This window comes from Gallaecimonas pentaromativorans (assembly GCF_003751625.1).
Lineage (GTDB): Bacteria > Pseudomonadota > Gammaproteobacteria > Enterobacterales > Gallaecimonadaceae > Gallaecimonas > Gallaecimonas pentaromativorans.
On the sequence record NZ_RJUL01000005.1, the window covers coordinates 115344 to 170159 of the forward strand.

The following is a 54816-nucleotide window of genomic DNA, read 5'->3' on the forward strand; positions in this document are numbered from 1 at the left end:
TGGGGCCAGACGGCAAGGTGGACCTGGCGGTCAGCGCGCCGCTGCCGCGCCTTAGCCGGGTGCCCAGCCAGTCCCATATGAGCCAGACCACCATGGTCCACCAGGTTGACGGCTGCTGGCAGCAAACCCGGGTGCAGACCAACACCCTGGCCTTTGCCCAGCAGCTATTGCCACGCAAGCTGACATTGACCCGGGGCCAAGGCCCCTTGAGCACCTTGCTGCAACAACTGGGGGCGGGGCGGGTGCTGCGTTTTGATGTGATGCAGGACGCCCAATCGGCCCTGCATCTGCCCACCCCTTTAGGAGCCCGTCTATGACAGCGCCCCGTTTTGATCTGGTGGTATTTGGCGCCACCAGCTTTGTGGGCCAAATTTTGACCCGCTACTTGAGCCAGTACCTGGCAGAAAGCCAAGAACCGCTGCGCTGGGCCATCGCCGGACGCTCGGCCGCCAAGCTAGAGATGCTCAAAGCCGCCTTGGGCGAGGCGGGCCAGCAACTGCCGATACTGATAAGCGACGCCACCGACGCCGGTCAAATCGCCGCCCTTTGCGCCCAGACCCGGGCCGTGGTGTCCACCGTCGGCCCCTATGCCCTCTATGGCGAGCCTTTGATCAAGGCCTGCGCCGAGGGGGGCACCGACTATTGTGACCTCACCGGTGAAGCCCAGTGGATAAAACGAATGGTGGACAAATACCAGGCCGCCGCCCGCCACAGCGGCGCCCGAATCGTCCATTGCTGCGGCTTTGACTCTGTGCCGTCGGATATGGGGGTGTGGCTATTGCAGCAAGAAGCCGTCAAACGCTGGGGTCAGCCCCTTGGCGAGATCACCATGAGGGTCAAGGCCATGAAGGGCGGCGCCTCCGGCGGCACCGTGGCCAGTATATTGCAGTTTATCGAAGAGGCCCTGGCCGACCCGGCTATCCGCCAAGACATCAACAATCCCTACTCCCTGTGCCCACCGGCGCCGGTCAACAGTGCCCGCCAGCATCAAGTCAAGGCCGCCGAATACGACCACAACGCCCAGTCCTGGGCGGCGCCCTTTCTGATGGCCGCCGTTAACGAACGGGTGGTGCACCGCTCCAATGCCCTCTTGGGGCAGGCCTACGGCCAGGGCTTTAGCTACAACGAGGCGCTGCTGACCGGCCCCGGTCTCAAGGGCCGCCTTAAGGCCTTTGGGGTGGTGGCGGCCCTGGGGACCTTTATGCTGGGCGCCTTGGTCAAACCCGGCCGCTACCTGATGCAGCGCTTCTTACTGCCCAAACCCGGCGAGGGCCCAAGCGAAGCGGCCCAGTTGGCCGGCCACTTTGACCTGCGCTTTTGGGGCAAAGGCGAGGCTGGCCAGGCCCTTAGCCTCAAGGTCACCGGCGACCGGGACCCAGGCTATGGCGCCACCGCCAAGATGCTGGGCCAGGCCGCCCTCTTTTTGGCTCTTAATATGCGAGCAGGCAGTGAGAAAACCGGCAGGCCCGGCGGTTTTTGGACTCCAGCCAGCGCCTTTGGTGAGGGTTATCTAGACCGCCTGCGCCGCCACAGCGGCATGACCTTCGAGCTTGGCGAGGGGAACTGAATCATGCAAGACACCCTTAACAGCCACCAAGATCTCCCGGCCTTGCTGGCCGCCCAGCGCCACGCTTTTGTTGCCGAACCGGCGCCCAGCCTTGGCCAGCGCAAGGTGCGGCTGGCTACTTTGCGCAAAGCGGTGCTGGCCTACCGCGCGCGCTTTCAAGCCGCCATCAGCGCCGATTTTAGCCACCGTTCGGCCTTTGAAACCGACATCATGGAGCTGATGGGGGTGGTGCAGGCCATCGACTACCTGAGTAAAAAGCTGCGCCGCTTTATGAAACCGCAGCGCCGCCATGTCGGCCTTTACTACCAATCAGGCAAGGCCTATGTGAGCTACCAGCCCCTGGGGGTAGTGGGCATCATGGCGCCCTGGAATTACCCCCTGTCCCTGACCTTGATTCCCCTGGCTACCGCCCTTGCCGCTGGTAACAGGGCCATGGTCAAGCCGTCGGAGCTGACGCCGCGCACCAGTGCGCTATTGCAGGAAATGCTGGCGGCCAGTTTCCCGAAAGAGGAAGTGGCGGTGGTGCTGGGCGGGCCTGAGCTGGGCGCCGATTTCAGCCGCTTGCCCTTCGACCACCTGTTTTTTACCGGCAGCACTGCGGTGGGCCGCAAGATAATGCAGTCAGCCAGTGACAACCTGGTGCCCCTGACCCTGGAGCTGGGCGGCAAGAGCCCGGCCCTGGTGGCCCCAGGTTATGCCAAGGCTGAGGCCGCCGCCCATATTGCCTACGGCAAGTTGGCCAATGGCGGCCAAACTTGCGTCGCCCCTGATTACGCCCTGGTGCACGAGGATGAACGCGACGCCTTCATAGCCCATTACCAACAGGCGGTGGCCCGGCTCTACCCCAAAGGGCCGGACAGCGACGACTACACCGCCATCGTCAACCAGCGCCACTTTGACCGCCTCAATAGCCTGATTGACGATGCCCGCCGCCAGGGCGCCGAGGTACTGACTCTGGGGAACAGGGCCGCAAAGCCCAGGGACCGTACCCTGGCTCCCACCCTTATTCTTGGGGCCACGGCGCAGATGGCGGTGATGCAAGAAGAGATCTTCGGCCCGGTATTGCCAGTGCTGACCTACCGCACCCTGGAAGAAGCCATCGATTTTATCAATGCCCGGCCCCGGCCGCTGGCGCTCTATTACTTTGGCGCCACCGACCAGCAATGCGCCGCCGTGCTGGCCCGCACCACCTCGGGCAATGTCGGCATCAACAACACCTTGCTGCATGTGGTTCAGGACGACCTGCCCTTTGGTGGCGTCGGCCCCAGCGGCATGGGGGCCTACCACGGCATTGAAGGCTTCAGGGCCATGAGCCACGGCAAAGGGGTCTTTATCCAGGGCCGCTGGGCCTTGCCCAAGCTGCTGCGGGCGCCCTTTGGCAAGCTGGCCAAGTGGACTATGACGCTGATGTTAAGGCCCTAGTAGCCAGCCGCTGAAAGCAAAAAGCCGGGGCAAACCCCGGCTTTTTTCAATCGTCTTGCTCGCCTTTTGGCCGGTCTTGGCCCTGTTGCAGCTGCGCCAGCACCCGCTTGGCGTTGGTAGCGCAATCCATGCCCGCCGGCTTGGCCTCGATATCCTCGATAATGGCCAGCAGTTGCCCCTTGCTGCTGGCAAGGCGCGCCTCCAAGGCTTCGATGTCCGCCACCTTGGCTTTTAGCGCCGCCAGCAGTTCATGGTGCTGCCAACTGCTCAGATCCGGTGGCAGCAGGGTGCGCAGCTCGTCCAGGCTAAAGCCCGCCTGCTGGGCGCTGCTGATAAGGTGTAAGGCCTGCACCGCCTCGGGCGGATAGCTGCGATAGCCGTTGGCCTTGCGCTTGACCAGTTTGAAAAGACCAATGCGTTCGTAAAAGCGAATGCGCGATGGCGCCAGGCCGGTGCGCTCTGCCAACTCTCCAATATTCATGCTGCCTTGCTCATACCTAAAAAGCCCTACCCAAGGTTACCTTGATGAGAACGATATTGCCTTGGATAAAGCGTCAGGCTAGGGCACTGCCAAGAAAAGGGCAGTACCTCGGTAGGAGCTTAGAGCGCCCTTGGGCGCCTTTATTCCGGCAGGTGCTGGCGGAAGAAGCCGGTCAGTTTGTCAAAGGGGATAAGGCTAACCCTGTCATACAAATCCACATGGCCGGCGCCTGGCACCACAAACAGTTCCTTGGGCTCGATGGCGCGCTGATAGGCATCTTCACTGAACTCTTTCGAGTGGGCTTCGCTGCCGGTGATAAACAGCAGCGGGCGCGGCGAAATGGCATCCATGTCGTTGAATGGATAGAAGTTCATGAACTTCACATTGCTGCTAAGGGTGGGGTGAGTGGTCAGGGCCGGTGACGAGCTCTTGGGGGTAAATTCCCCGCGCGCGGTGCGGTAGAAATCAAAAAACTCACGCTCGATGGGGTGGGAGTTTTCGTCAATCTTATGGGGCGAGCCGCTGGTGTACAGGGGCTCGCCACCGCTAAATTCCACATAACGCTGTTCGGCGGCTTCGGCTATCACCTGCTTGCGCGTTTCAAGGCTCAAGGATTTATGAAGGGCGTGGCGGTTGGCGTCGCCCATGTTGTACATGCTGACGGTGGCAACGGCCTTGAGGCGGGGGTCGATTTTGGCGGCGCTGATAAGAAAGCTGCCGCTGCCGCAAATGCCGATACCGCCGATACGCTGGCGATCGACAAAGGGGCGGGTGCCGAGGAAATCCACGCCAGCACTGAAGGTTTCGGCGTAAAGGTCCGGTGAAACGGCGTTGCGTGGCTCGCCTTCACTTTCTCCCCAAAACGACAGATCCACCGCCAGGGTGACAAAGCCCTGCTCGGCCATTTTGGTGGCGTAGAGATTGGCGCTTTGCTCCTTGACCGCCCCCATGGGGTGGCCCACTACCAGCGCCGCCTGGGCCTGGGTTTTATCCAAGTCGTTCGGGATAAAAAGGTTGCCCACTACCTGCATCCGGTACTGGTTTTGAAAGGTCACCCTTTGCTGAGTGACCTTGTCGCTTTGATAAAAGTTATTGGCATCTTGAGGCATAACGGTTCCTTTGACGCGGTGTCGATAAGGTGAGGTTGCCAGGGGCAACGGGGGTTAATCGATGGTTTCTGGCTGGGCCGGGTGCCGCCCCAGCCTAAAGCCAGGGCCAATTACCATGGACGCCAACACCAGCATGGCGCTGCCAAACAGGAAGCTGGCGACAATGGTGATTTGGTCAACCAGCAGGCCGCCCACGGCGCCGCCGAGCATGATGGAGAGCTGGATAGCGGCCACCATCAAGCCGCCACCGCTCTCGGCGTCATCGCCCATGGCGTGGGCCAGCCAAGCCGACCAGCACACCGGAATGGCCGAAAACACCAGGCCCCAGGCGATCATCAGCGCGGCGGCGCTTTCCAGCCGGCCCCCCAGCCACACCAGGCTCAGGGTCAGGGCGGCGATCACCAGCGGCAGCCAGCGCAGCATGGGAAAGAGCTTTTCTTTTTCCAGCAGCTTGCTGGCCAGTTTGGTGCCCAAAAAACCGGCCAGTCCCAGCCCCAGCAGCAATAGTGAAAGCTGGCTGGCGCTAACCCCGGTACGGGTTTCCAAAAAGGGGCGAAGGTAGGTAAAGGTGGCAAACATGCCCGAGAAGGTGAGCATCACTGCGGTCATGCCAAAGGCCACATGGCGGCGTTTTAACAGGGCAAAGACCCTGGATACCGGAATGCCGGCCTTGGGCGGCATGGAGGGCATGGCCCGCAGCTGCCAAACCAGGTTCAACAGTACCAAAGGCACCAGCCCCCAGAAGATGGCGCGCCAGCCCACAATGGCGCCTAGGTAGGCGCCGATGGGCGCGGCAAAGGCGGTGGCCACGGCGTTACCCATGTAAATCATGCCAAGGGCGCGGGCCACCATGGCCTTGGGCACCAGCTGAATAACGGTGGCCGTGGACAATGCCCAGAAGCCGCCAACGGCCATGCCCAGCAGCGCCCTTGCCACCATCAGCAGGCTGAAGTTGGCGGCGCTGGCAATCAGCACCAGTGACACCAGCATCAGTACCGTCATGGCCAGCAGCACATGGCGGCGGTCATAGCGGCCAGCAATGGGGGCGATCAGCAGGCTGGTCAGCACCGCGAACAAACCGGAGATGGAAATGGCCTGGCCAGCCATGCCGTCGGTGGCATTGAGATCGGCGGCAATTGGGGTCAGCAGGCTGACCGGCATAAACTCCGAGGCAATCAGCATGGCCACACAAAGCGCCATGGAGCCAATGGCGCTCCACATCTGTTTGGCGGGCAACAAGGTCGGGGACATTTCACACTCCACAGCGAAACTCTGTGCCAGCGCCTTGCTGGCAGCACAAGCAAATAAAAGATGGGAGAGGCCATGATAAGGAGCGCCGAGCAGAAATTAAGCGAATTCGCCTCACATTGGTTATGAGGCAGGTTAATTAATGTAAATTTTTGATTTTACTTTTATTTTCTGTTTTTTCTGCGGTTGAGATGACGAAGAAATGAGACTGGCGCTGTATTTATCAATCCGGTTAACGCTGCTGCTTTGGTCATCAGAGCGCCTTACCCGGCTGGGATACCGTGGCCGAAAAACCGGCCGCTGCCGAGCAAGGGCTGTTAGATGGCTAAGCCTCAGGGCTGGTGGTGGCGCAGCCTGTTTAACAGCAGCTCAAAAGCTTTGGAGGGCTGGCGGCGGCTGGGGTAGTAGAGGTAAAAGCCGTCCCACAGCGGAAACCAGTCGTCCAACAGGCTGACCAGCTCGCCGCTGTCGAGATAGGGCTGGGCCATGTCCCGCGGCACGTGGGCCAGCCCCTGGCCTTCGCGGGCAGCCATGATTTGCTGCTCGGTACGGCTAAACACCAGTTGGCAATCGGCTTTGACGTTAAGGGCTTTGCCGTCTTTTTCAAACTCCCACACATACAAGTTGCCGTGAGTGGGCAGGCGCAGGCCAATGCAGCTGTGGCCCATCACATCATGGGGATGAGCCGGGGCCGGGTGCTGAGCCAGGTAGTCAGGGGAGGCCACCAGCGCAAAGCGCACATCCGGGCCGATGCGCACCGAGATCATGCCGTCTGACAAGTGCTCTCCCAGCCGAGTACCGGCATCAAAACCTTTGGCCACGATGTCCACCAGGGCGTAGTCGTCAATCAGCTCCAGGCGGATATCGGGGTACTCCTTTAGAAAGGACTTGAGCTTGGGCCACAGCAGGCCATAAACAGCCATGTCCGAGGTGGAAATACGGATGGTGCCGGAGGGCTTGTCACTCAAGTCTTTGATGGATTGGATCTTGTCTTGAATGGCGTCCAGGTCTGGGCCTAGATCGTCTAAAAACTTCTGGCCCAAATCGGTCAGCGACACGCTGCGGGTGGTGCGGGTTAATAGCCGCACCTCAAGCCGCGCTTCAAGGTTGCGCATGCTGTGGCTGAGCGCCGATTGGGATATGCCGAGCTGGGCGGCAGCCCGGGTGAAGCTGCGCTCCCGGGCTACGGTGACAAAGGCCACCAGATCGTTGAGGTTTTCTCTTGCCAAAATGGGTCACTACCTTTGGGTTAAAGGGCTAGCGGCTGGATACCCGCAGCTGCTCAAGCACCAGATCGAAAACCGGTGAAGCCAGGCGGCGGTTGGGGTAGTAAAGGTGATAGCCGGTAAATGGCGGGCACCAGTCTTCCAGCAGCCTCACCAAAGCGCCGTCTTCGATGTGCTCGGTAAAGCAGTCTTCGGGCAAAAAGGCGATGCCAAAGCCCTGCATCGCTGCCCGGGTAATGGGCAGCACGCCGTTGAACACCAACTGCCCCTGCACATTGACATTAAGCTGGCGCTCGCCTTTTTCCAGCTCCCAGGCGTAAAGGCCGCCGTAGGTGGGCAGGCGCAGGTTGATGCAGTTGTGCTTTACCAAGTCTTGCGGCGTCTTGGGGTGGCCGTGGCTGGCCAGATACTCGGGCGAGGCTACCGCTGCCATGCGCAGATCCGCTCCGATGCGCACCGCTATCATGTCTTTACCAAGGCGCTCGCCAAAGCGCACCCCGGCGTCAAAACGGTGCTCGACGATGTCGGTCAGGCCGTAATCGGAGTTGAGCTCCACGTGGATATCCGGGTGCTCTTTTAAAAAGGGGGCCAGCTTGGGCCAAAGGATGGTGTCGATGGCATGGTCGCTGGCAGAGATACGGATGCTGCCGGAGGCCTTTTCTTTTAGCTCGTTAAGGCCAGCCAATTCAGCATCAATTTCCTCGAAATGGGGGGCCACTCGCGTCAATAACCGCTCACCGGCCTGGGTGGGGGAGACACTACGGGTGGTGCGGGTCAGCAGCCGTATCCCCAGCCGCTCTTCGAGTTTGCGAATGGTGTGGCTAAGGGCCGACTGGGAAATGCCCAGGCTGGCGGCGGCCCGGGTAAAACTGCGCTCTTTGGCGACGGCAATGAACGCCAGCAGATCGCTGTAACTTTCGCGGCTCACTTATGAGCGTCCTCAATGAAACGGCATCTATTATGCTGCTCCAAATTATGTGTTTGCCCCGCCAGATAGCAAGCCTCCCACCCCTTACCCTTAGATTGCGTTTTTTGCTAGGCCTTGTACCGCAAGGGCTGTAGCGGATATATGAGATTTGCTCATATCCGTATTGTGGTGGGTGCACTTAATCGCTGGCCCTCCTTGGGCAATGCTGCTGGGTTGATGCTGCCGGCGCCGCCAAGGCTCGGCCATAGACGGTGACAGCGCTTAGCCAAGCGCTGGCGTGCATCAGGGGGCGGTAAGCGTCTGGCTGGCTCGGCAAGGTGGCGTTATAAATGCGGGGTGCGAGGCATAAAAAACCGGCCTTGGGGCCGGCTTTGTAAAAGGCGCGCTCAGTCTTTTTTGACCGGGCCTGCCAGGTAGTCTGCATCTGACACCGGCTCAAACCAGGTAACCGGGCTGCCGTCCAGCGCTTCTTGCACTGCCACGTGTTGCATCGCGGTGGTGTCGGTGGCGCCGTGCCAGTGGCGGCGACCGCAGTTGCACCAGATAAGGTCGCCGGGGCGGATTTCGGTTTTCGGGCCGCCTTCACATTGGGTCCAGCCCACACCGTCGGTTACTAGCAGGGTCTGGCCGAGGGGATGGGAGTGCCAGTTGGTGCGGGCGCCGGGCTCGAAGTTCACCACCGCCAGTCCGATGCGCGACGGGCCGGGGGCATTGAAGATGCGGTCAATGCGCACATTGCCGGTAAACCAGTCGGTCGGGCCTTTGATGGCGGGGCTGGCACCAGCGCGGTGCACCTGCATGTCGAGGTCTTTGCTATCGGTATTGCTCATAACCGGCTCCCGGTTGTGTTGAAAGAGGAGCTAACAAGATAGCAATGTCTGATTGTGCTGATAATATGGCTAATTAAGAACCCTGTTTTAAGATAAGCTTCATAATGACAAGCCCGAGTCTGGACGAACTCAAGGTCTTTGTGGCCGTTGCCCGTGAAGGTAACTTTACCCGGGCTGCCGCCCACCTGGGGGTGTCGCCTTCGGCGGTGAGCCAGACCTTGCGCAGCCTCGAAGAGCGCCTTGGGGTGCGGCTATTGACCCGCACTACCCGTAGCGTCACCCGCACCGAAGCCGGTGAGCGGCTGTTGCAAAGCGTGGCGCCGCTGCTAGAAGAAATCGATGGCCACCTGGCAAGCCTTGCCGAGCTGCGGGACAACCCGGCTGGCACGGTGCGCATCACCGCCGACGAGTTTGCCTGCCGCCATGTGCTGTGGCCCAAACTGGCGCCGCTGTTGGCAAGCTACCCTGAGCTGACCATCGAGCTCATCACCGACTACGGCCTCACCGATATCGCTGCCGAGCGTTTTGATGCCGGGGTCAGAGTAGGGGGCATGATCGCCGCCGACATGGTGGCGGTGCCCATAGCGCCACCGATGCGGCTGATGACGGTGGCGTCTCCTGCCTACCTGGCTGAAGCCGGCACCCCACAAAGCCCCGAGGCGCTAACGGCGCACCGCTGCATTAACCTGCGCCTGCCCACCTACGGTGGCCTTTATGCCTGGGAGTTTTCAAAGGCCGGGCGAGAATCGCGGGTACGGGTGAACGGGCCCCTTATCATGAACAGCTCTTTGCAAATCCTTGATGCTTGCCTGGCCGGTATTGGTCTTGCGCAGCTACCCAATGCCCTGGTGGAGCCGCACCTTGCGGCCGGGGCGCTGGTGGAGGTGCTGGCCGACTGGTGCGAGTCCTTTGACGGCTATCACCTTTATTACCCCAGCCGGCGCCAGCAGACGGCGGCCTTTAAAGTGGTAGTAGAGGCGCTCAAACTAAGGTGACAAAGGCAAGTGGGCACTGCCTTTGTCTGGGCTCACAGCAGCCGTTCGGCCAGAGCCCTTAGGGTAAATTCGCGGTTGGGCGCGCGATTGGCCGGCTGCGAGGCATTAGCGGCAGTAACCAGGTTTATCATCATTTCACTGACCCCAAGTTCTTCGGCGAGGCTGGCCGTCTGGCGCGCGGCGTTATCCGGCGAGCCGATTATCCACGAGCGCAGGAACATCTCCACCAGCCCCCGGTAGCGGGGCGAAAACTCCACTTCGTCGGCCTCTTCGGCCAGCAACTGCGGCTCTACCGGCTCGCCTGAGCGAAAGGCCGACATAAAATAAAGCTGCGAGCGTGCCAGGCGCTCGGCTTCCTGGTCGGTGTCGCCCACCACCACAATGGCCGGCACTCAGGCCTTGGGCTCGGTCAGCCAGATGCTGGGTTTAAAGCGCGCCTTGTATAAGGAAATGGCCTCTTTGGCGCCCTCGGCGCGGATGTGATAGCCAAAGGCGTAGGGTAGGGTAGGGCAGGCTCTGCTGCCATCGGCGCAGAGTACGAAGAAGTGCCCAGTATCCAGGGCGCCGGGGAGCTGGTGGTGTTGGGTACCGCTTGGACGGTCAAGGCATCTTCGCCTTTGCCGTTGTCCGTGCCCTCGGCGCGGATGAAAACCAGCAAATTTAGCAGATCGTTGCTCATCCCTTCGCTGGTCTTCATTGGCGCGCCGCCTCGCAGCGCTGAGCTGGTTGTTCAGTCGGCGCCGGTTGAGCGGCCAATGCCAAGGTTAACCCGGCCGGGAAAGCAGGCTTCCACCAGGCCCATTTGCTCGGCCACCAACAGTGGCGGGTAGCGGGCCAGCAGGATGCAGCCGCCAATGCGAATGCGGCTGGTGGCAGCGCCAATAACCGGGGCAAAGCTGGCGGTATGGCTAGCTGCCACGGCGTTAACGTTATGGTGCTCGGCCAGCCAATAGCGATGATAACCGAGGCGTTCGCCCAGTTTGGCCAGTTCCAGCATGGAGTTGAAGCAATCGCTTGCCGACTGGTTCGAGGGAATAGGCCCGATGTCCAAAATCGACAGTGTCAGTTTGTTGCTCATGGCGCTCACTCCTTGGGGCGCTAGGCAATACCAAGCGCCATTGAGGCACCTGCGGCAATAAGAGTTGGGGGCTTGGTACCGCAGGTGAACAGATATTGAGGGAGCTTCGCGGCACCCAAGGCCTTAAAAGTGAAGCGTTTTCACTCATAAGATCTTGCGAACCGGCTTTCACCTCGGTGGCGGTTTGGCATCCGGCCTGGGGGAAAGGTAACAGCGGGTTTTAAAAATCAGCCTTTTTGCTTCTTCTCTGCCCAGCGGGCAATGCTTTGGGCAAACAATGGGGTTTCACGCTGGTTGTGGTCGCCGCTGGCGTCCTGGCGGGCCGCTGCGGCCTGTTCAAAGGTTTGGCCGTTCTCGGCAATAAAGGCCATAAAGGCGTCGGTGGGGTGGGAAACCACACGGTTGGTGTAACGGGTGGTTTTCTCGTCCACCGCCTCGGCGATGAGCTCCTAAATCACATTGACCTGGGTACGACCAGCTTTGGTGAACACATCAGAGATGGAATTCATTTTGCAATACGCTGGTGTTGCCTCTTCGGCGACATAGTGTTGGACCACCAGGCCGGTGCCAATTTGCTCAACGTTGATGGACATGCGGCGGCCATCGTCAGTGCTGGTGGTGCCGGCTGAAATATGGTCTGGCGCGCAGCAGCGCTGATATTCGGCTTCGGGCAGGTTGAATAACCAGTCGGCAATATCGACTTGCTCGAGAGGGACATTGATGTCGAAAGAAAATGCAGACTGCGACAGGATTTTATCTTCAAGAACGTTCATTTTTAAATCCTCAACTGAAAGTGACAATGGCAGCATTTCTCTGCCATGAAGACGGGCGAAATATGGCGTGCCTTAACCCTTCGCTTTCAACACTACTCAGCTGGTGAGGGAGCAACAATTATACTGTGAAATCAGCGCGACACACTTTGGTATACGAATGAATGGCCAGGGTTAAACGGCATTTTATGCTCGTTCATCTGCCATCTTTTTTGTGAGAATTGATAACAATAAGCCACGCTGCGGGGGAGTGAGCTTGGCGATAAGCCGCGGCGGAGCGCAAAAGGGGCATGGTGTTTGGCAGAGCATCACTGCCTACAGTGGCAATGGTGGCGCAGGGTGTCAATCTATACGCCGGTATAATAGAGGGCAGCCTTCCTTTTTGTTAAATTTTAACCATCCCCGGCGCTGTATTGGGTTTTTCTTTTTGCTTAAGAAAAGGGGAATACCTTGGTGTTTCAATGTTGTTTTTATTGTGGGTTAAAGCGCTCACCATCGAGCCTTAATTTTACATTATGAGCACGAGGCGCCAGGGTAAAAGGGCGGATAGCTTTTTTTTCGTCGGATTGTCGCCTTTTCGTTTTATCGCTGTATTTCAGGCCATCCGGCATTTTTTTAACGCCGCAGAGCCTTACCATTTTCGTTAACAGAGAATATACGCCTTGGCGGCGTTTTTTCTTATCCGCTCAGGAGTCCTTATGCAACAGGCCAGTTTACCCCGGTCAACGCTGTTTTTACTGGCTATGGCCTGTGCAATGGCGGTGGCCAACATCTACTACAACCAGCCGTTGCTGGCACTGATGGGAGAGAGCTTTGGCCGCAACGCCGAGCACTCCGGCCAGATAGCCACCGTTACCCAGATGGGCTACGCCTTGGGCCTGCTGATGTTTGTGCCGCTGGGGGATCTTTTTGATCGCCGCAAGTTGCTGACCTTCCTGGCGCTGGCCAACGGCGCCAGCGCCCTGGTGGTAGCGGCGGCGCCGTCCTTTGCCTGGTTGCTACTGGCCAGCGCGCTGCTGGGGCTGACGGCGGTGTCGGCGCAAATCATTATCCCGGCGGCGACCGCCGTGACCGACTCGGCTAGCCGAGGGGCGGTAATAGGCACGTTGCTGAGCGGTCTTTCGGCCGGTTTGCTGTTTGCCAGAACGTTGAGCGGCGCGGTGGGGGATATCTGGGGCTGGCGCACCATGTTTGTGGTGGCCGCCGTGCTTAACCTGGTGTTGCTGTTTATCGTGCGCGGCCGGGTGCCGGCCCATAAAGTGACTCAAAAGCAGTCCATTGGCGCCTTGTTTTTGTCTCTTTGGACACTCATTCGCACCGAGCCCGTGTTGCGCCGGGCCAGCCTCACCGGCTTTTGCTTTTTTGCTGCTTTCTCAAGCCTGTGGGGGACGCTGGCCGAGTTGGTCAGCGAGCCGCCCTTGAGTTTGTCGGTCACCCAAATCGGCTCCTTTGGCCTGGTGGGCATTGCCGGCTTGCTGGCGTCGCCCTATATCGGCCGGGCTGTTGACCGCTGGCATGCCAAGGCCGTTACCCTCTTTGGCGCCATGCTGGTGCTGCTGGCTTTTGCCCTTATTGGCTTGGTGCCGGCCAGTATTACGGTGCTGCTGGTTGCCATGGCGCTGGTGGATATTGGTAACCGCTCTGGCATGGTCAGCAACCAGCACAACATCTATTCGCTGTCTGAAAATGCCCGTAGCCGGTTAAATACCCTTTATATGGTCTGCTACTTTTTGGGCGGCGCCAGCGGCACTGCTGTGGGCAGCATCATGGTGGGTGCTATGGGCTGGGTTGGGCTTAGCCTTACCGGCATCGGCTTTATACTGGTGGCAACGGTACTGCAACTGACCAATAGGCGCTAAAACCCTTTAAAAAAGCGGCACAGGCTTTATGGCCTGTGCCGCTTTTTGTTACCGCTCAGGCGAGCTTGGCGTTGCGGTTTTGCAGGTAAATCAACCGGCACTGCACCACAAAACCCACCACAAAGAGCGCCAGCAATATAAGCAGGGTGTTTAGCACCACCGGCGCCATGGGGGCGCTGGCCAAGGGGTGCGCTACCGGCAGCCGGGTCAGGGTCTCGTTGGTGCCCGGTACCAGGGACAGGTAAAAGCTAAAAGACAGCCCAAAGGTATAGAGGTAGGGGCGCAGCTTGCCTAAAAAGCGCAGGCGAGTCGCCAGCATGGCCCCGAACATGATGAGCAGAATAAATACCCCAAAGACATGCCCGGCATTGAGGCCCCCGGTGCTGGAGACGCCGAACGAGGTCAACACGGCCAGTACCATGCTGACCCAGTAAACCTTACCGGGGGTTTGGCTGGTGTCTATCTTGCGAAAGCGCACGAAGCTGTAGATCCCGGCCACAATGGGGACCAGGCTGACCAGGGTGTGAACCACGCCAAGGGGGGAAATGGGGTGTGCCATGGGATAGACCTCTTTGGTTAAGGGTTAACCTGCGGCGCCAAAGGAGCCGGTAGGTGTTGTGCATCAAATTCTGTCTACTAGTTGGTAGATTAACGGTGCCAAAAAAAGGGGCCCAAGGGACCCTTGTGCTGGCACCCGCTCAGGCTGCCAGCTTCTCTATCAACAACGCGGTAATGCTTTGAAATAATTTGGGATCTTGGGCAACTCTGGCCGACATCATGGCGCCGTGCACCGTGGCCATAAACACCTCGGCCTCCAGTGCTGGGGCCTGGGTTAAGCGAAGCTGCCCGCTTTGGCTGCCTTTTTCCAGCAAGCTTGCCAGCCAGGCGGCCAGATCGCTGAAGTGGTCTCGGATCTCAAGGGCGATGTCATCGGGCAGGGCTGGCAGCTCGGTGCCCAGCATGGCGCAAAGGCAAAAGGACGAGACTTGGCCTTCAATGCAATTTACCCAATAACCCAAATACGCCTTGAGCTCGGCTAAAGGGTCGGCAAGCTGCGTGTCTAGCGCCGCCATACCGGCCCGCGCTTCTTCGCGGTAGCGGGCAACCACCACCCGCACCAGCTCCGCTTTGCTGGGGAAGTGATGATGGATGCTGGCCTTGCTGATGTTCACCCGTGCCGAGATGTCGGCATAGCTAAAGCTGTTGTAACCGCCAGCCTCCAGCAGGGTACGGGCATGCTGGGCAATCTCTGCCGCTTTGGGGGAAAGTGCTGTGCTCATCGCCATTACCTCTGCCTGGGGCCGTTAACCGGCTGGTATCTCTTGAAGCGTGAATCTACTAGTTGGTAGGTTGGTTGTCAATGAGTGAGTGCAAAAAACAACCAGGCAGGCATCGGCATTGAAGGCGCCTCAGGCGATGGGGCTTACCGGCGCCAGCAAGGCTTGGCAAATTGAATACTTAAAAGCAGCTTGGATACCCTTGGAACAACAAGAATGCGGCGCCGGCAAAGCAATACCAAGCGAGCATCTGTGCTCGCCACTCCATGATTATCTTCACCTGATGCGACACCGTGGCCCCAGGTGGTGGGCATTGCCCGGCGCTACGAATGCGCCGGCCAAATCGAAATACGAGGTAGGCAAGGGCAAGATGGCCGATAAGCATTAAGGCATAACGGGGGATTACCGCATGGCCAAGCCAGCGGCGATAGTCGTAAAGCTGCGCCTGGGGTAGTGGCTGGTATCCCTCAGCTGCCTTGGCGGTTGCCAGTTGCTGTAGGGCGCAAAGACGTAGAGATAGATAAGGCACACCCAACCTGCCGAGCCGGGGGATTTATTCGGCGCGCTCTTGCGCCTCACCCGCTCGCTGCGCTCTAGGCCAGCCTGCGGCTGTTCCAGACAAACTGGTGAACCCCCTTCGGGGGTCGTAAATCCCCCCTCCAGGCGACAACGAACCATTAAAAAAGCCACCGCTAGGGTGGCTTTTTTAATGGTTTGGTGGAGCCGGGATTTTTTGACACCCGATTCCTAACCCATTGACTCTACTGGGCTTGTGACTTAGTTGATGTGACACAGAATGTAGCACGTCAACTATAGGAAACAAAAAAGCCGACATTGCTGTCGGCTTGGTCAGATCGCCGTGTATCAAGTTAGATCAACGACCGGTGCTGAAGGTCCGTTCGCCTTGACAGAAGCAATGCCGTCCTCTCGAGCTTGCGTACTCAGGTACATCTGGCTAGTACCGATGACTTGGTAGTTGACCGCTCGCAAAGTGAAGTATGACCTGCCATCCATAGCACTCAGACGGTTGTAGTTGTGGTCATAAGGGGAGTTATCTCTGACAGACTGGATACCGTTCTCAGCAGATGCTTTAGCATGGTACCCCTCACTGCTAAGAATGATTTCACCATTTCCTGCTTTAAGTCGGAAGTAGTACTGGCCGTTAGTTCCCGTGAATAATTCGTACTTTCCAGTCATCTTACTTCTCCTTCCTTACGCCTTTGAAGGGCTTACCATCGGACTTCACATCCATGAACTGTCCGGTATTGGTATCACGCTTTACCCAGTGACCACTGGGAGTTTGAGTTTGGGAACGGTCTTTGACCGCACCAATGCGGCGATTATCGCCGTAGGGTTTGTTAGTTGCCACTAACGCTCTCCTTAATGTCAATAGTTAAAGTTTGACATCAGCAAGGTCTTCAAGGAGACTATTGGGGCCAACCGAAAGTCACCCTGGCACTTCTGATGCCTGGTAGAAAACCTGCTGCGATAGCAGGTTTTTTCTACAATACCCATAATACTGATCGATTTGATGATGTCAACCCTGATGATGACTGTCATCGTTGTGAGTGCTAAGGTTGTGAGTAGGTAGGAAGTAAACAAGGGAGATGGATATGACAACTAATACAAAATCTGACGTGTCTGGCTACCAGCGTGAACGGCTCTCTCACATTGACTTCATGGTGTATTTCACTGGCAAGGTTACACGTAAGGATCTGATGGCAAGGTTCGATCTCAGCCAAGCTGTAGCTACTAGAGACTTAACTCTTTACCGTGAATTGGCCCCCAAAAACCTAGTGTACGATACGAGCGCCAAGCAATACGTTATCGCTGATCACTTCACTCCGCTGTACGAGATGTCTCCCTTCAAGTGCCTCAGTACTCTATCTGAAGGCTTTGGGGATAGCCTTAAAACGGAGAGCGAGTTCAAAGTTGCTTATGCTAAGAAACTTAGAGAGCCAAGGCTTGACCTTGTTGCAACAGTAACCAGGGCAATATCGTTAGGAAATCCTTTAATTATTCGATATTTTTCAAAGTCATCAAAGGGAGCTGCCGACAGGGTTATTGTACCTCACTCTATTGTCGACAGTGGGTTGAGATGGCATGTTCGGGCTTACGACCGAGATAAAAAGCGATTTGCCGACTTCGTAATAAACCGGATTTTTTCGGCGACTGAAGTTGCTGGGGGTAAGGCCTATCCAAGCGAAAAGCTTGAGTATGACCAGGAATGGTTAGAAGAAGTTGATTTGGTCCTTCAACCACACCCATCAAAGTCAGATGTGAGGGAAATAATTGAGTTAGAGCTAGGTATGATTGACGGAATATTTACTCAACGGGTAAAGAAAGCACTAGTTGGTTATATGCTTGATAGCTGGAACGTTGACGCAACGCCAGATGCAGGCTTATTAGGTAATCATGTAATGCTTCATCTGAAAAATGCAAAAGAGATAGCAGAGATGAAGATAAAAAACTTCCATCTCGCTCCTTCCAATTAATTCTGAATAGAGCCAGGGACATTTTTTGCTGGCTCTCTTTCTATTGTTGGACTGTCTACAATTGCCTTTCATTCTTGGTTAGTAGTTCGATTTTCACTTGTTCGCTATCTCGCTCAGATGAAGATAATACTCTTGGTTGTCAGGGTGCTCTTTGAGGTACTCCATAAACCAAGTGCTGGATGCAGGACTGTTTGGCTGGCAGTCTCCGGGGCTCATGCCATTGGCTCCCATTTTGTAGTATCGCGTTGCAATAGTTGGAGCAGTAATAGTGTCGCCTATATCAGCACCGACAGCCCCGGCATACTTAATGGTCAGTTCCTTCTGTAGATTTGCTAAAGGCGGCCAGTCACTATTGGGCTTCAGCATTGCACAGTACTTCATCTTTCCAGCCAGCAGACTGGCGGCTTTCAATTGATCAATTGTGACTGCGATTGATGGAGTTGCTGTGAGGCCCATCATTAGCAATATCATGGCTCTCATACTGTATTCCTCAAAAAGAAAGCCATCAGCGATGGCTCTCTGGGTTACTGGTTGGCTTCAGGTTGTTGCTCGGGCTGGTCTTGCTTGTTGTCCTGGGCGAGCCAGGAACGGCGAACCGTGGCCTGCCAGCAGCCAACACCGCCAGCGATACTGAGGATGATGAACAGCCAGCCGAAGACGTTGCCGAAGATCACCTCGAAATACTTGATGACGCTGTAGGACTTCACCAAGTAGATGAAGAGCGGAATGATGCCAACCAGGGCTACCAGTCCTGATACGATCTGAATGGTTTGGAGCTTGAGGTCTTTTTCGCGTGTCTCTTTATTCATGGGGTTTCCTTACTCTCTAGTTTTCTTGCTATGCGTTGGACACTTGAGAGGCTGATAGCCAGCCTCCGGGCTACCTCGGCCTTGGGTATGCCTGCCGCCAGCAGCGGCTCTGCATCCCTAGCTTTGGTCATGGCAGTGGGCTTTCGCCCCTTGTACTTGCCTTTACGCTTGGCCAGGGCAATGCCCTCGGCCTGACGCTCCAGCATCAGTTCTCGCTCAAAGGTGGCAATGCCGCCTATCAGGGTCATCATTAGCTTCCCGGTCGGAGAGGCTGTGTCGATGCCCAGATTAAGTACCTGTAGGCTGACGCCTTTGTGGCTGAGCCTGTCGGCTATCTCCAATAGATGCCGGGTGTTACGGGCGAGCCGGTCCAGCTTGGTGACTTGGACGGTATCGCCTTCCCGCACGTAATCGAGCATCAGATGAAGCTGGGGTCTGTCGTCCTTCGCTCCACTTACCTTCTCTTGGAAAACCTTGTCGCAGTGCTTGAGGGCCTCTAGTTGAGCCTCAAGGCTTTGCCCGGTGGTGCTCACTCGGGCGTATCCCACCAGTGCCATGATTCCTCCCGGTCAATAGGGCAAGGTACACTGACCAAGCAGGTCAAAACGCCAAATCAAGCCCTAATGACCTGTTTTACCGAGGGTTTCTCGGATGGTCAGAAGGGCTTGGTCTATTGGTGATGCAAAGTCTCTTGATGTGGCTGGCGGTTAATTGCCGTTGTCGTCCTCACTTGCCAAGGCAAAGAGCACCGAGGCGGCAGCGACCGCTAGCCAGAACAGAGCCGACCGCACCAGGGAACCTAGTAACGGTCTTGTGGAAAGCCGGGGGGCAGATACCGGCTAGCCACGCCTTGCATGAATACCGACAGTGCCGCCGTGGCAGCCGCCTTCGCGGCCTCCATGGCAACCTCTTGCCAGAAGTTTTGTTGATTCATCAGTGTTTTCTCCAAAGCATGAGCACCAATAGCCCAGGCCCACCGACCAAGCGTCGGCAGGGCTGGGCTTGATGGCTTACTCAGATGTGACGGTGAGGCGGAAAACGCCCCATTGGTGATAGGTGAGGAAGTTCTGCTGCCAGGTTCGGAAGAGGCTCTTCATGGCCCGAAGCGGAACGTCACCTACAAAGTTCTGATACCCATTACCGTGGAGAAGATTGAAGTCCAGCTCTCTGGCCAGTTCGGCATAACCCGGTGGACCGTAGTAAGCAAAGTCGGTGAGATACTCGACGTACCAATCGCCGTGGGCCTTGCTCATCCGTATCTCGACAGGGTGGTAGCCGCCAGCGTCGGGGCTGTAGTGGGGGTCCCGAAAGTTGAGTGTCAGTGATTCACTGTGTGGATACTGGGCTGCTGTTGCTCCCAGGATTACCTGTAGACCAGCGGCCAGTTTGGCCTCAGAGCAAGGGGATTTGACTGCCATTACAGCCACCTCCGTTCAACAGAGGACAACATGCAACTGATAATGACAGGAAGCTGTTGGGTATAAGGTTTATGGGTCACGAATGCCTCGATAACTTGTTGTTACTCAAGGCTTATACCCGGAAAGGTCAATAAGTGTACGATGACTGTTACTTAACTGGGGTCACTTTGGTAGTTAACCTCCAATTTTGCACAGAACTGACTTGTTAGAAGATGATGAAAAATGGGCATTCCGTTGTGTCACCAACGATAACTCATAGGGGGAAGAAGAAAGACAATCCGGTACTTCCCCTACCTATAGGGGTTATATTTTTAGGAAATGTCTTTGTCATTTTGTCACAGGATCGTGGTTCCGCCCGTCCCAAAGACGAAAGCACGGATTTGACAAATGTCATGCCGCCGTCACTGACGGCATGACGAGGGTGCTTCAAGACAGAGGAGTGACCGGCAGGAATGGATAAATCGCCGGTATTCTCACGGAACGGATGTTCCCTGAACCACCAGCTCGGGCTTCTATCCCCATGACATTTAGTAAGTCTAGGAGCTTCTGCCTACGCCCTCGTTTTGTCAGGACAATCTCCCTGAGTTGACTGGGATAGTCTTCGATGTAATTCCAGGGGTGAGGACTTCGTAGCTCATCAAAGCGCTTGACCGCAAAGTCGTACTCTTCCCCGTATGGACTTTCTACGTACTTGTCAGACAAATACTCAATCAGCAGTTCCCTGAGGCTGCCGATCTTCCCCTTTGATATCGCCAACATCGCTAGCCAATCGTGTAGCTCTTCGAGTTTGACTCGGACAGTACGGATCCCGCGTGCTGCCAGGACCTTGTCCCTGTGTTGGTCATTAGCCGCGACTCTGGAGGTTGAGTGATAGTCTTCGTCGAACTCAATTGCAATCGAATCGTATGGGCTGCCAATGCAGCGCTCATCAGTATACAGCCTGACCATAACATCGACTCTAAAGTCTTCGATAGGGACCTGTTTGCCTAAGCCGATATAGAACTTTCGGTCGTCACGCCTGAGCTGAGAAACCACTTGGTAGAAGCAGTAGCAGAAGTAGTCTTCGTACATGCTCTCACTGATGCTTCTTCGCATGGTGATGCGACTCAGCCTCTCAAGAGCCTTGATTGGACGTTCCAGTAGGGTATTCATGGGACCGAATTTGAGAAACATCAACGCCGTGACAGGGTCAACCAGTTCGGAGTAACCGCTCTGGTTAAATGAGCCTGGAATGAAGGGCTTAAAAAGTTCAGCCTCTCTACGCTGCTGTGAGGAATCCAGCGAAGCTATGCTGCGACTAAGTATCGTATGGATAGGCGGGGGTAACGCCAGAGTCGCAATATGTGCTCGATACCCACACCGAGCGATCCAGTCCTCGAAGGACAGGCCTATGATTTTGCGAAAACTGTAGTGCAGCTTTCTTAGATCAATCTTGCCAGTTTCAGGGTCAATAAAGCGTCTGGTGTCAATAGTGTCTTGAGTGCTCATCGTGATACCTCCTGAGAGCGGGCAGTGGAAGCAAGGAAACGGCGTTGACTGGGATTGGGAACGAACTCCAACACCGAGTCAGGACGGCTATGAAGGTTGATGAGGGCGACATCGAAGGGTTTGACGGTCGTAAACCAGTTGCTGGGAATTGCCTGCTCAACGATGACTTTTAGATGGCGAACATCGCGAGGAAAGGCACTGCCGTAATTAGAGCCGAAATGCCCCATGAGATAGGTCAGGTTGGCCTCCGTCACGTTAGCGGCCACCAAACGCTCTCTGAAGGTATGCCTGAACTGATGCGGCGTCAGATTTAGGCCTTGTGTCCCCAGTGACCCATAGTGGCTGATAAACCACTCGCTCGGTTTATTGGAGTAGCTGCCTCTAAGCAAGCCGATACTCGGAAATAGACGCCTACCAGGATCACCCTGTGCCCGGTAATGCTCAACGAAAACTAGGAATCCTAGCCGCAGTATCTCGCTGTGCAATGGAATGAAGCGCCTAGCATTGGCCGTTTTGACTTGCTGGCTGTTGTAGCGGTGGTCGATACGGATACACCAGATCCCACCAACTTGCTCTACGTCCCCGGCTACCAGTTGGCTTAGCTCACCCAAGCGAGCCCCTGTTGCCTGCATCAGTAGCGGTAGCCAGTAGTGATGCGGATGCTGAATGAGTTTGGTCTTAAAGCCCTTGTGCTCAGTGAAGAGCGGCTGGCTGTTCACGGCCAGGATCTCTTCTTCTGTCGCTACGGGCCGGTCATCCCTGCGGTCACGAGCCTGGAGCTGATGAAGAGGTGGAAGGTAGGGATCCCGCAAGTGGTGATGGTTCTGACACCATTCCAGAAAGAGCCTCACCTTAGTGAGGTTGCTGTTAACCGTTTCAAGGGACAGTTCACAGTCCTGCTCAACAACCAACGAAGCCAGTTCCTCATTGAGTAGCTGGGCGGTTGTGACGCCTTTCTTGAGGCCCTTAGCAGCGAGGCTCACTTGCCTACTTAGCTCGCCATTCCACCGAGATACGGGTAGATCACCAGCAACCGCAGTGAGTAGAGCAAGTCCACGGCGATACTCGTTCTCCGAGCGTGTTCGCATACCTCCGGCTAGTTTCTCATCCAGGTACATAGATGCCAGTTGCCCGAATGTCAGCTCCAGCTCAGTTGCCCGGCTGTTACCTGATACTTCAGTTGACTCTATTGGTGAGCTAGTTGATGTCGGCTGACTAGCCCCAGGGCTAAGGCGTTTGGCTGTTTCCTTGAGAGCTTCAGCTTGAGCCAGCGTCAGCTCATGACAGAGCAACACATGCTCGTTTTCATCCAACGCAGTGGGGGCGATGACAACATCAGCCAGCCACGGTTGGGCGGGTTGATAGTTGTTCAGATACGAGGCTTCAACACGCTCAGCAGCAGCGAGTTCAAGTTGCTCGATGTGATTGAGTAGGTCTTGATAGGTTTGAGAACTCCTGCTTCGCCAATCGGTTATAGATTGATCAATCCAAGAGTCTCTGAGGGCACGAATACCCTCTCTGGCTTTCGCCAGGCAATAGGTGGCCATGGAGGCATCTCCCAAATTCACAAAAGATAACGTGTCACCATGAGGTGCACGTTCAGGTTTGCGAAGTTGGGATCCGGAACTTATATCCGGGCCATCCAGGCCTCCCATAGTCGAGCAAAGTGCTTCACCGTTGTCAGGCCCAACCTTCTTAGTGTGCCGGTGAAGCTGTAATCGCCTGAAAGTCGGCGATTGTCGTCTCGTCTTGGAAAGGTACTCACTGACCCAAATAGGCCAATGATCCTGAAGATAGCGAGAGAGAAGTAGTGCCCGTAGGCGTGCTTCTTTCTCATCCAACGTCTGTAAGGCGAGCCTGACGACAGCATTTATACATGGTTTGGGGAGTCTTTGTCGATACCACCAGGCGGTGCCACGACGATATAGATAGGAAGGATTAGATGAGGTCATGTGTCACACCTTGTCGCACAGTGTGTCACAGGCCCAGAACGAGAAAAGGCTTGAAACTCTAGGAGAATCAAGCCTTTGGAAGGTGGTGGAGCCGGGGGGATTTGAACCCCCGTCCGTGAACCCTACATCCTCGGTACTACATGCTTAGTCGATCTTTTAGTTAACTACGTAGAACGCCGGTCGACAGGCTGTCAGGTAGCGAGCCTGATTGGTTTTAACGTCTTGGCTCCAGGCGAAGCCGCCACGCGATCCTGTCTGGTTTGACCTTCCTGATCCAAAGCCGACAGGCGGGCTAAGGGGGAAGGGCTCTCTACTGCTTATTAGGCAGCGAGTGCGTAGTTTTCGTCGTTTGCGACTATTAGTTTGCGGTTTTTTTACGAGGCCAACCGCACCTCGGCATGCACCTTGGGTTTCGCGATCCCCGTCGAATCCTGATCGGCCCCAAGTGGTGAACGGCGATTATATCAGAGCGAGGGCCTTGCATCCAAGGGGCGTTCGCTATGTTCTTGTGCAGTTGTGGTACCGTAAGGCATTGAGTTGGTTATAACTTAAACAGCAAGTCGTGCATGGAGAGAGAATATGAAGAAGCTGGTTTTGGCAACCCTGGTGCTGGTTGCCCCCTTGGCCCAGGCTTTTGACAATAAGGACGAGGCCATTCATTACCGCCAGTCGGTGTTTACCTTGGTAGCGGCCCAGTTCGGTGAGATGGGCGCCATGGTCAAAGGCGAGAAACCCTTTGATGCCAAAGAGTTTCAGTACCGGGCCGAGAGCCTGGCGGCGCTATCAAAGATGCCGCTGGAGGGTTTTTTGTACCCGGGTTCTGACAAAGGCGGCACCAAGGCCAAAGCGGCGGTCTGGCAAAAGACCGATGAGTTCAAAGCCAAGCTTGCCCATTTTCAAAAAGATGCAACTAATCTGGCCGAGGCGGCTCAAAGTGGTGACTTGAGTACCATTAAGCCGGCCTTTATGGCGACGGCAAAGAACTGTAAGGCTTGCCATTCTGAATTCAAAAATCGCTAAGTGACCGAAAAGCTGCCCTTTGGGGGCAGCTTTACTGCCATGTTGAGGGCAAAAGGTAGCGTTGGCGTAATAAATCTTTAGACTGGATGCGCTATATCATCGTTGGCTTTATCAGTACATTTCGCTAACGTTGAGGAGGTCGATAAGATAAGGAGACAGAGCAGGTCGGTGTTTTCCTTCTAAGTAACGGTGGCATCAATGCAAAACATGGCGGGGATCAGCTGTAAGTCTTGCACTTCAGAGCTCTACACCATTCGCAAGACGGTCAAAGAGGCCTGCCAGGCCTTCGGTTTGACCCAAGCGCGTAGCAATGAAGTGGTGCTGGCCATCGACGAAGCCTGCGCCAATGTCATCCGTCACACCTGTTCTTTTTCCGACAAATTCCATATCGAAGTCTCCGTTAAGGAAGAAAACGGCTACGGCGTTTTCTTGATAAAGGACGACTGCCCCCCCATATCCGAGCAGTGTCTGCGCCCCAAGGATGCAGAACCGCTTAAACCTGGTGGCTTGGGGCTGCATCTTATCCATCACGTCATGGACAGTGTCGCGTTGCTACCCCACCCCGGCAAAGGCAACTGGCTGGAACTCAAGTTAAAACTCTAAGGCGCAAGCTTATGCAAATTACCCTGTCCGACTTTGGGCGCTTTAAGGTGGTCAAGTTGACCGGTGAAGTGGACCTGCACAATTCCCGTGAGGTCAAAAAGGCGTTGTTCGACCAGATAGACAAGCAAGCCCATTTAGCGGTGGATTTTTCTGAGCTCGACTACATCGATAGCTCCGGCATGGCTACCCTGGTAGAGACCTTTAACCTCTCCAAAACCCGCAAGCTTGAATTCCATATCATTGGTGCCAGTGGCGCGCCGTTGCAGGTGCTGCAACTGACCCGCCTGGACTCGGTGTTTTCGTTGTTAAGCTCCCTGGACGCGCTACAGGAATAACGCCCTTATGAGTGATTCTGTTATCTCGGTTCGGCAGCTAAACGGCTTCTATGGCCCGCGCCAAGTGCTGTTTGATGTCAACCTGGAGGTTAAACCCGGGGAGATCATGGTGATCATGGGCGCCTCGGGCTCGGGGAAAAGTACCCTGCTAAAGCACCTGTTGGCCTTGCAGATGCCCAGCTCCGGCCAGGTATTGATAGACGGCCTGGATGTAGACCGCGCTTCGGCCCGCGACTTAAAAGACCTTCGCCGCAAGATGGGGGTGGCCTTTCAGGGCGGGGCGCTGTTGAGCTCTCTTACCGTGGGCGAGAACGTGCGCCTGCCGCTGGAGCAAAACACCAAGCTTGATAAAAACACCATCGATATCATGATGCGCCTCAAGCTTGAGCTGATGAACCTGGCCGGTTTTGAGAACCTGATGCCCGCCGAGCTTTCCGGCGGCATGCTCAAAAGGGCAGGGCTGGCCCGGGCCGTTGTCATGGACCCAAAAATCTTGTTCTTCGACGAGCCCTCAGCCGGGCTTGACCCTGTTACCTCGGTGGAGCTTGACGAGCTTATCCTCAAGCTGCGCGCCGCCATGAACATGACCATGGTCATCGTCACCCACGAGTTGGAAAGCGCCTTTAAAATCGCCGACCGGATCATGGTGCTGTTTGACGGCAAAGTGGCGCAAATCGGCACGGTAGACGAGATAAAACAGTCGCCGGATATCCGTATTCAAAACCTGATTAACCGCCGCCCGCGCCATGAGCCGGTGGACGCCGACGCATACCTGCAACGGCTGCTGACCGGGGAGAAACGCTGATGTTGATGGTGATTAGAGGCATTAACGCGGTAGGGGCCCGCATCCGCAGCATTGTCGGCGGGGTCGGGCTTGGCATGGTGTTTTTAGTTAAAACCCTGGCCAGCCTGTTCAGCGCCGTGCCGCCGTTTCAGGAGATAGTGAAGCAAATCCTGTTTGTGGGGGTGCGCTCACTGCCGGTGCTGCTGGTGTCGTCGCTTTTTACCGGCATGGTGGTGGCGCTGCAGTTCTACGACACCCTGGTGCGCTTTGGCTCGGTAGACCTTTTAGGCTCGGCGGTGGCCCTTAGCCTTATCCGCGAGCTGGGGCCGGTGATGACGGCGCTGATGGTCATCGCCCGGGTTAGCTCGGCTACCTGCGCCGAGATTGGCATTATGCGTAACGAGCAGCAGTTTGACGCCCTCGACTGCATGGCTATCGACAGCTACCGCTACGTGATGCTGCCAAGGCTGCTGGCCTCCATTGTGGCGGTGCCCATCCTGACGGCGGTGTTCGACATGGTGGGGATAGCGGGCGGTTATCTGGTTGGCGTTATCATCCACGGCGAAAGCGAAGGGGCCTATATCCAGGGCATTTTCGACACCGTTAACCTGCATGACGTGATGATGGGGCAGGTCAAATCCCTGGTGTTCGGCCTGGTGGTGATGTGGGTGCCTTTGGTGTACGGCTACTACCTGCACCTTGACCGGGAACAGGCCGGCGCCGCCGGTGTCAGCCGGGCCACCACCCATGCCGTGGTGCTCAGTGCCATTTTGATGCTGATCAGCGACTACGTGATCAGCTCCTTGCTGCTCTAGCTTAGTAATCAACAAGTTAATTGGAAGACGACATGAAGAATATCGGTGTGAACTTTATCGTGGGGCTGTTTGTGGTCGCTGGTGCCGCCCTGCTGCTGTATATGTCGATCAACATTGGCGGAGCAGCGGTATCCAACGCAGGCCACTATGATCTGGTGGCCCGCTTTCAAAGCTCCTCCGGTTTGAAGGAAGGCGCCTTCGTGGAAGCGGCTGGAGTCAGGGTTGGGGTTGTGAAACGGATTGTTTTTGACCCCAAAAAGTTTGAATCCGTGGTTACCCTGTCGCTGGAAGATGAAGTGGAAGTGCCGGAAGATTCGGTTGCCTCCATCCGTACAGCCGGTATCATCGGCGACCGTTTTGTCAAAATCGCCCCCGGCGGCTCCGATGTGAACCTCACCAACGGTGAGGAAATCGTCGAAACCGAACCCTCCATCAGCCTTGAAGAGCTGATCAGCAAATACATGTTCAGCAGCAACGAGAAAAAATCATGAAGAAGCTTATCGCGTTCTTGTTTTTCGTCAGTTTCAGCTGGCTGGCCAGCGCCGCCGAAACCCCCACCGATGTGGCTAAAGAGGCGGTGGGCGACATTCTGAAAATTGCCCAGAACAAAGACCAGCCCGAAGCTCAGCGCAAAGAAGCCTTGCAGAGTGTGATAGGCCAATACGTAGACCTGCAGGCCTGCTCCCAGCGAGTGTTGGCCCTGTACTGGCGCCAGGCCAGCGACGAGCAAAAAAGGGCATTTATGAAGGTGTTCGAGCAGGTGCTCACCAACACCTATTTCACGCTGCTGCAGAACTACACCAATGAAGCGGTAACCTTCAAAAGTGAAGACATCCAGCGCAAACGTTACGCCACCGTCGAGTCCATCGTGCTCTCCCAAGGCAAAGAGATCCCGGTGAACTACCTGCTGCTGCAGCGTAACGGCCAATGGAAAATTTATGACTTCATGGCTGAAGGCGTATCAGTGGTACGCTCCTTTAGCAGCGACTACCAAGGTATTCTGCGCACCAAGGGTATTGATGGTTTGATTGATACCCTCAAAGCCAAACTTGCCGAAGGCAGCAAAGCCGAAGGCGCTAAATAAGAACACCGATGGCCAATCTGTCCTGCCTTACCCAGTCCGGCTCCGGGGAGCACCCCTGGAGCCGTGTTGTCAGTGCCGCCGGTAGCGGCGTTAGCGCATTGCTGCTTGAAAACTCCATTGAGGGGCCATGCTGGCACCCCTTAGCTGCCGACGGCAGCCTGATGAGCGCCAACGCCACCCGGCTCAGCCGCGATACCTTGATTGAACTTGCCGCCCTTGAGCAGCCCACCGCCTTTGCCGCAGGCATTAGCCCGTTAAGTGAAGTGCTGACTTGGGTCGTGCCTCTGCCGGAGCAGCCCCATCACCGCTGGCTTTTGTTGCTCGACCCGGCCGGTAAGCTCTCTCAAAGCGAGATTGAACAAATCTTTTTGTATCTTGGCTGGGCGCTGACCCGCCAGGCTCTGCAAGAGGCCCGTAAAGAACTGGCCGAGCACCGCCAGCTCAGCGAGCATGCACGAGAAGAGATGAGCCGCCTGCAGCAGCTGATGCTGCCGGACCCCAGCCTTAAAATTCCCGGTACCGAGATTGCCTTTGTGTACCGGGCGCTGCGAGGTGCAGGGGGGGATTATCTCGATATCGTCAACCTCGAATCTGACCAGAGCATGACCGACCATCCCCATCAGATGGGGGTGATCATCGCCGATGCCACCGGCCATGGCCCCAGCGCCGCGGTAGAGTCGGCCATGGTGGACGCCATCCTTCGCACCTACAAACCCACCGAGGCCGAGACGGCGCCGTCAGAAGTGCTCAATTACATCAACCGGCACTTTTTTACCCGCAAGGAGCGAGGCTCGCTGCTGACCGCCAACCTTATCCGTTATCGCCCGGAAAAAAAGGCCATTTTCTACGCCAATGCCGGCCATCCCCACGCCTATCTGCGCCGGGGCGACCGTTTGATCACCCTCGACCAGGGCGGCATTCCCATTGGCGTGCTGCGCGATTACGAGTGGCAGTCCCATGCCCACGGCATCGAGCCTGGCGACATCCTCTTTATCTACACCGACGTGGTGATTGAAACCAAAAACCCCCAGCAGGAGTTTTTCGGTTTCGAGCGCCTGGAAAAGGCCCTGCTGGAAAGCCACCCCCACCCCCGGCAGCTTATTGCCCACGTGGAAAACCAGTTGCAGCTGTTCTGCCAGTGCGGGCAGTTCCAGGACGACATGACCATGTGCGCCATCCAGTTCACCGAGTAGGCCTACCCAAAGGCGACGGATCATCTTTGGATCCCGTCGCCTGAACGTTTTGTTAATTGATAATGGTTATCATAACCGTTAGCCTTCCCTGCAATTAAACAGGGAGAGCCGTTATGAACCCATCGCCCACCTTCAAGATGTTGCCGCTGGCCGCCGTGATTGCCGGCCTACTAAGCCCCCAGGCTATCGCCGAGCAAGAAGCGGATAAAAATGCCGATGTCGAGAAAATCACCGTTACCGGCAATTACACCGTCAGCGAAGTAATAGACACCGCCACCGGCCTCGGGCTGACCCTTCGCGAGACCCCGCAGTCGGTAACGGTGATCACCAAAGACCGCATCCGCGATCAGAACCTCAATACCGTACTGGATACCGTGCTTAACGCTACCGGCCTCTCGGCCCAGCAGTACGACAACGTGCGTAACAGCTTCCAGGCCCGGGGTTTTGAGATAACCAACTACCAGATTGACGGCGTGCCGCTGTCGTGGAGCCTGGCAGGGGATGCCGGGGAAACCATGGCTGACGTGTCGCTTTACGAGCGGGTGGAGTTTGTGCGCGGCGCCACCGGTTTGCTGACCGGCGCCGGTGACCCGTCAGCCTCCATCAACCTGGTGCGAAAGCATGCCGACAGCACCAATCTTACCGGCTATCTGGACGTAGCAGTCGGGCGCTGGGACACCAAGCGGGTGACTGCCGATGTAGCCAACAAGCTCAATGCCAGTGGCTCGGTGCGGGGCCGGTTGGTGGCCAAGGTGGTGGACGGCGATTCCTACTGGGACAACTATCAAGACCGCAAGCAGGTGCTTTACGGCGTGGTGGATACCGACCTTAGCGCCGACACCCTGCTGCGCCTTGGCGCCAGCTATCAGCACAGCGACCCTAAAGGCGCCACCTGGGGCGCGCTGCCGGCCTTTTTTGCCGACGGCACACCAACCCATTGGAGCCGCTCCAAAACCACCGCTACCGGCTGGAACCGCTGGGAAACCACCAACAAGAACTACTTTGCCAACCTCAACCACAGCTTTGGCAACGGCTGGCAATTGGTGGCCAACTACAACCGCATGGAATACACCAGCAAAACCAAGCTGTTGTATGTCTCCGGCCTGTTGGACCAAAACACCGGCACCGGCCTCGGTGCCCAGCGTTATCGCAGTGAAGGGGAAAGTAACCAAGACAGCTTCGACCTGCAGTTCAAAGGGGATTACAGCCTGTTCTCGCGCCAGCATGAGTTTGTGTTGGGCGGCCTCTACAGCAGCCAGGATGCCACTGCCGATACCTTCGACCCCATAGGCGGCGACATGAGCGGCGGCTACGACAGCGTGCCGGTGCCTAACTTCTACGAGTGGGGCAGCCTTGCCGAGCCGCAATGGCAGAGCCAGGGCGTGCGGGCCCAAGATCTTCAAACCCGTCAAAAAGGGCTGTTTGCCGCCACCCGGCTGTCGGTCACCGACAGCTTCAAGCTCATTGCCGGTGGCCGGGTGTCCAGTTGGAAGCGAAGCGGTATCAGCTACGGTACCGTTACCGATTTTGGCGATGATGGCGAGTTCATTCCTTATGCTGGCGCGCTGTACGATCTGACCAAGCAGCACCGCCTTTATGCCAGCTATACAGAGATCTTCAATCCCCAGAATTACAAGGACGCCAGCGGCCAATACCTAGACCCCGTTACCGGTAAAAGCTATGAGCTGGGCCTGAAAAGCACCTTCTTGAATGACCGCCTGCACACCTCGCTGGCGCTCTTTAAGACCGATCAGGACAACCTCGCCACCCTCGACCCCACCTTTGAAGGCAACGCCCAGCAAAGCAGTGCTTACTACGGCGCCAAGGGCACCGAAAGCAAGGGCTTTGAAGTGGAAGTGGTGGGCCAGCCGGTAGAGGGTTGGAACCTTTCGGCCGGTTACTCGCAGTTTCATGCCGAAGACGCCAGCGGCGCCAGGGTGGCCACCACCAGCCCCCGCAAGCAGCTCAAACTCTTTACCACCTACCGCTTTGTCGACGCGCTACCGGCGCTGACGGTTGGCGGCGGGGTGAACTGGCAAAGCGAGAGTTACTCCCAGGGCACCGACCTTCGCCTGGAGCAGGGCGCCTATGCGCTGGTCAACCTGATGGCCCGCTATGAGCTGGCCGATAACCTCAGTTTGCAGCTCAATGTCGATAACCTGTTTGACAAGACCTACTACAACTACATGACCGCCAGCACCCCGGCCTACAGCTTCTACCGCTACGGCAAGCCACGGGATGTTACCCTGGGGGTGAGTTATCACTTCTAAAGAAAACGCCAGCCCTCGGGCTGGCGTTTTGGTCACTGGGCCTGGCTAAAGCGCTCGGCCAGCCAATCGACAAACACCCTCACCCTGGGCGAGAGCTGGCGGTTTTGCGGGTACAGCGCCGACACCGGCATGGCCGGTGGGGCAAAGGCGGCCAGCACTTCTACCAACGCGCCTTGTTGAAGCTCACGCTCGATGCGATAGCGCGGCACTTGAATAAGCCCCAGGCCGCCCAAGGCGGCGCCGGTGTACATGTCGGCGCCGTTTACCGACACCACCGCGTCCAAATTGATGTTGTTAAGCTCGCCATCGACGGTGAAATCGAGGCTGGCGTCCACGCCGGTGGTGCTGGCGATATAGGCCACCGCCTGGTGCCCGGCCAAGTCTTCAAGGCCCCTCGGCGTGCCAAAACGGGCCAGGTAACCTGGGCTTGCTACCGTAACCTGGCGCATCTGGGCCAGGGGCTTGGCCACCAGGGAGGAATCTCGCAAGGGGCCGGCGCGCAGCACGCAGTCTATGCCTTCGCGCACCAGGTCCACCAGGCGGTCATCTTCGCCCAGCTGCAAGGTGATATCGGGATAACGGGCCACAAAGTCACCAAGGGCCGGCAGCACGAAAAACTTGGCCAGGGTGCCTTGCAGGTTGACCCGCAGCAGCCCCTTGGGCGGGGCGCCGCGAAAGGCGGTGTCGGCTTCTTCGAGGTCGGCTAGGATGCGCATGGCCCGCCGGTAATAGCCTTTGCCTTCTTGGGTGAGCCGCACCTGTCGGGTGGTGCGCTCCAAAAGCCGTACTCCCAGCCGCCCCTCAAGGCGCTTGATGAGGTTGGACACCGTCGCCCTTGGGATAAGCAAATCCTCGCTGGCCTTGGAGAAGCTGCCGCTTTGGGCGATGCGCACAAACACCTGCATTTCCTGGAATCGATCCATGGCGCCTAATCGTTAAAGTAAATGGAATTATGATGGCAAATATAGGGTAATTATCTTCGCAGGTGAAAGGCATAACCTCTTTCTCGTCAAACAACACGAGAGGAAAAGGTTATGTCTACTCAACAAAAAGTCGCGCTGGTTACCGGCAGCTCCCGTGGCATTGGTGCCAGTATCGCCACTCGCCTGGCCAAAGACGGCTTTGCCGTTGCCATCAACTACGCCAGCGGCGCTGACGCTGCCAAGGCGCTGGTGGCAAGCCTTGAAGCTCAGGGCCACAAGGCGTTTGCCGTGCAGGCCAACGTGGCCGACGCCGGTGAGGTCAGTGCCATGTTCAGCGCTGTTGAGCAGCACCTTGGCAAGGTGGATGTGCTGGTCAACAACGCCGGTATCTTGAAGGTCCAGCCCCTGGCCCAGGTGTCTGACGCCCTCTACCAGCAGTACTTCGCCATCAATACCCAGGGGGTGTTCAACACCCTGCGCGAGGCGCAAACGCGCCTTAACGACGGCGGGCGCATCATCAACCTCTCCAGCACCACCTTGGCGCTGAAAATGCCCGGTTACGCCATCTATAACGGCACCAAAGCTGCGGTGGAAGCCTTCACCCAGGTGTTTGCCAAAGAGCTGCGTGGCCGCGCCATCACCGTCAATGCAGTGGCGCCTGGCCCGGTGGCAACCGAGCTGTTCCTCGAAGGGAAAAGCGATGAGCTGATTGACCAGTTTGCCAAGATGCCGCCGCTCGAACGCCTGGGCCAGCCCGAGGATATCGCCGCCGTGGTGGCCTTTTTGGCCGGCCCCGATGGCGGCTGGGTGAATGGCCAGGTGCTGCGCGCCAACGGCGGCGTGGCCTGAGCATGACGCCCTTTAAGCCCCTGGCGCTGCTACTGGGCCTGGCCCTTGGCGCCTGCCAGGGGGCAACCGCCTTGGACGCCGACGGGAAAAAGACCATGACCCCTTCCACCACTTACCTGCACTTGCTGCGCCACACGCCGTTTTTCACGGCCCTTAGCACCCACCAGCTGCGCTGGGTGATTGAGCACAGCGCCGAGTGGCGGGCCGAGGCCGGGGCGGTTATTGCCCGCAGCACCAGCGCCCCTGACTACTGGGTGCTGCTGGACGGTGGTTGGGAGCTGGTTTGCGGTGAGCGCCATTACCCCAGCGGCCATGGCGCCCCCGGCAAGTGGTTTAACCCGGCGCTGGCCAAAGGCCAGGATTGCGCCCTTATCACCACCACCGGCAGCTACGTGATGCGCATTTTGGCAAGCGATATGAACGCGATGCTGGCAAGCGGCTTTGCCTTTGAGGGCCAGTTGCAGGCTGGGCGCGATTTTTACACCCTTCTTTTTGATACGGCCCTTGAGGGCCGCTAGGAGCCAACCATGTCACAGGTCATTTTGATCACCGGCGCCTCTTCAGGTTTTGGCCTGATGAGCGCCAAAGCCCTGGCCGAAGCCGGCCACACCGTTTATGCCTCCATGCGCCAGCTTCATGGCCGCAACGCCGCTCTGGCGTCTGAGCTGGCGGACTGGTCAGCCGAGCATGGCCAGGACCTTCGCACAGTCGAGCTGGACGTGCAGGATGAAGAGTCGGTAGCACAGGCGGTGCAGCAGGTATTGGCCGAGAGCGGGCGGCTGGACGTTATTGTCCATAACGCCGGCCATATGGTGTTCGGGCCGGCCGAGGCCTTCACTCCCGAGCAGTTGGCGGCCCAGTATGATGTCAACGTGCTTGGCACCCAGCGCCTAAACCGCGCTGCCCTGCCGTACCTTCGCCGCCAGGGTAAAGGGCTGGTGCTGTGGGTGGGCTCGTCTTCCACCCGGGGCGGCACCCCGCCGTTCTTGGCCCCTTATTTTGCCGCCAAGGCGGCCATGGACGCCCTGGCGGTCTCCTACGCCGCCGAGCTGAGCCGCTTTGGCATCGAGAGCACCATCATGGTGCCCGGCGCCTTTACCAAGGGCACCAACCACTTTGCCCATTCCGGGAAACCGGCCGATGCCGAGGTAGAAGCGGCCTATCTGCAAGGCCCATACCGTGGCGTAGCGGAGCAGGCACTTAGCGGCCTGGCGGCTTTGGAGCCAGCCGATGCCGACCCGGCCGAGGTGGCGCGCAAATTGGTGGAAGTAGTGGGGATGCCCCATGGCAGCCGGCCCTTTCGGGTGCATGTCGACCCAAGCGAAGACGGCGCCGAAGTGGTGAATATGGTGGCCGACCGCGTGCGCCGCGAGATTTACCAGGCCATGAAGTTAACCGATCTGCTGAGCCCCAAACGCTGAAACCAACGGCGGCCCCGCGCCGCCTTATTGGCTTTTTTTTTGGGGCGCTGGTGCAAATGCAATTTGCTATGTTATAACAACCTTGATTTTGTGATGTTATAACAAGGCTGATTGATGACCCTTCCCGATACACGCCTGCCGGTCACGGTGCTGTCCGGCTTTTTGGGCGCCGGTAAAACCACGGTGCTCAACCACATTCTCAACCACCGCCATGGCCTCAAAGTGGCGGTGATCGTCAACGACATGAGCGAAGTGAACATCGACGCGGCCCTGGTCAACCAGGAAGTGACCCTCAACCGCAGCGAAGAAAAGCTGGTGGAGATGAGTAACGGCTGCATCTGCTGCACCTTGCGTGAAGACTTGCTGCTGGAAGTGACGCGTCTGGCCAAAGAGGGCCGCTTTGATTACCTGGTAATTGAGTCCACCGGCATCTCCGAGCCGCTGCCAGTGGCCGAGACCTTCACCTTTGCCGACGAAGACGGGGTGAGCCTCTCTGATGTGGCCCGTCTCGACACCCTGGTCACGGTGGTGGATGCGGTCAACTTTTTGGATGAATTTGAAAAGGGCCGCAGCCTCAAAGAGGCAGGGGAGAGCCTGGGCGAAGAAGACCAGCGTAACGTGGCCGACTTGCTCACCGATCAGGTGGAGTTTTGCGATGTGCTGCTGATCAGCAAAACCGACCTGGTCAGCCAAGCGCGGCTTGAAGAACTCAAAGGGGTACTGCGAGGCCTCAACAGTGAAGCGAAAATGGTGCCGATAAGCCAAGGCAATGTGGCGCTCGACGAGGTACTGGGCACCGGGCTGTTTAGCTTTGATAAGGCGGCCCAGGCGCCGGGCTGGCTAAAGGAGCTGCGCGGCGAGCACATTCCGGAAACCGAAGAATACGGCATCAGCAGTTTTGTGTACCGGGCCCGGCGGCCCTTTGACCCCGAGCGGTTTTTCAATTTCCTGCACCACAGCGATTTTGCCGGCCGCCTGATCCGCTCCAAAGGTTATTTTTGGCTTGCCACCCGCCCGCAATTTGCCGGGCAATGGAGCCAGGCCGGCGGCGTGGCCCAATACGGCTTTGCCGGCCTTTTTTGGAAGGCGGTGCCAAAAGACAGCTGGCCCACCGATGAAGACTCCCTGGCCTTTATCAACGAGCACTGGCAAGAGCCCTTTGGCGACATGCGCCAGGAGCTGGTGTTTATCGGCCAAAACCTCGATGAGGCCGCCATTCGCTCGGCCCTCGATAACTGCCTGCTGGATGACGAAAGCCTGCTGGCCGGGCGCGAATACTGGCAGACCCTGAGCGACCCCTTCCCGGCCTGGGAATAAAAAATGCCGCCCGCGGGCGGCGTTTACTTGTCGATATGGCCCATATCCCGCTCTGGGGCTATCACATCGCGCACCTTTTGCTTGAGCACCTTGGCTTCGGGGAAGCCGCCGTCGCGTTTTCGCTCCCAAATCAATTGGCCGTTACAGTGAATTTCAAAGCGCCCGCCGGTGTCTGGGTGCAGAGCCAGGCTGGCGATGTCTTCGCTGAAGGTGCTCAGCAGTTCCTGGGCCATCCAGGCGGCGCGCAGCATCCAGTTGCATTGGCGGCAGTAGTAGATGTCGAGGGTGGCTTTGCTCATGGCGGCTCCCGGCTAAAAGCGGCTTTATAGCAGCTTGGCGGGCGGTAGGTAAGGCGCGGGCCGGGATGGGGGCAATAAAAAAGGAGGCATTTAGCCTCCTTTTTTGATGAGCGCCGTTACAGCAGCACCCTTGGCTCCATGTAGGCGCGCAGCCCCTCAACCCCGAACTCGCGGCCGATACCGGACTGGCCGAAGCCGCCAAAGGGCGCCTGGGGCTCGTGGCTCAGGCCGTTGATGCAGACCCGGCCGGCCAGCAGCCGGTTGGCCACTTCCCGTGCCTGGGGCTCGCCGCCGCTGACATAGGCGTGCAGGCCGTAGTCGGTGTCGTTGGCGATGGCGACCGCTTCTTCGACGCTGTCATAAGGCAGCACACTCAGCACCGGGCCGAATATTTCGTCGCGGGCGATCACCATGTCGTTGCTGACATTGCTGAAGATGGTGGGGCGCACGAAGTAGCCGGCTTCCAGCCCTTCGGGGTTGCCAAGGCCACCGGCCACCAGGCGGGCACCGCTGTCGATGCCGCGGGCAATGTAGCCTTGCACCCGCCGGTATTGAACGGCGCTGACCATGGGGCCGATATACACCGCCGGATCGCTGGGGTTACCGACCGGGTATTGGGCCAGGGCTTTGACAAGGCCGTGCTCGGCTTCGGCCAGCCGCTCTCTGGGTACCAGCAGGCGGGTACCGGCTAGACAGGCCTGGCCACTGTTATTAAAGGCAATGGCTAGGGCCAGGGGCAGGGCGGCCTCGAAATCGGCGTCCGGCAGCAGGATATTAGGGGACTTGCCGCCCAGCTCCAGAGTAACCCGCTTTAAGGTAGCGGCTCCTTCGCGCTGGATATAGCGGCCGGTGCCGGTAGAGCCGGTAAAGGAGATCTTGGCAATGTCGGGGTGGGCAACCAGTGCCTTGCCGACGGTTTCCCCTGTGCCTTGCACCATGTTGAACAGGCCGGCCGGCAGTTGCGCTTCGTCGATGACTTGCGCGATCAGCTGGTTTTGGCGGGCGCTCAGCTCACTGGGTTTGACCACCACCGGGCAGCCGGCAGCGAGGGCCGTGGCCAGTTTTGAGCAGATAAAACCGATGCTGGAGTTCCAGGGGGTGATAAGGCCTGCAACCCCCAGGCCTAGGTATTGCACCTCGGCCTGGCCGCGGCGTTCGGTAAAGGCAAAGCGGCGCAGGGTGTCGATGTTGCTGCGAATGGCGGCACTGGCATAGCCGATACGTTGACGCACACCGGTGATGGGGCCGCCGTATTCGGCGACGGTGACGTCAATCATCTCCTCCAGGTGCCGGTCGACGGCGGCGGCCAGGCGCTCGAGCCAGGTGGCCCGTTCTTCTAGCTGGCTGTAACGGGCCATGGGTAGGACTGCTTTGGCAGCGGCCACTGCCTGGTTAAGCTCGTCGCCAGTGCCTAGCCGCAGCCGGGTTGTGGGTTGCCCTGTTGCCGGATCGTCGAGAGTCAGCCATTCCTTGCCCGATGCTGCTACCTGACGGCCGTTGATATAGTGGGTGTCGATACTGAACATGGTGCGCCTCATAAACGGTGGGCTGGATTGCCCTGCCAGCTTATGAGGCAGCTTTGCCAAGAGGTAGCAGGATACTACCCGTTGATTGCCTGATCCTGCTCAATGTGATTTTGCCAATGCTGCATATCCTGCATTGGAGGCAGGCCGAACAGACGCCGGTACTCGCGGCTAAATTGCGACGGGCTTTCATAACCCACGGCAAAGGCAACACTGGCCGCCTCGGCTTTGCCGGTCATCAGCTGGCGGCGCGCTTCGATGAGCCGCAGCTGCTTTTGGTATTGCAGCGGCCCAAGACTCATCACCGCTTTGAAGCGCCGATGAAAATGCGACACGCTCATGCCGGCCTGACTGGCCAGCTCTTCCACCTTCAGCGGTTCGGCAAAATGTTGGTTAAGCCAGCTGAGGGCCCGGTTTAACCCTTGCTCGCGGCCTTTTAGTAAGGTGCGGGCCAAGGCCTGACCGTTAGTGCTTTGCAGCAAGTAGTAGAGGCACTCGTTTCGAAGCAGCGAGCAGAGATAGCGGTCGCCGCCGCTTTGGTGCTGCGCCAGTAACCGTGCTATCACGTCGGTCAACGGCGCTGGGCAATGGCCGATAAAGCTGACTGGGTTTAGCTCTTTGCCGTCAGGTACTGCCATCTCGCTCTGGGTGAGGAGGTTAAAAATATCCTCTGCTTCAAAGCGCAGGGTCAGCCCCAGATAAGGAGCGTCGGGGCTGGCGTTAACCACCTGGCCGCTAAGGGGCAGTTTTACTCCGCTTATCAAAAACTCCCCGGCGCCGTAGCGACAATTCTGCTCGCCAATCTTAAGGGCTTTCTGGCCTTGCAAGGCGATACATACCGAGGGGCGCAACATGCCACTTTGCATTGCGGTTGGTGCATCAAAGCGCACCAGCGACATGAAGGGGATGGCCGGGCTATCTATAACCCCAGGCTTTGAAATGGTCAGGGCCATTTCCTTGGCCAAGGCGGCAAAGCGCGATGCCATATTCTGGCGCTCCTTGGTAATAGACGGTGTCTGGCACTATGGCATAGCCTTTTGGGATTTTTAAGAAAGCGAGGCCTATTCGCGCTTTATGGCTCCCTGCTCAAGGTGGTTACTTGTAGCTGCGCTTTACCCTCTAACGCTTGGGCCAGGGCCTGGAAGGGGGCGGCGGCGATATGGGCATCGAGGGCGGCTTGGTCGCGCCAGCGCTCCAGCATCACCAGCCGGGTGCTGTCTGCGCTGTCGCGATAAAGGTGGTAGTAAAGACAACCGTCTTCGTCTTGGGTTTTAAGTTCCACCGCTTTAAGGGCCGCCAGTACCTCGGCTTCAAAGCCTTGCTCGGCCACAATGGTGGCAACCACCGCCAGTTCTTCATGCATCACTGCTTCTCCTGATTAAAAAACACCGGCTGCCTCGCTTGAGGGCCGGTGTCAGGGTGCGCCGGTTAGCCTTTGCCAAAAAGCCCCGTCGCTGGGAAAGACTTTCGCGCAAAAAGCGAAAGTGAAGGGCTGGCCTTAGCCGAGCCGCGCCCCTTGGCGCAGGATCTGTGGCGGAATGCCAAAGCCGCGGATAAAGACTTCGCGCATATGGCGGCGGTCGCGAAAGCCGGTTTCTTTGGCTATCACGTCCAGGGTCTGGCGGCTTTGTTCAATCAACAGGCGCGCCGCTTCCAGGCGCATACCTTCTACGGCCTTAGCCGGGGTATGACCGGTTTCCTGGCGAAACACCCGGCTGAATTGGCGGGGGCTCAGGTGTACGGCGGCGGCCAGGTCGTCAACGGTCAGGCTGCCTTTGAGGTTACGCCGGGCGTATTCCAGGGCGTTTTGGATGCGGCTGGACTTGGGGGAAAGGTCCACCCTCTCGGAATGCTGGCTTTGGCCGCCGGAGCGTTTTTGGCTCATCACCAGTTTGTGGGCCACAGAGCGGGCCACTTCGCTGCCAAGGTCCTGCTCGACCATGGCCAGCGCCAGGTCCAGGCCTGCGGTCATGCCGGCAGAAGTCCAGATATTGCCGTCTGCCACATAGATGCGGTTGGCGTCGATATGGACATCGCTAAAGCGCTGCTGCATGTCACCGGCCAGGGCCCAATGGGTGGTGGCGGTTTTGTTGGCAAGGAGGCCCGCTTCAGCCAGATAAAAGGCGCCGGAGCAAATGGCGGCCATGCGCTTGGCATGAAAAGCGGCATTTTGTAAAAAGCGCTTTTTGGCCTGGCTGGCCGGGGCGGCCATGGGGTCGTTGACGCCGCCCACTATCCAGGTGTCGGCCGTGCTGTGTTCGTCCACGGCGCGGGTTTGCACCACCATCCCCAGAGAAGAGCGAATATCGCCGCCTTGCATGGAGTAATTTTCCACCTGGTAGAACTTTTCTCCAAAGGTGAGGTTGGCGGACTCGAAGACCGCCTGGGTAGACAGTGCCATGACTTGAAAACCCTCTTCCAACAAAAAGCCGACCTTGTGCATAACGTCCTCGATTTTTCCGGGCCCGGCTTGCCGGGCTTCGCCTCACTTTCTGGCCGGTTGCGACCATGAAAGCCGTTTCTGGCCGGGAGCCCCCGGCGATGGCTAGCTGCGTGCCCTGGGGTGATGCACCAGGGTCAGCCAGATGTAAAAGGCAGCCAGCACCAGGCACATGCCTGAGCGCCGCGCCGCCAATGAACCGCGCCCGCTGGGGTATAGGGCCCCGGCCAGTGCATTGGTGAGAAACAGGCCGCCAACCAGCAGTGCGGCGGTCAAGGTGGCGGCTGCGGTGCGCAGCTGCCTTGCCATTGTTCTGCCCATCCGGCCCCGGCGTGGGCGGCTCAGCAGCCCCACTAGCGGCAGGGCAAATACCCCCAGCAGGCTGGTTACAAAGAGTGCCAGCAGGGCGATATCCACCAGTGCCAGGCCACAGACCAGTAACCCCAGCCGGCTAATGCCCACCAGCGGCATCGCCAGGCCATGGCCGATAAGGCTGGCCGCGCCTTTTAACCTGGGTTTGAGCACATTGGCGTTGGTCATCACAAGGCTCCTTGGGGCTGATGGGTTAGGCCGCGTTACGCTGGCTCAAGACGATGCCGGTAACGGCTGGACACGCCTTGGGCGGTGCAGGGTATAAAGATTCCTGGGCCTTGCCGGTGTGGCTTGAGGCTCCGGGCGGACATTTAGATGTTTCTCAACAAATTCAATAAATTGCTGCGGCTTTAACGGGCGGGAGAAATGAAAGCCCTGGAGAATGTCGCATTGGTATTGTTGCAACAGGCGCAGCTCTTCGACCGACTCAACCCCTTCGGCGATAACCTTGAGATTAAAGCTGTGGGCTAGGTTGATAATGGCGCGCACGATGGCGTCGTTGTCTTTGGTGACATGCAGCCCCTGGACAAAAGAGCGGTCGATTTTGAGTTTGCTGACGGCAAAGCGCTTGAGGTAGGCGAGGTTGGAATAGCCGGTGCCAAAATCGTCGATGGACAACTGCACCCCCAGCGCTTTGAGCTGGTCGATGATCTGGGTGACTCGCTGGGAGCTCTCAATCAGCATGGACTCGGTCAGCTCCAGTTCTAACAGCGCCGGGTCGAGCCCGGATTGGTCCAGGGCTGCTTTCACGTCAGCCACCAGGTCGCCTTGCTTGAAATGCACCCCGGAGCAGTTGACACCGATAACGATGCGGCCAAGGCCCTGGCGCTGCCAGATAACCGCCTGCTTGCAGGCTTCACTGAACACCCAGCGGCTGATGGGGATTATCATGCCACACTCTTCCGCGGCCGGGATGAACTCGGTAGGGGAGATGGCGCCGGCCACCGGGTGTTCCCAGCGCAGCAAGGCCTCGGCGCTGACAATATGGCCGCTCTGAACGTCAAACTGCGGTTGGTAGTAGAGGGTGAGTTCGTTGTTTTCAAAGGCCTGGCGCAGCTCGGTTTGAATTTGCAGGCGGCGCAGGCCGTCTTCTCCCATCTCGGCCGAGTAATAAGCGTAAGTGTTACGCCCGGCGGCCTTGGCGGCATAAAGGGCCATGTCGGCGGCTTTGAGCAAGGTGTCGTAATCCTTGCCGTGCTCGGGGTACATGGCCACGCCAATGGAAGGGGTCACGCCCAGGCGGACATCGCCGTCCATCACCGGGCTGACAAAATGTTCCAAGATGGCGTCCAGCAGGTCGCGCAGCATGAAGATGTCTGGCACCCGGGCCAGGGCCAGGTATTCATCGCCGCCGAGGCGGGCCACCACGCTCAGGCGCGGGCGCATGCTGCTCAGGCGACTGGCCACTTCCTGCAATACCCTGTCGCCCACTTCGTGGCCCAGGGTGTCGTTGATGGTTTTAAAACCGTCGAGGTCGAAATACAGCAGCACCGCCATTTCGCCACGCTGATTGGCGTCGTTCACCACCTTGTCGAACTGTTCACCTAGCTGCCAGCGGTTGGGCAGGCCGGTCAGCGGGTCGTGGTAAGCCATAAAGGCGATGCGCTCTTCGCTTTGGCGGCGCTCGGAGATGTCCTGCAGGGTAAGGATGGCGCCATCCGCCTGCTGGGTATTGGGGTAAGCCCGGACTTCCACCGGTACCACTTTGCCGTCGACATTGATAAAGGCGCAGTCTTCGCAGTGGAAATACTCGCCTTTCCCCACCGCAGCCAGCACTTGCTCGCTGAGTTGGTCGGGAAAACCGCGCTGGTCGATAAAGTGGCTGTCGATGCGGCTGTCGAGCAGGGCCTCGGGGTTTTCAAAGCCGAATAGGGCCGCGCCGGCCAGGTTGCAGTAGGTACAGTGGCCTTGGTCGTCTATCACAAAGATCGGGTGACCAACGGCATTGAGCAGGTAATTGACCCGTGCTTCGCTACTTTGAAAGCGTTCCACCGCTTGCCATTCCCGCTGTTTGGTTATCAGCAATTTGCGGCTCAGCCAGTGTTGTACCAGGAATAAAATGGCGCAAAGGGCGCAGGCGAGCAGGGCATAGGCCTGCCACTGGGCCAGGTAATCGCGGCTGGAAAGGCCAACCTCCAGCACCAACGGCAGATTAGGCAGGGTGCGGTAGCTGTACAGGCGGCTTTGGTCGTCCACAACCGACGGCATGGTGGTAAGGCCGTCACTGCCGTCATGGATCAGTTTTTGGTCGGCCTGCACTGTAGGGTACTGGCGGTAGATATCCGGCAGGGCAGGGCGGCGCAGCAGGATGTCGCCGCTGTTTTGCTGGCGCAGCAAGATCTCGCCATCTTTACCGATATCCAACTGGGCAAAGAGTGCGGTAATGGCTTTTAACGACAAGCTGGTGGCGACCCAGCCTTCGGGGAAGGTTTTGTCTTTGCCATAGACCGGCACCGCTAGGTGCAGCACCTGATTTACCCGGTCTGGCTCTATAACGATGGCTTGGGCGGTGCTGGTAGAGCTGAGCAGTTTGCGAAAGAAAAGGGCCGGGGAATAGAGCTTGTCGATGCTGGGGATGTCGTTAGCCGGTTGGGAGCGAAAGATCACCTGCCCCTGATCGTTCAGCACATCAAAGTAACGGCTGAAGGACATTTGTTCGGCCAGTTGGATCAGGTGTTTTTTGTCCGCCGCCAGTTGGTGGCCTTGAGCGAAGAAAGAGGGCGGTAACAGGTTGGCGATACGGTCTAAATCGACCCTGACTGGCTCGATAAGCCCTTGGTCGAGCTGCGATTCCAGTGCCAGGCTCAGGTTTTGCAGCTCAGCTTCGGTGTGGCGTTTGGTCTGCAGATAAGAGGCGACCAGAAAGCCTGCCAGCAGCACTACCAATATGGCGCTAAAGCCAAGCCAAAGTTTTTTGTAAGGGTTCGGCGGGGTGGTCAGCAGGGTGAAATCGCTGTCATCACTCATGGCTGTTACTCCGCGTTTTCACCATTTGCAGCCCGTGGCGTTGAAAGCTGTGCCGGGGCTGGACTTTGGGGGATGGCGCTTTGAGGATCAGCAGATGAGGGCCAAAACCAGGCTCCCAGAGCATGGCGTAGACAACAGGGATCTTTTTAAATCCCACTTTAGGCCGCTGCCTGGATTTGATGTTGTCCTGTTGCATTGCCATTGCCTCCGAGGAGCACCTTAAAGGACGAAATCGCGTTACGGATTTCCGTTATGGGTGATCCTAGAAAAGGCTGGCGAGTAAAACACTTCTACCTAGGCTGGATTGGCGTTGCGCCTTGGTTTGAACCTCTTATACCTAAGTATGGATAGCGGTCATCAATGACGGATTTCAGACGGCCAAAGGCCAGACAAACGTAAATACAAACCAAGGTATAGGTTGCCCATACTTTTATATGAATGTTAGCGCGCCAAGGTATGGATGGAATTTAAGCAGCTGCCCGGTAATCTAAATGCGCATCTGGCGGATATTTTTTATCTGCAAAGAAGCGGCTTGGTAATAACGATGTATGAGGTTGTTTTTTCTCTTTGGTATTGACTCGCAACCTCTGGGCGCTATTCCTTTATCCCCCGCACTGGTCGCTTCGGCGAAAATTTAAGCGACAACTGGCCTGAATGGCCAGTTTTTTTATCTGAAATTCGCCCCGTTTGGGGAGTGATACCTTCGCTGTGCAAAGACAATACGTGCTAAAACCAAGGGCCCAAATGCGGGCCCTTGGTTAGCTTAAAGAGACGACAACGGGGTTAGGCGCTTAAGGCCTCGTCGAGGCAGGCAATCATTTGTTCGGCAGAAAAAGGCTTGCTGAGCATGCAAAGGGCGCCGTCCGGCTTTTGCTTTGTTTTGCTCTCAAAATGCGCCGAGATAATGATGACGGGCAGCGGGTTTGCTTCGTTTTTTAACTTATCCAGCAGTTCCAGGCCACTCATGCCCGGCATTTGCACATCGACGATAAGGCATTGGCACTGACTGTGGCTATAAGCTGCAGAGGCAAGGAAAGCTTCGGCGCAATCAAATTCCACAGCCTGGTATCCCAGCACTCTTACCAAGCTATTTAACGCAGCCCTTATCGGGGCTTCGTCATCAACGATTGCAACTAACGATGGGGTCGACAAAACGGCATACCTGTCTAGTGAGAAAGGCCGGGATAAACCGACTGCTACACGATAGCGCAATCAACACCAGAGCAACATCATACTGAGGTATAAAAAAGATTTTGCTTATTCTGCTGATTTTTTGAGCGACTCGGCCATTCTGACCAGCTCAGCGAAGGTCTTTGCCTTCATTTTTTTCATCGCGTTGCCGCGATGCACTTTTACCGTAATCAGGCTCAGGGAAAGCTCACCGGCGATTTGTTTATTCATCAACCCGGATACTGCCAGCTGCATCACCTCCTGCTCACGAGGGGTGAGGGTGTCAAAGCGTTGCTGAACGTCAACGCTTTCCAGCTCACTGGAACGGCGATTTTGATCTTTGTCTAAGGCGGCCATCACCGCATCTAGCAAGTCCTGGTCACGAAAAGGTTTAGCCAGAAAATCCACGGCGCCGGCTTTCATGGCCCGCACCGACATGGCGATATCGCCAAAGCCGGTGATCATGATGATGGGCACCATAATGCCCTGGTCGGCCAATTGGCGCTGAAAATCCAGGCCGCTGGCACATTGCAGCCGCACGTCCAAAATAAGGCAGCAGGGGTTTTTGGGCATCTCAAAGCTCAGAAACTCGGCCGTAGACGAACAGGCTTTGACAACCAGCCCTACAGAGCGCAACAAGCTGCTTAACGAGTCGCGGACGCTTTGCTCATCGTCAACAATAAAAACCTGAGTGCCATCGGTGTTGGTGCTGGCTTTAATCACTGCTTACTTCCTCTAACCGGGGGAGCGTGAATTCCACGCTGGCCCCGCCTTCTTCGCGGTTTTGCGCTTTGATGGCGCCGCCATGCATATCGATGATGGAGCGGCAAATCGACAATCCCATACCCATGCCGGTGGCCTTGGTGGTGACAAAGGCCTTGAACATGTTGCCAGCCACCTCTTGCGATAAGCCGGGGCCGTTGTCATTGACGGTGCAAACCGCCGGGTTGGCGTCGCTCAGTACGATGGATATTTGCCGGTAACGCTGCTCGGTGCTGGCCAGTGCCTGAATAGCGTTAAGCAGCAGGTTAATCACAACCTGCTGTAACTGAATGTAGTCGCCCATCACCGGCGTGGCCTTGAGCTGGGTTTTGACGATGACCCTCTCGGCTTTGAGTTCGCGCTCAACCAAGGCAAGTGATTCCTTGACCACATCCTGCAGATCCAAGGGGGCGTGAACCTGCTCGGTCTTGCGGGCTAGGTTACGTATGCGTTTGATCACTTCACTGGCCCGGCGCGCCTCGTTAATGATGCGGTTCATGCAATCGCTGACTTCAACAAGATCGGGCGGATCGCGCTTTAGCCAGCGCAAAGAGGCTTCACCGGTGGTGGTGATGGAGGCCAGCGGCTGGTTTATCTCGTGGCTAAAAGAGGCGGCCAGTTCACCCAGGGTGCTGAGCCTGGCGGCGTGCGCCAACTCGGTTTGTGCTTGATGCAGGGCGGCGTCGGCCTGTTTGTGGTCGGTAACATCGTTGTTGGTGATAAGAATGCGAGTGGGGTGGCCCTGGTTATCTCGGATAAGAGACCAGCGGCTAGAGACGATAACCGGTTGCCCGTCTTTACCGATTTGGGTGAGCTCCCCCTCCCACTGGTCGTGGCTGGTCAGCCATTCTTTGGCTTCGGCGCGGCTAGAGGGATATTGGGTCGCCAGTATGTCGTCGCTGCTGCGCCCCTTTACCTCGTCAAAGTGCCAGCCGTAAAGGCTGGTGGCGCCAGGGTTCCACAGCTCAATCTTGTCTTGTAGGTCGGTCAGGACGATGGCGTCGTGAGTCTGGCCAAGTATTTGTACCTGGCGTTTGAGGGCGTCTTGGAAACTTTTGTTACCCATGGCCAAGGCCGAGGTGATGCAAATGGCGGCCAGGCTGACCAGGCAGCGAGCAAAGGCGGATGACTCGAAATCGATACCGTGGGATAGGAAAAAGGCAAAGACGGTCAGCACGATGGAGGCGATGGACATCAGCAACAGGCCTTTTTGGCTAAACAGTCTAATGCCCATCAGGATCACCACCACATAAAGTACGGCAACGGCAATATCCAAGTATGTCAGGGTATCAATAATGAAAATAGCCAGTGTAGCCAGCAATATCAGTGCCTTCAGCAATACGTGGCTAACCCCTGAAGACAACAATGTGGCAAAAGGATATTTATTTATCATGGCATGGGAGGACTAAATAAATTCCTAAAAGGGAACATGTCAAGTGTCATCTATGTTTGATGAAATATGACTGCTTTGCAATGCATATCCGCATACTCTGCTAGACCACAGGAGATTGTAACGTTAATAACGTTAATTATGCGTAGTATTTTAAGGCTATTGAAAACTACTAATGGCGCTAATTAAGTGCGATAGCTACGGTTTTTCCTTAAGGCTTTAACTTATACAAATTCAGACAATAGGTTAATCACCGTTATTTACACGCTCTTGATAACAGAGTATTTCCAACCTGCGCTCGATTCTCCGTTACCTTTGTACAGGGATTAGCCGGAAGGCAAGCGACAAAATACATAATGCAGCCCCGCTGGGGCATATTAACTTGGCTAGGAGTGGCCGAGGTTCCGGCAGGACAAATAAAACAAGGAATCGATTATGAAAGTCACGCGGGCTGAAGCTCAGGCCAACCACGAGCGGGTTTTGGAGAGTGCCTCGCAGCTGTTTCGCCAATGGGGGTTTGACGGGGTCAGTGTCAATGCCCTGATGCAGTCGGCCGGGCTGACGCGAGGCGGCTTTTACGGCCACTTTGAATCGAAGCAGCAACTGGTCATCCAGTCTTTGCAGTTGATGCTGGAAGAAAACGACCTTCAATGGCAACTGCTGGCCAAACAGGGGCTACCGTCGCTGGTCAATTACTACCTTTCCCCCGATCACCGCGACACGCCGCAGCAAGGATGCATGCTGGCGGCCTTAAACGCCGATATCTCTCGCCAACAACCGGCGGTAAAAGGGCTTTTTAACAGTGGCGTGAGTAACCTGATGACGCTGCTGGCCTCCTGCGCGCCAGGGGGAACTGAGCAAGAACAGAAAAACAATGCGACGGTTTGGCTTTGTATTTTGGTTGGGGCCTTGTCGCTATCGAGGGCGGTCGCTGATGAGCAGCTCGCCGAATATATTTGCCAACAGGCGATTGGCAGTATCTTGCAAAGTAAATAGTAAAAAAGGCCCCTGGTGGGGCCTTTTTAGCGGCGCTGTTATTTCAAGTGCTCTTTGAGCGCGGTGCCAGCTTGGTCGAGGGCGGCTTCTACTGCCGGTACGTCAGCCAGGGCATTGAGCAGGCCGAAGTCGTGGATGAGTCCGTTGTAGCGAACGGAAGTGACATCTACACCGGCAGCGTTGAGCTTACGGCCGTAGGCTTCGCCTTCATCACGCAGCACATCTTCTTCTGCGGTTTGAATAAGGGCCGGCGGCAAGCCTTTGAGTTCTTTGATGCTGGCGCGCAGCGGTGAAGCGTAGATCTGGGCGCGGTCTTTGGGGTTGGTGGTATAGGCATCCCAGAACCATTTCATCATCGGGCGGGTCAGGAAGTAACCCTCGGCATACTTCTTATAAGAACCGGTATCAAAGTTGGCATCGGTTACCGGCCACAGCAGCAGCTGGAAGCGGATATGAGGGGTGCCTTTGTCTTTGGCCATCAGGCTGACAACGGCTGCCATGTTGCCACCGACGCTGTTACCGGCAACGGCCAGCTTGCTGCCGTCAACACCGATCTCTTTACCGTGTTCTGCAACCCATTTAGTGGCGTCATAAGCCTGATTGATGGCAACAGGGTAATGAGCTTCCGGTGACGGGGTGTAGTCAACGTAGACAGCGACGTCGCCGGAGCGGACAACCAGGTCACGGATCAACCGTTCGTGAGTGGGGTAGTCGCCCAGGATCCAGCCACCGCCGTGGAAGAACATGAAGGCAGGCAAGTCACCGGTGCTGCCTTGGGGGCGCACAATCACCAGTTTGATGTCTTTACCGTTGGTGTGAATGACCTTGGTGGTGACATCGGCAGGAGGCAGCTCAGCGCCTTTTTGAGCACCGGTCAACACGGCGCGGGCCTCTTTAGGAGTCAGCTCCTGCATCGGTTTACCACCGCTACTGTTCAGTGCTTTAAGGAATGCGGCAACGTGGCGTTCAGTGTGCGTGTCGGTGGCGGCAGCAAAGGCACTGTTTACAGTGAGGGCCAGAGCAGAAGCAGCAAGAATTTTGGTAATGCCTTTCATGATATTTTCCTCTTAAGTGGTTTGGTTTCGAGAACGAGGATTAAGTTATCGCAATAATCATTATCGCGATAACTTAAAGCGCCGATAGGTGCTATCGCTTTTTCACAAGCGGCTGAGCCGCCTTTACCACCAGGTTGTCTCCATGATCGTTTCGTCATGGTGAGTCATTGTTTTTATTAAGCTTTAAAATTTAATACGAATCAGTATCGTGGAATGGCTCGGCCTTGGTAAGGGGGGAGAGGTAAAACGTCTGTTAATGGTGACGCGATAAGGATTTGAGTCGAAAAAACTTATCCTTTTGATAAATATGTGTTTTTAATCTTTTCGCCTGAGGGCGCCCGTTAGCCAAGCTTGCCGATACGACCGGCGAGCTGTTTTTTTGAGAAGCGCCATGCACCGTGGCTTGCGGCAGGCGGCGGACTGTTTCGTACCCAAGGCTATTGGGGGCAGCGTAAAAAGAGATTTTCTTGTGCAAGAACAACTTGCTCTTTTTGGTGAAAAAATGTGCTTGCCATTGACCTTGTCGATGAACTAAAGCTTTATGACCACCGAGCACAAGGAGGCGAAAGATGAACGAGAAAAACGTGAAGAAGAAACTGCCCAAGCCCTTGGTTTTAGCGGAGCAGCAGCCATTGAAGGACCAGCGAGTCGAAGATGAACTTCCTGATTTTTCAAATGAAATTCATGACTTTTGCCCTTCAAGGGACAGAGACTACGGCCCCCTGGAGCGCTAGGTGGTTGGGTGACAACGAAGCTGAAGCAGATTTTTATTTTTATGCCAAACTCTAGCCAGCGAATCTAAACTCAGCGATAAATGATTGTCACCTAAAGAAAAAGGAGTGGATATGAAGCGTACATTGACTTTGGCTGCCCTGGTTGTGGCATCTACCGCACTTTTTGGCTGCTCCAGCAACACCAGCAGCCAAAGTGAGATGTTGTCCAACAAGCTCGACCAGCTGAGTTCGAAGGTAGATAAGATTGCCTCCGATCAGGCGATGCTGAAGCAGGAAGTACAAGATGCCAAAGCTGCCGCCGAACAGGCCAGCATGGAGGCCAAACGGGCCAACCAGCGCATCGACAATATGTCTTCGACCTACTACAAAAAATAAAAAAAGGCGCCGCTGGCGCCTTTTTTAATACCTCTTTTTAGTTCAACCATCCCACCAATTGCGGTACCCCTGGTTGCAATCGCAGTGCTTCGCGTACCTTACTGTCGTCTATGGTTTTCTCACTCAACTGCCGTTGCTGGGTGCGTGACAGGGTCAATACTTGGGTGTCTTGCCCGGTGCGGGACAGCGGCTTGTGCACTTCCATGTAGAAGCGGCCATCGGGCTCTTTGGCCGTTTTTACCGGCTCGTTGATGATCCTGACCTGGGTGCCAGCTGGCACCATGGCAAAAAGGCTTTCGATGTCCTTGGGCTCAAGGCGGATACAACCGGCGCTGACCCTCATACCAATTCCGACATCTTGATTAGTGCCATGAATGAGATATTCGCCATGGCCAAAACCCAGGCGCATGGCAAACAGGCCCAACGGATTGTCTGGCCCTGCGGGTACCACATCGGGCAGGGTTTTACCTTCGGCGGCGAAGCGGTCGCGGGTGCCTTGGGTTGGGGTCCAGGTGGGGTTTTTCTCTTTTTGTACGATCTTGGTCACACCAAGGGGCGTATCCAGGCCGATACGACCAATACCTACCGGAAAAACATAAAGTTTTTTCGCACTGTTGTCGAAGTAGTAAAGACGGAGTTCGGCAAGGTTGATCACTATCCCTTTGCGCTCGACGTTGGGTACCAATAGCGCGGTAGGCAAGGTGATTCGGGTACCGGGAGGGGGCAGCAGAGGGTCCAACCCCGGATTGGCTTCGATGATGTTCAAAGGGCCTACGCCAAAGCGCCGGGCGATTTTCTCAAAGGAATCGCCGTGTTTGACGATATAGGTACTGGGCTTTCCAAGTATCGCCTGATTTGCAGCAGGCATGGGAAAGACCGCACAAAAAGCAGGAAGGGTAGTCACGAACAGCAGGGCTATCAAAAAACGCATGGCGTCCCCAATGGCGGATGGCACTGTTGTTCATCTTATCCTGTTTAGTAAGACGATTGCTGAATGCCGGCCTGTCTGGATGCGAGCTGGTTAGCATTTGTACAAAAATAGAGGCGCTAAATGCCCTGTGTGGGATAGAATACTTGACACTTTTGCTTGGTCTTTAACCCAGTGTCAAATTTGGCGGCAAAGTACCGCCCGGGAGGGAATCCTACTAACCAATGCGTATTTATCGGCGGGATGTCGATAAGCCATTATCAACATGTCGGAGCCAGTATGACGATCGCCCGTAAGTTCTCTCTCGCCATTTTGTCCCTCCTTGTCGTTTTTGTTGTTGTATTGAGTGTTGCCAGTGTCATGAGTACACGCCAGGAGACCCTTGATGCAGCCAATCAACAGGCCAGCCAGGCAGCTGAGCAGACTCATCGCATTCTCAGTGTGACCAACCAACTGATGCTGGCGCAGGTTCACAGCTCCATGTCGGTATTAAAAACCATGGGCTTGCAACTGGGAACGCCCGCGCTTGGCAGCGAAGTAACAGTGATGGGCCGTGCAGTGCCCGACCTGCTGCTGGGTAGCCAAAGCCAAGCCAACCAATACCAATTGGTGGACAGCCTGACCGAGAAAATGGGCGGCACTGCGACCTTGTTCGTCAAATCCGGTAACGATTTTGTCCGCGTCTCTACCAATGTCAAAAAAGAGGGCCAGCGAGCCACCGGCACTGTGCTGGCGCCTTCCGGCGCTGCCATGGCTGCTATTCGCCAGGGCCAGCCTTTTTACGGCCAGGTGGATATTCTGGGCTCGCCCTACCTCACCGGCTATGAGCCCATGCGTGATGGTGCCGGGCAAGTGATTGGTATCTGGTACGTCGGTTACAAGGCCGATATGGCGGTATTGCAGCGATTTGTTGAGCAAAGCCGGGTTATGACAAATGGCTTTGTTGCCCTTCAGGACAACCTTGGCCGGATACGTTTTCACTCCACCAGCCAAGATGACGCCACAATCGCCAAGGCCTTGTCCGGGGACGCATCCCATTGGACCCTGGCCAAGACCGACTTCACCCCTTGGGGCTACAAGATTGTTACCGGCCTGGATAACCGCGAAGTCAGCGACATTATCTGGCAAAAAAGCCTGTGGTTGCTGGGCTGTGTTGTGGTTGGTGGTGCCATCTTGATGGCGGTGCTGCTGATATTGCTACGCCAGATGGTGACGGCCCCTCTTAATGGCGTAAACAGCCGCCTGCAGGCCATTACCGACGGTGACGGCGATTTGACCCTGCGCCTCAATGCTACCGGCAATGACGAATTGGCAGTGATGTCCCGCGGTTTTGACAAGCTGCTCGACCAGGTTCACGAGACGGTCAGCCAAGTCAAGCAAATGGCGTGCACCTTGACCGAGTCTGCCAAGTCCATGTCTGCTTTGGCTGAAGAGTCCGACCGGGCCCAAGGTGAGCAGGTCAAGGATACCGACATGGTGGCCGCTGCTATTGAGCAGATGAGCCAATCCATTGCCGAGGTGGCTAACCGCATCGAAGATACAGCCGGTTTCACCCGCGAGACCGACCAGCAGGGTAGCGAAGGGCAAAAAATGCTGGCCCGCACTCAATCTGCCATCGGTAAACAGGCAGAGGAGCTGGGGGATGCCAAGGCGGTGATCACCGAGTTGAGTAAAGCCAGTGACGCCATCGGTAAAGTACTGGAGGTTATCCAGCATATTGCCGAGCAGACCAACCTGTTGGCCCTTAATGCGGCCATTGAGGCGGCCCGGGCAGGTGAGCAAGGCCGAGGTTTTGCGGTGGTCGCGGACGAGGTACGCTCACTGGCCAGCCGCACCCAAACCTCTACCGAAGAAATTCACCAAATGATTGCCACCCTGCAGGGCAATGCCGCCCAAGCCAGCGCCGTGATAGAGCTCAGCAGCGCCAGTGCTACCGACAACGCCGATGCGGTGGCCGAGCTTGCCGAGAACCTCAGCGCCATCCTGGCGGCGGTATCTAACATCAACAGGTTTAACACCGACATCGCCGCTTCTGCTCACGAGCAGCAAATCGTTGCCGAAGACATCAACAAAACCCTGGTGTCGCTGGCGGACGGTTCCAATAAAAATCGGGAACTGTCGGAAAAAACCCTTAGCCATGCCAACCAGTTGAATGGCTATGCCGAGCAGTTGGAGCGCTTGGTCGGCAATTACCGCACCCATTAACCTTGTCAGGGCCGGCTTTGCCGGCCCTATTCAGCTTTTTCCGAGCTAAATCCCCCTTTTACCGTACTGATTTTTACCTCTTCAGCCTTTAAGATCCCCAGTCTTACGATTTTTGGGGTGATCATCTTGACCGAAAAACTTCAGGCGTTCTGGCAAAGCCATGCCGAACTCATCATGGACGTGGGCTACAAGGCCTTGTTGGCCATCGTGGTGGTATTGGCGACCATGGTGTTGTCTGGCTGGGCCCGGCGCTCTGTCAGCAAGGCCCACCAGCGCCTGCACCGCCTGGATGCCACCTTGGTGCCTTTGCTGAGCAGCCTGGCTGCCTACGCCATTTACTTGGTGGGGGTGGTGATTGTTCTTGATATCCTTGGTTTTAATACCTCCAGCCTGATAGCCCTTTTGGGCGCCGCTGGCCTGGCTGTGGGCCTGGCGCTTAAAGACACGCTCAGTAACATTGCCGCCGGCATCATGCTGCTGATTTTGCGACCCTTTAAATTGGCCGATTTTATCGAGTGCGCCAGCTTCTCCGGCACGGTCCGGGAAGTGGGGCTCTTTACCACGGTACTGGAAACCCCGGACGGCCTTTACATCAGCGCTCCCAACAGCAGCTTGTGGGGCTCCCCCATCAAGAACTTCAGCCGCAATGGCAAGCGCCGCATGGATTTGATCGTGGGCATTTCCTACGGCGATTCCCTGGAGGCAGGCCTGACGGTACTGACTGAGCTGGCACAAAGCGAAGAGCGGGTCATGAAAGATCCAGCCTTTCAGGTGATGGTGCAAAGCATGGGAGACAGCAGCGTTAATCTGCAGCTGCGGCTGTGGTCCAGCGTGGACAACTACTGGCCGCTCTATTGGGACATGAACCGGCGCATCAAGGAGCAAATTGAAGCGGCCGGCCTGACCATTCCCTTCCCGCAGCGGGTGCTCACCATGGCCCCTGGCAGCGCGCTCACTAACAAGGATGTTGACTGATGTTACTTGCCATCTTGGCTATTTTAGGCGGCCTGGCGCTGCTGGTTTGGAGTGCTGACCGTTTTGTGGATGGCGCCGCCGCCACCGCTCGCCATGCCGGTATGCCGCCGTTGCTTATCGGCATGGTGGTGATAGGTTTTGGCACCTCGGCCCCGGAAATGGTGGTCTCGGCCCTGGCGGCGCTGGACGGCAACCCGGATTTGGCCCTTGGCAATGCCTATGGCTCCAACATCACCAACATTGCTCTTATTCTCGGCCTGGTGGCGATGCTAAGCCCCATTGCGGTGCAGTCTCAGGTCATAAAAAAAGAGCTGCCGTTACTGGGGGCCATTACGCTGCTGTCTGGGGCGCTGCTGATGGACGGTGAGCTTGACCGCCTGGACGCTGGCATCTTGCTGGGGGTCTTTGCCTTGCTGATGGGCTGGAGTATTGTCCAAGGCCTTCGCCAGCGTGGCGATGCCATTGGCCAGGAAGTGGACCTGGATTTAGACAGCCAGCCCATGGCCTTAAAGCCAGCTTTGATCTGGCTAGCTATTGGGCTGGTACTACTGGTTATCAGCTCGCGCATCCTGGTGTGGGGCGCGGTAACCATTGCCCACCACCTGGGGGTGAGCGACCTGGTGATTGGCCTGACCATCGTTGCCATCGGTACCTCGCTGCCGGAGCTTGCCTCTTCCATTGCCGCCGTGCGTAAAAATGAGCACGATCTCGCCCTTGGTAACGTGATTGGCTCCAACCTCTTCAACACCCTGGCGGTGGTGGGTATCGCAGCTGCCATCAAACCCATGAGCGTAGAAGCGCTAGTGCTGCACCGCGATTGGCTGGTGATGGCGGTGCTGACGGTATTGCTGTTTATCATGGGCTATGGTTTTAAACGCCAAGGGCGAATTAATCGCTATGAAGGCTTAATTCTTTTGCTGATTTATATTGGCTATAGCAGCTATTTATTTTACGGAATAATGAATGCCTGATTTTAAAAAGGAGCTGCGGCTCCTTTTTTGTTATTTCTCTTTTTAACGTTAAATTAACGCCGGTTGACGGTCGTGGTTCTCCCATAAT

The 54816-nt window shown here is 56.8% G+C and carries 60 protein-coding genes and 1 other RNA gene (1 of these 61 cut by a window edge); 25 read left to right on the forward strand and 36 right to left on the reverse strand.

Going from position 1 to position 54816, the window contains the following annotated elements; translation table 11 throughout:
- The 3 genes in view from EDC28_RS10390 to EDC28_RS10400 are tightly spaced (at most 3 nt apart) and all read left to right on the forward strand, a layout consistent with a single transcriptional unit that may run on beyond the window.
- Nucleotides 1-317, forward strand: partial view of a hypothetical protein gene (locus tag EDC28_RS10390; protein ID WP_336391525.1) — the 3' portion only. The gene continues 571 nt to the left of window position 1, outside the view; only the last 317 of its 888 coding nucleotides appear in the window; its start codon lies off the left edge, out of view; its stop codon occupies nt 315-317.
- Complete coding sequence (locus EDC28_RS10395; RefSeq protein WP_123421556.1) at nt 314-1567, forward strand: saccharopine dehydrogenase family protein; 1254 nt, start codon at nt 314-316, stop codon at nt 1565-1567. Before EDC28_RS10390 ends, EDC28_RS10395 begins: the two co-directional genes overlap by 4 nt.
- Before the next feature lie 3 nt (nt 1568-1570).
- On the forward strand, nt 1571-2989 hold the full coding sequence (locus EDC28_RS10400) for a coniferyl aldehyde dehydrogenase (protein ID WP_123421557.1): 1419 nt from the start codon (nt 1571-1573) through the stop codon (nt 2987-2989).
- Between the two features lie 46 nt (nt 2990-3035).
- Here EDC28_RS10400 and EDC28_RS10405 read toward each other — a convergent pair whose 3' ends face one another.
- The 6 genes from EDC28_RS10405 to EDC28_RS10430 form a co-directional block, all read right to left on the reverse strand.
- Nucleotides 3036-3470 carry a MerR family transcriptional regulator gene (locus tag EDC28_RS10405; RefSeq protein WP_123421558.1) on the reverse strand — a complete coding sequence of 145 codons (435 nt, stop codon included), beginning with the start codon at nt 3468-3470 and terminating at the stop codon, nt 3036-3038.
- A gap of 140 nt (nt 3471-3610) precedes the next feature.
- Nucleotides 3611-4579 (reverse strand): alpha/beta hydrolase, encoded by a 969-nt coding sequence (locus tag EDC28_RS10410; protein WP_123421559.1) that lies wholly within the window; start codon nt 4577-4579, stop codon nt 3611-3613.
- Nucleotides 4580-4633: 54 nt separating this feature from the next.
- Nucleotides 4634-5830 (reverse strand): MFS transporter, encoded by a 1197-nt coding sequence (locus EDC28_RS10415; RefSeq protein ID WP_232338688.1) that lies wholly within the window; start codon nt 5828-5830, stop codon nt 4634-4636.
- A gap of 329 nt (nt 5831-6159) precedes the next feature.
- Entirely contained in the window at nt 6160-7056 is an 897-nt protein-coding gene (locus tag EDC28_RS10420; protein ID WP_050658363.1) for a LysR family transcriptional regulator, read from the reverse strand.
- Between the two features lie 28 nt (nt 7057-7084).
- Nucleotides 7085-7981 carry a LysR family transcriptional regulator gene (locus tag EDC28_RS10425; protein WP_123421560.1) on the reverse strand — a complete coding sequence of 299 codons (897 nt, stop codon included), beginning with the start codon at nt 7979-7981 and terminating at the stop codon, nt 7085-7087.
- Nucleotides 7982-8367: 386 nt separating this feature from the next.
- Nucleotides 8368-8781 (reverse strand): (R)-mandelonitrile lyase, encoded by a 414-nt coding sequence (locus tag EDC28_RS10430; protein WP_336391530.1) that lies wholly within the window; start codon nt 8779-8781, stop codon nt 8368-8370.
- A 134-nt stretch (nt 8782-8915) separates the two neighbouring features.
- Here EDC28_RS10430 and EDC28_RS10435 point away from each other — a divergent pair, with 134 nt between their 5' ends.
- A complete protein-coding gene (locus EDC28_RS10435; protein WP_123421561.1) occupies nt 8916-9806 on the forward strand; it encodes a LysR family transcriptional regulator in 891 nt (296 codons plus the stop codon).
- 32 nt (nt 9807-9838) lie between these two features.
- Here the strand turns inward: EDC28_RS10435 and EDC28_RS10440 are convergent, their stop codons facing one another.
- From EDC28_RS10440 to EDC28_RS20450, 4 genes are all read right to left on the reverse strand, one after another.
- The gene (locus EDC28_RS10440; protein ID WP_148049838.1) at nt 9839-10198 is read right to left on the reverse strand and encodes a hypothetical protein; all 360 of its coding nucleotides are present in this window, start codon (nt 10196-10198) and stop codon (nt 9839-9841) included.
- Between the two features lie 338 nt (nt 10199-10536).
- Entirely contained in the window at nt 10537-10884 is a 348-nt protein-coding gene (locus EDC28_RS10445; RefSeq protein WP_123421563.1) for an LLM class flavin-dependent oxidoreductase, read from the reverse strand.
- Nucleotides 10885-11111: 227 nt separating this feature from the next.
- Nucleotides 11112-11315: a hypothetical protein gene (locus EDC28_RS20445; protein WP_336391526.1), complete on the reverse strand. Its 204-nt coding sequence runs from the start codon at nt 11313-11315 to the stop codon at nt 11112-11114.
- An 18-nt stretch (nt 11316-11333) separates the two neighbouring features.
- Entirely contained in the window at nt 11334-11657 is a 324-nt protein-coding gene (locus EDC28_RS20450) for a hypothetical protein (RefSeq protein WP_336391527.1), read from the reverse strand.
- A 695-nt stretch (nt 11658-12352) separates the two neighbouring features.
- On the opposite strand from EDC28_RS20450, the gene EDC28_RS10455 reads away from it, so the two are divergent.
- Nucleotides 12353-13513, forward strand: coding sequence for an MFS transporter (locus tag EDC28_RS10455; RefSeq protein WP_123421564.1), 1161 nt, complete (start codon nt 12353-12355; stop codon nt 13511-13513).
- Between the two features lie 55 nt (nt 13514-13568).
- On the opposite strand, the gene EDC28_RS10460 is transcribed toward EDC28_RS10455, so the two are convergent.
- The 5 genes from EDC28_RS10460 to EDC28_RS20140 all read right to left on the reverse strand — a co-directional run bounded on the left by EDC28_RS10460 (nt 13569) and on the right by EDC28_RS20140 (nt 16159).
- On the reverse strand, nt 13569-14072 hold the full coding sequence (locus EDC28_RS10460; protein ID WP_123421565.1) for a hypothetical protein: 504 nt from the start codon (nt 14070-14072) through the stop codon (nt 13569-13571).
- Between the two features lie 139 nt (nt 14073-14211).
- Complete coding sequence (locus EDC28_RS10465; protein WP_123421695.1) at nt 14212-14793, reverse strand: TetR/AcrR family transcriptional regulator; 582 nt, start codon at nt 14791-14793, stop codon at nt 14212-14214.
- Between the two features lie 399 nt (nt 14794-15192).
- On the reverse strand, nt 15193-15369 hold the full coding sequence (locus EDC28_RS20135; RefSeq protein ID WP_170164091.1) for a hypothetical protein: 177 nt from the start codon (nt 15367-15369) through the stop codon (nt 15193-15195).
- 285 nt (nt 15370-15654) lie between these two features.
- Nucleotides 15655-15987, reverse strand: coding sequence for a YegP family protein (locus EDC28_RS10475; protein WP_123421567.1), 333 nt, complete (start codon nt 15985-15987; stop codon nt 15655-15657).
- Between the two features lies 1 nt (nt 15988).
- Nucleotides 15989-16159: a hypothetical protein gene (locus EDC28_RS20140; RefSeq protein WP_170164092.1), complete on the reverse strand. Its 171-nt coding sequence runs from the start codon at nt 16157-16159 to the stop codon at nt 15989-15991.
- A gap of 244 nt (nt 16160-16403) precedes the next feature.
- Between EDC28_RS20140 and EDC28_RS10480 the strand changes: the two genes are divergently transcribed.
- Complete coding sequence (locus EDC28_RS10480) at nt 16404-17285, forward strand: BrxR family helix-turn-helix transcriptional regulator (protein WP_123421568.1); 882 nt, start codon at nt 16404-16406, stop codon at nt 17283-17285.
- Nucleotides 17286-17378: 93 nt separating this feature from the next.
- Here EDC28_RS10480 and EDC28_RS10485 read toward each other — a convergent pair whose 3' ends face one another.
- From EDC28_RS10485 to ssrA, 8 genes are all read right to left on the reverse strand, one after another.
- Nucleotides 17379-17765: a hypothetical protein gene (locus EDC28_RS10485; protein ID WP_123421569.1), complete on the reverse strand. Its 387-nt coding sequence runs from the start codon at nt 17763-17765 to the stop codon at nt 17379-17381.
- Between the two features lie 44 nt (nt 17766-17809).
- On the reverse strand, nt 17810-18094 hold the full coding sequence (locus EDC28_RS10490) for a hypothetical protein (RefSeq protein ID WP_050658712.1): 285 nt from the start codon (nt 18092-18094) through the stop codon (nt 17810-17812).
- On the reverse strand, nt 18091-18651 hold the full coding sequence (locus EDC28_RS10495; RefSeq protein WP_050658713.1) for a recombinase family protein: 561 nt from the start codon (nt 18649-18651) through the stop codon (nt 18091-18093). Before EDC28_RS10495 ends, EDC28_RS10490 begins: the two co-directional genes overlap by 4 nt.
- A 242-nt stretch (nt 18652-18893) precedes the next feature.
- Entirely contained in the window at nt 18894-19028 is a 135-nt protein-coding gene (locus EDC28_RS20415) for a hypothetical protein (protein ID WP_269750683.1), read from the reverse strand.
- Nucleotides 19029-19104: 76 nt separating this feature from the next.
- Complete coding sequence (locus EDC28_RS10500) at nt 19105-19512, reverse strand: DUF2787 family protein (RefSeq protein WP_123421570.1); 408 nt, start codon at nt 19510-19512, stop codon at nt 19105-19107.
- 426 nt (nt 19513-19938) lie between these two features.
- Nucleotides 19939-21000, reverse strand: a complete 1062-nt coding sequence (locus EDC28_RS10505) for a PDDEXK family nuclease (RefSeq protein WP_123421571.1) — start codon at nt 20998-21000, stop codon at nt 19939-19941.
- Entirely contained in the window at nt 20997-22547 is a 1551-nt protein-coding gene (locus EDC28_RS10510; RefSeq protein ID WP_170164093.1) for a site-specific integrase, read from the reverse strand. The genes EDC28_RS10505 and EDC28_RS10510 overlap by 4 nt, the downstream gene beginning before the upstream one ends.
- Before the next feature lie 488 nt (nt 22548-23035).
- Nucleotides 23036-23395: a transfer-messenger RNA gene (gene ssrA / locus EDC28_RS10515) on the reverse strand.
- A 136-nt stretch (nt 23396-23531) separates the two neighbouring features.
- Here ssrA and EDC28_RS10520 point away from each other — a divergent pair.
- The 9 genes from EDC28_RS10520 (at nt 23532) to EDC28_RS10560 (ending at nt 31056) form a co-directional block, all read left to right on the forward strand.
- Nucleotides 23532-23972, forward strand: coding sequence for a c-type cytochrome (locus EDC28_RS10520; RefSeq protein WP_123421573.1), 441 nt, complete (start codon nt 23532-23534; stop codon nt 23970-23972).
- A gap of 198 nt (nt 23973-24170) precedes the next feature.
- Entirely contained in the window at nt 24171-24575 is a 405-nt protein-coding gene (locus EDC28_RS10525) for an ATP-binding protein (RefSeq protein WP_050658375.1), read from the forward strand.
- Between the two features lie 11 nt (nt 24576-24586).
- Nucleotides 24587-24910, forward strand: coding sequence for an STAS domain-containing protein (locus tag EDC28_RS10530; protein WP_050658376.1), 324 nt, complete (start codon nt 24587-24589; stop codon nt 24908-24910).
- A gap of 7 nt (nt 24911-24917) precedes the next feature.
- The gene (locus EDC28_RS10535; RefSeq protein WP_050658377.1) at nt 24918-25715 is read left to right on the forward strand and encodes an ABC transporter ATP-binding protein; all 798 of its coding nucleotides are present in this window, start codon (nt 24918-24920) and stop codon (nt 25713-25715) included.
- Nucleotides 25715-26509: an MlaE family ABC transporter permease gene (locus EDC28_RS10540; protein WP_244946574.1), complete on the forward strand. Its 795-nt coding sequence runs from the start codon at nt 25715-25717 to the stop codon at nt 26507-26509. The genes EDC28_RS10535 and EDC28_RS10540 overlap by 1 nt, the downstream gene beginning before the upstream one ends.
- 32 nt (nt 26510-26541) lie before the next feature.
- The gene (mlaD, locus tag EDC28_RS10545) at nt 26542-27000 is read left to right on the forward strand and encodes an outer membrane lipid asymmetry maintenance protein MlaD (RefSeq protein WP_050658378.1); all 459 of its coding nucleotides are present in this window, start codon (nt 26542-26544) and stop codon (nt 26998-27000) included.
- Entirely contained in the window at nt 26997-27593 is a 597-nt protein-coding gene (locus EDC28_RS10550) for an MlaC/ttg2D family ABC transporter substrate-binding protein (RefSeq protein ID WP_050658379.1), read from the forward strand. The genes mlaD and EDC28_RS10550 overlap by 4 nt, the downstream gene beginning before the upstream one ends.
- Nucleotides 27594-27601: 8 nt before the next feature.
- Nucleotides 27602-28786: a PP2C family protein-serine/threonine phosphatase gene (locus tag EDC28_RS10555; protein WP_123421574.1), complete on the forward strand. Its 1185-nt coding sequence runs from the start codon at nt 27602-27604 to the stop codon at nt 28784-28786.
- Between the two features lie 113 nt (nt 28787-28899).
- Nucleotides 28900-31056, forward strand: coding sequence for a TonB-dependent siderophore receptor (locus tag EDC28_RS10560; protein ID WP_123421575.1), 2157 nt, complete (start codon nt 28900-28902; stop codon nt 31054-31056).
- Nucleotides 31057-31088: 32 nt separating this feature from the next.
- Here the strand turns inward: EDC28_RS10560 and EDC28_RS10565 are convergent, their stop codons facing one another.
- Nucleotides 31089-31979, reverse strand: a complete 891-nt coding sequence (locus EDC28_RS10565; RefSeq protein ID WP_123421576.1) for a LysR family transcriptional regulator — start codon at nt 31977-31979, stop codon at nt 31089-31091.
- Nucleotides 31980-32090: 111 nt separating this feature from the next.
- Here EDC28_RS10565 and EDC28_RS10570 point away from each other — a divergent pair, with 111 nt between their 5' ends.
- The 4 genes from EDC28_RS10570 (at nt 32091) to zigA (ending at nt 35566) form a co-directional block, all read left to right on the forward strand.
- Entirely contained in the window at nt 32091-32828 is a 738-nt protein-coding gene (locus EDC28_RS10570; protein ID WP_050658383.1) for an SDR family oxidoreductase, read from the forward strand.
- Nucleotides 32829-32830: 2 nt separating this feature from the next.
- Complete coding sequence (locus EDC28_RS10575) at nt 32831-33346, forward strand: hypothetical protein (RefSeq protein WP_123421577.1); 516 nt, start codon at nt 32831-32833, stop codon at nt 33344-33346.
- A gap of 9 nt (nt 33347-33355) precedes the next feature.
- Nucleotides 33356-34249, forward strand: a complete 894-nt coding sequence (locus tag EDC28_RS10580) for an SDR family oxidoreductase (protein WP_123421578.1) — start codon at nt 33356-33358, stop codon at nt 34247-34249.
- Nucleotides 34250-34363: 114 nt separating this feature from the next.
- Complete coding sequence (gene zigA / locus EDC28_RS10585) at nt 34364-35566, forward strand: zinc metallochaperone GTPase ZigA (RefSeq protein WP_123421579.1); 1203 nt, start codon at nt 34364-34366, stop codon at nt 35564-35566.
- A gap of 23 nt (nt 35567-35589) precedes the next feature.
- Here the strand turns inward: zigA and EDC28_RS10590 are convergent, their stop codons facing one another.
- The 10 genes from EDC28_RS10590 to EDC28_RS10640 all read right to left on the reverse strand — a co-directional run bounded on the left by EDC28_RS10590 (nt 35590) and on the right by EDC28_RS10640 (nt 46438).
- Complete coding sequence (locus EDC28_RS10590; RefSeq protein ID WP_050658387.1) at nt 35590-35865, reverse strand: Rdx family protein; 276 nt, start codon at nt 35863-35865, stop codon at nt 35590-35592.
- A 116-nt stretch (nt 35866-35981) separates the two neighbouring features.
- A complete protein-coding gene (locus EDC28_RS10595; RefSeq protein WP_123421580.1) occupies nt 35982-37391 on the reverse strand; it encodes an aldehyde dehydrogenase family protein in 1410 nt (469 codons plus the stop codon).
- Between the two features lie 74 nt (nt 37392-37465).
- Nucleotides 37466-38374, reverse strand: a complete 909-nt coding sequence (locus EDC28_RS10600) for an AraC family transcriptional regulator (protein WP_123421581.1) — start codon at nt 38372-38374, stop codon at nt 37466-37468.
- Between the two features lie 86 nt (nt 38375-38460).
- On the reverse strand, nt 38461-38751 hold the full coding sequence (locus EDC28_RS10605; protein WP_123421582.1) for a putative quinol monooxygenase: 291 nt from the start codon (nt 38749-38751) through the stop codon (nt 38461-38463).
- 135 nt (nt 38752-38886) lie between these two features.
- Nucleotides 38887-39831, reverse strand: a complete 945-nt coding sequence (locus tag EDC28_RS10610; RefSeq protein WP_050658391.1) for a GlxA family transcriptional regulator — start codon at nt 39829-39831, stop codon at nt 38887-38889.
- A gap of 102 nt (nt 39832-39933) precedes the next feature.
- Complete coding sequence (locus tag EDC28_RS10615; protein WP_123421583.1) at nt 39934-40368, reverse strand: hypothetical protein; 435 nt, start codon at nt 40366-40368, stop codon at nt 39934-39936.
- A gap of 45 nt (nt 40369-40413) precedes the next feature.
- Nucleotides 40414-43167 (reverse strand): bifunctional diguanylate cyclase/phosphodiesterase, encoded by a 2754-nt coding sequence (locus EDC28_RS10620; protein ID WP_123421584.1) that lies wholly within the window; start codon nt 43165-43167, stop codon nt 40414-40416.
- A gap of 783 nt (nt 43168-43950) precedes the next feature.
- Entirely contained in the window at nt 43951-44319 is a 369-nt protein-coding gene (locus EDC28_RS10630; protein WP_050658395.1) for a response regulator transcription factor, read from the reverse strand.
- 105 nt (nt 44320-44424) lie between these two features.
- Entirely contained in the window at nt 44425-45060 is a 636-nt protein-coding gene (locus tag EDC28_RS10635) for a response regulator transcription factor (RefSeq protein ID WP_123421586.1), read from the reverse strand.
- Complete coding sequence (locus EDC28_RS10640) at nt 45053-46438, reverse strand: PAS domain-containing sensor histidine kinase (RefSeq protein ID WP_244946575.1); 1386 nt, start codon at nt 46436-46438, stop codon at nt 45053-45055. Before EDC28_RS10640 ends, EDC28_RS10635 begins: the two co-directional genes overlap by 8 nt.
- Nucleotides 46439-46924: 486 nt before the next feature.
- Here EDC28_RS10640 and EDC28_RS10645 point away from each other — a divergent pair, with 486 nt between their 5' ends.
- Nucleotides 46925-47485 carry a TetR/AcrR family transcriptional regulator gene (locus EDC28_RS10645; RefSeq protein WP_123421588.1) on the forward strand — a complete coding sequence of 187 codons (561 nt, stop codon included), beginning with the start codon at nt 46925-46927 and terminating at the stop codon, nt 47483-47485.
- 38 nt (nt 47486-47523) lie between these two features.
- Here EDC28_RS10645 and EDC28_RS10650 read toward each other — a convergent pair whose 3' ends face one another.
- Entirely contained in the window at nt 47524-48540 is a 1017-nt protein-coding gene (locus EDC28_RS10650) for an alpha/beta hydrolase (RefSeq protein WP_123421589.1), read from the reverse strand.
- A gap of 569 nt (nt 48541-49109) precedes the next feature.
- Here EDC28_RS10650 and EDC28_RS20145 point away from each other — a divergent pair.
- The gene (locus tag EDC28_RS20145) at nt 49110-49274 is read left to right on the forward strand and encodes a hypothetical protein (protein WP_157052901.1); all 165 of its coding nucleotides are present in this window, start codon (nt 49110-49112) and stop codon (nt 49272-49274) included.
- Between the two features lie 111 nt (nt 49275-49385).
- On the forward strand, nt 49386-49649 hold the full coding sequence (locus tag EDC28_RS10655) for an Lpp/OprI family alanine-zipper lipoprotein (protein ID WP_050658400.1): 264 nt from the start codon (nt 49386-49388) through the stop codon (nt 49647-49649).
- Between the two features lie 37 nt (nt 49650-49686).
- On the opposite strand, the gene EDC28_RS10660 is transcribed toward EDC28_RS10655, so the two are convergent.
- Entirely contained in the window at nt 49687-50517 is an 831-nt protein-coding gene (locus EDC28_RS10660; protein ID WP_244946576.1) for a L,D-transpeptidase family protein, read from the reverse strand.
- Nucleotides 50518-50937: 420 nt separating this feature from the next.
- Between EDC28_RS10660 and EDC28_RS10665 the strand changes: the two genes are divergently transcribed.
- From EDC28_RS10665 to EDC28_RS10675, 3 genes are all read left to right on the forward strand, one after another.
- Nucleotides 50938-52782 (forward strand): methyl-accepting chemotaxis protein, encoded by a 1845-nt coding sequence (locus EDC28_RS10665; protein WP_170164094.1) that lies wholly within the window; start codon nt 50938-50940, stop codon nt 52780-52782.
- 117 nt (nt 52783-52899) lie between these two features.
- A complete protein-coding gene (locus tag EDC28_RS10670; protein WP_419179026.1) occupies nt 52900-53757 on the forward strand; it encodes a mechanosensitive ion channel family protein in 858 nt (285 codons plus the stop codon).
- Entirely contained in the window at nt 53757-54728 is a 972-nt protein-coding gene (locus EDC28_RS10675; RefSeq protein WP_123421592.1) for a calcium/sodium antiporter, read from the forward strand. The genes EDC28_RS10670 and EDC28_RS10675 overlap by 1 nt, the downstream gene beginning before the upstream one ends.
- Nucleotides 54729-54816: the final 88 nt, after the last annotated feature.

What these genes read in the sequence shown, in the direction of transcription:
- EDC28_RS10395 (WP_123421556.1), top strand. Translation starts at nt 314, where the DNA reads ATGACAGCGCCCCGTTTTGATCTGGTGGTATTTGGCGCCACCAGCTTT.
- EDC28_RS10400 (WP_123421557.1), top strand. Translation starts at nt 1,571, where the DNA reads ATGCAAGACACCCTTAACAGCCACCAAGATCTCCCGGCCTTGCTGGCC.
- EDC28_RS10405 (WP_123421558.1), bottom strand. Translation starts at nt 3,470, where the DNA reads ATGAATATTGGAGAGTTGGCAGAGCGCACCGGCCTGGCGCCATCGCGC.
- EDC28_RS10410 (WP_123421559.1), bottom strand. Translation starts at nt 4,579, where the DNA reads ATGCCTCAAGATGCCAATAACTTTTATCAAAGCGACAAGGTCACTCAG.
- EDC28_RS10415 (WP_232338688.1), bottom strand. Translation starts at nt 5,830, where the DNA reads ATGTCCCCGACCTTGTTGCCCGCCAAACAGATGTGGAGCGCCATTGGC.
- EDC28_RS10430 (WP_336391530.1), bottom strand. Translation starts at nt 8,781, where the DNA reads ATGCAGGTGCACCGCGCTGGTGCCAGCCCCGCCATCAAAGGCCCGACC.
- EDC28_RS10435 (WP_123421561.1), top strand. Translation starts at nt 8,916, where the DNA reads ATGACAAGCCCGAGTCTGGACGAACTCAAGGTCTTTGTGGCCGTTGCC.
- EDC28_RS10445 (WP_123421563.1), bottom strand. Translation starts at nt 10,884, where the DNA reads ATGAGCAACAAACTGACACTGTCGATTTTGGACATCGGGCCTATTCCC.
- EDC28_RS20450 (WP_336391527.1), bottom strand. Translation starts at nt 11,657, where the DNA reads ATGAACGTTCTTGAAGATAAAATCCTGTCGCAGTCTGCATTTTCTTTC.
- EDC28_RS10455 (WP_123421564.1), top strand. Translation starts at nt 12,353, where the DNA reads ATGCAACAGGCCAGTTTACCCCGGTCAACGCTGTTTTTACTGGCTATG.
- EDC28_RS10460 (WP_123421565.1), bottom strand. Translation starts at nt 14,072, where the DNA reads ATGGCACACCCCATTTCCCCCCTTGGCGTGGTTCACACCCTGGTCAGC.
- EDC28_RS10465 (WP_123421695.1), bottom strand. Translation starts at nt 14,793, where the DNA reads ATGAGCACAGCACTTTCCCCCAAAGCGGCAGAGATTGCCCAGCATGCC.
- EDC28_RS10475 (WP_123421567.1), bottom strand. Translation starts at nt 15,987, where the DNA reads ATGACTGGAAAGTACGAATTATTCACGGGAACTAACGGCCAGTACTAC.
- EDC28_RS10480 (WP_123421568.1), top strand. Translation starts at nt 16,404, where the DNA reads ATGACAACTAATACAAAATCTGACGTGTCTGGCTACCAGCGTGAACGG.
- EDC28_RS10485 (WP_123421569.1), bottom strand. Translation starts at nt 17,765, where the DNA reads ATGAGAGCCATGATATTGCTAATGATGGGCCTCACAGCAACTCCATCA.
- EDC28_RS10490 (WP_050658712.1), bottom strand. Translation starts at nt 18,094, where the DNA reads ATGAATAAAGAGACACGCGAAAAAGACCTCAAGCTCCAAACCATTCAG.
- EDC28_RS10495 (WP_050658713.1), bottom strand. Translation starts at nt 18,651, where the DNA reads ATGGCACTGGTGGGATACGCCCGAGTGAGCACCACCGGGCAAAGCCTT.
- EDC28_RS20415 (WP_269750683.1), bottom strand. Translation starts at nt 19,028, where the DNA reads ATGAATCAACAAAACTTCTGGCAAGAGGTTGCCATGGAGGCCGCGAAG.
- EDC28_RS10500 (WP_123421570.1), bottom strand. Translation starts at nt 19,512, where the DNA reads ATGGCAGTCAAATCCCCTTGCTCTGAGGCCAAACTGGCCGCTGGTCTA.
- EDC28_RS10505 (WP_123421571.1), bottom strand. Translation starts at nt 21,000, where the DNA reads ATGAGCACTCAAGACACTATTGACACCAGACGCTTTATTGACCCTGAA.
- EDC28_RS10510 (WP_170164093.1), bottom strand. Translation starts at nt 22,547, where the DNA reads ATGGCCACCTATTGCCTGGCGAAAGCCAGAGAGGGTATTCGTGCCCTC.
- EDC28_RS10520 (WP_123421573.1), top strand. Translation starts at nt 23,532, where the DNA reads ATGAAGAAGCTGGTTTTGGCAACCCTGGTGCTGGTTGCCCCCTTGGCC.
- EDC28_RS10525 (WP_050658375.1), top strand. Translation starts at nt 24,171, where the DNA reads ATGCAAAACATGGCGGGGATCAGCTGTAAGTCTTGCACTTCAGAGCTC.
- EDC28_RS10530 (WP_050658376.1), top strand. Translation starts at nt 24,587, where the DNA reads ATGCAAATTACCCTGTCCGACTTTGGGCGCTTTAAGGTGGTCAAGTTG.
- EDC28_RS10535 (WP_050658377.1), top strand. Translation starts at nt 24,918, where the DNA reads ATGAGTGATTCTGTTATCTCGGTTCGGCAGCTAAACGGCTTCTATGGC.
- EDC28_RS10540 (WP_244946574.1), top strand. Translation starts at nt 25,715, where the DNA reads ATGTTGATGGTGATTAGAGGCATTAACGCGGTAGGGGCCCGCATCCGC.
- mlaD (WP_050658378.1), top strand. Translation starts at nt 26,542, where the DNA reads ATGAAGAATATCGGTGTGAACTTTATCGTGGGGCTGTTTGTGGTCGCT.
- EDC28_RS10550 (WP_050658379.1), top strand. Translation starts at nt 26,997, where the DNA reads ATGAAGAAGCTTATCGCGTTCTTGTTTTTCGTCAGTTTCAGCTGGCTG.
- EDC28_RS10555 (WP_123421574.1), top strand. Translation starts at nt 27,602, where the DNA reads ATGGCCAATCTGTCCTGCCTTACCCAGTCCGGCTCCGGGGAGCACCCC.
- EDC28_RS10560 (WP_123421575.1), top strand. Translation starts at nt 28,900, where the DNA reads ATGAACCCATCGCCCACCTTCAAGATGTTGCCGCTGGCCGCCGTGATT.
- EDC28_RS10565 (WP_123421576.1), bottom strand. Translation starts at nt 31,979, where the DNA reads ATGGATCGATTCCAGGAAATGCAGGTGTTTGTGCGCATCGCCCAAAGC.
- EDC28_RS10570 (WP_050658383.1), top strand. Translation starts at nt 32,091, where the DNA reads ATGTCTACTCAACAAAAAGTCGCGCTGGTTACCGGCAGCTCCCGTGGC.
- EDC28_RS10575 (WP_123421577.1), top strand. Translation starts at nt 32,831, where the DNA reads ATGACGCCCTTTAAGCCCCTGGCGCTGCTACTGGGCCTGGCCCTTGGC.
- EDC28_RS10580 (WP_123421578.1), top strand. Translation starts at nt 33,356, where the DNA reads ATGTCACAGGTCATTTTGATCACCGGCGCCTCTTCAGGTTTTGGCCTG.
- zigA (WP_123421579.1), top strand. Translation starts at nt 34,364, where the DNA reads ATGACCCTTCCCGATACACGCCTGCCGGTCACGGTGCTGTCCGGCTTT.
- EDC28_RS10590 (WP_050658387.1), bottom strand. Translation starts at nt 35,865, where the DNA reads ATGAGCAAAGCCACCCTCGACATCTACTACTGCCGCCAATGCAACTGG.
- EDC28_RS10595 (WP_123421580.1), bottom strand. Translation starts at nt 37,391, where the DNA reads ATGTTCAGTATCGACACCCACTATATCAACGGCCGTCAGGTAGCAGCA.
- EDC28_RS10600 (WP_123421581.1), bottom strand. Translation starts at nt 38,374, where the DNA reads ATGGCATCGCGCTTTGCCGCCTTGGCCAAGGAAATGGCCCTGACCATT.
- EDC28_RS10605 (WP_123421582.1), bottom strand. Translation starts at nt 38,751, where the DNA reads ATGCATGAAGAACTGGCGGTGGTTGCCACCATTGTGGCCGAGCAAGGC.
- EDC28_RS10610 (WP_050658391.1), bottom strand. Translation starts at nt 39,831, where the DNA reads ATGCACAAGGTCGGCTTTTTGTTGGAAGAGGGTTTTCAAGTCATGGCA.
- EDC28_RS10615 (WP_123421583.1), bottom strand. Translation starts at nt 40,368, where the DNA reads ATGACCAACGCCAATGTGCTCAAACCCAGGTTAAAAGGCGCGGCCAGC.
- EDC28_RS10620 (WP_123421584.1), bottom strand. Translation starts at nt 43,167, where the DNA reads ATGAGTGATGACAGCGATTTCACCCTGCTGACCACCCCGCCGAACCCT.
- EDC28_RS10645 (WP_123421588.1), top strand. Translation starts at nt 46,925, where the DNA reads ATGAAAGTCACGCGGGCTGAAGCTCAGGCCAACCACGAGCGGGTTTTG.
- EDC28_RS10650 (WP_123421589.1), bottom strand. Translation starts at nt 48,540, where the DNA reads ATGAAAGGCATTACCAAAATTCTTGCTGCTTCTGCTCTGGCCCTCACT.
- EDC28_RS20145 (WP_157052901.1), top strand. Translation starts at nt 49,110, where the DNA reads ATGAACGAGAAAAACGTGAAGAAGAAACTGCCCAAGCCCTTGGTTTTA.
- EDC28_RS10655 (WP_050658400.1), top strand. Translation starts at nt 49,386, where the DNA reads ATGAAGCGTACATTGACTTTGGCTGCCCTGGTTGTGGCATCTACCGCA.
- EDC28_RS10660 (WP_244946576.1), bottom strand. Translation starts at nt 50,517, where the DNA reads ATGCCTGCTGCAAATCAGGCGATACTTGGAAAGCCCAGTACCTATATC.
- EDC28_RS10665 (WP_170164094.1), top strand. Translation starts at nt 50,938, where the DNA reads ATGAGTACACGCCAGGAGACCCTTGATGCAGCCAATCAACAGGCCAGC.
- EDC28_RS10675 (WP_123421592.1), top strand. Translation starts at nt 53,757, where the DNA reads ATGTTACTTGCCATCTTGGCTATTTTAGGCGGCCTGGCGCTGCTGGTT.